The sequence below is a fragment of the Streptomyces sp. NPDC001415 genome (assembly GCF_053597395.1).
On sequence record NZ_JBSFIE010000030.1, the window covers coordinates 1 to 55,187 of the forward strand.

At 71.5% G+C, this 55,187-nt stretch carries 48 protein-coding genes and 3 pseudogenes; 30 read left to right on the forward strand and 21 right to left on the reverse strand.

What is annotated here, in order from left to right:
• A pseudogene (locus ACWC2B_RS29640) lies at positions 1-314 on the reverse strand (DUF4157 domain-containing protein); the annotation flags it as partial.
• 338 nt (positions 315-652) lie between these two features.
• On the opposite strand from ACWC2B_RS29640, the gene ACWC2B_RS29645 reads away from it, so the two are divergent.
• Positions 653-1,210, forward strand: coding sequence for a GNAT family N-acetyltransferase (locus ACWC2B_RS29645; RefSeq protein WP_450721913.1), 558 nt, complete (start codon positions 653-655; stop codon positions 1,208-1,210).
• Positions 1,211-1,278: 68 nt separating this feature from the next.
• Here ACWC2B_RS29645 and ACWC2B_RS29650 read toward each other — a convergent pair whose 3' ends face one another.
• Complete coding sequence (locus tag ACWC2B_RS29650) at positions 1,279-1,929, reverse strand: pyridoxine/pyridoxamine 5'-phosphate oxidase (protein WP_450721915.1); 651 nt, start codon at positions 1,927-1,929, stop codon at positions 1,279-1,281.
• 131 nt (positions 1,930-2,060) lie between these two features.
• On the reverse strand, positions 2,061-3,242 hold the full coding sequence (locus ACWC2B_RS29655; protein ID WP_450721917.1) for a thiolase C-terminal domain-containing protein: 1,182 nt from the start codon (positions 3,240-3,242) through the stop codon (positions 2,061-2,063).
• 569 nt (positions 3,243-3,811) lie between these two features.
• On the opposite strand from ACWC2B_RS29655, the gene ACWC2B_RS29660 reads away from it, so the two are divergent.
• Both ACWC2B_RS29660 and ACWC2B_RS29665 read left to right on the forward strand, forming a co-directional pair.
• Complete coding sequence (locus ACWC2B_RS29660; RefSeq protein WP_450721919.1) at positions 3,812-5,005, forward strand: acyl-CoA dehydrogenase family protein; 1,194 nt, start codon at positions 3,812-3,814, stop codon at positions 5,003-5,005.
• Between the two features lie 38 nt (positions 5,006-5,043).
• Positions 5,044-5,502, forward strand: coding sequence for a nitroreductase/quinone reductase family protein (locus ACWC2B_RS29665; RefSeq protein WP_450722052.1), 459 nt, complete (start codon positions 5,044-5,046; stop codon positions 5,500-5,502).
• 107 nt (positions 5,503-5,609) lie between these two features.
• Here the strand turns inward: ACWC2B_RS29665 and ACWC2B_RS29670 are convergent, their stop codons facing one another.
• Positions 5,610-6,257 (reverse strand): TetR family transcriptional regulator, encoded by a 648-nt coding sequence (locus ACWC2B_RS29670; RefSeq protein WP_450721921.1) that lies wholly within the window; start codon positions 6,255-6,257, stop codon positions 5,610-5,612.
• A 482-nt stretch (positions 6,258-6,739) separates the two neighbouring features.
• Between ACWC2B_RS29670 and ACWC2B_RS29675 the strand changes: the two genes are divergently transcribed.
• The 3 genes from ACWC2B_RS29675 to ACWC2B_RS29685 all read left to right on the forward strand — a co-directional run bounded on the left by ACWC2B_RS29675 (position 6,740) and on the right by ACWC2B_RS29685 (position 11,123).
• Positions 6,740-7,579 (forward strand): VOC family protein, encoded by an 840-nt coding sequence (locus tag ACWC2B_RS29675; RefSeq protein ID WP_450721923.1) that lies wholly within the window; start codon positions 6,740-6,742, stop codon positions 7,577-7,579.
• A 189-nt stretch (positions 7,580-7,768) separates the two neighbouring features.
• Positions 7,769-10,120, forward strand: a complete 2,352-nt coding sequence (locus tag ACWC2B_RS29680) for an outer membrane protein assembly factor BamB family protein (RefSeq protein ID WP_450721925.1) — start codon at positions 7,769-7,771, stop codon at positions 10,118-10,120.
• A 208-nt stretch (positions 10,121-10,328) separates the two neighbouring features.
• Positions 10,329-11,123, forward strand: a complete 795-nt coding sequence (locus ACWC2B_RS29685) for a putative protein N(5)-glutamine methyltransferase (protein WP_450721927.1) — start codon at positions 10,329-10,331, stop codon at positions 11,121-11,123.
• Between the two features lie 13 nt (positions 11,124-11,136).
• On the opposite strand, the gene ACWC2B_RS29690 is transcribed toward ACWC2B_RS29685, so the two are convergent.
• Positions 11,137-11,745 carry a hypothetical protein gene (locus ACWC2B_RS29690; protein WP_450721929.1) on the reverse strand — a complete coding sequence of 203 codons (609 nt, stop codon included), beginning with the start codon at positions 11,743-11,745 and terminating at the stop codon, positions 11,137-11,139.
• Between the two features lie 245 nt (positions 11,746-11,990).
• On the opposite strand from ACWC2B_RS29690, the gene ACWC2B_RS29695 reads away from it, so the two are divergent.
• Positions 11,991-12,530, forward strand: coding sequence for a hypothetical protein (locus ACWC2B_RS29695; RefSeq protein ID WP_450721931.1), 540 nt, complete (start codon positions 11,991-11,993; stop codon positions 12,528-12,530).
• 80 nt (positions 12,531-12,610) lie between these two features.
• Here the strand turns inward: ACWC2B_RS29695 and ACWC2B_RS29700 are convergent, their stop codons facing one another.
• Genes ACWC2B_RS29700 through ACWC2B_RS29710 form a run of 3 tightly spaced genes read right to left on the reverse strand, consistent with a single transcriptional unit; the run spans position 12,611 to position 14,964 of the window.
• Positions 12,611-13,384: an enoyl-CoA hydratase/isomerase family protein gene (locus tag ACWC2B_RS29700; protein WP_450721933.1), complete on the reverse strand. Its 774-nt coding sequence runs from the start codon at positions 13,382-13,384 to the stop codon at positions 12,611-12,613.
• Complete coding sequence (locus ACWC2B_RS29705) at positions 13,381-13,812, reverse strand: Zn-ribbon domain-containing OB-fold protein (RefSeq protein ID WP_450721935.1); 432 nt, start codon at positions 13,810-13,812, stop codon at positions 13,381-13,383. The genes ACWC2B_RS29700 and ACWC2B_RS29705 overlap by 4 nt, the downstream gene beginning before the upstream one ends.
• Positions 13,813-13,815: 3 nt before the next feature.
• A complete protein-coding gene (locus ACWC2B_RS29710; RefSeq protein ID WP_450721937.1) occupies positions 13,816-14,964 on the reverse strand; it encodes a lipid-transfer protein in 1,149 nt (382 codons plus the stop codon).
• Between the two features lie 119 nt (positions 14,965-15,083).
• On the opposite strand from ACWC2B_RS29710, the gene ACWC2B_RS29715 reads away from it, so the two are divergent.
• Positions 15,084-16,679 (forward strand): FadD3 family acyl-CoA ligase, encoded by a 1,596-nt coding sequence (locus ACWC2B_RS29715; RefSeq protein WP_450722054.1) that lies wholly within the window; start codon positions 15,084-15,086, stop codon positions 16,677-16,679.
• A gap of 76 nt (positions 16,680-16,755) precedes the next feature.
• Here ACWC2B_RS29715 and ACWC2B_RS29720 read toward each other — a convergent pair whose 3' ends face one another.
• From ACWC2B_RS29720 to ACWC2B_RS29730, 3 genes are all read right to left on the reverse strand, one after another.
• Entirely contained in the window at positions 16,756-17,223 is a 468-nt protein-coding gene (locus tag ACWC2B_RS29720) for an SRPBCC family protein (RefSeq protein ID WP_450721939.1), read from the reverse strand.
• Between the two features lie 1,151 nt (positions 17,224-18,374).
• Positions 18,375-18,608 (reverse strand): hypothetical protein, encoded by a 234-nt coding sequence (locus tag ACWC2B_RS29725; RefSeq protein ID WP_450721941.1) that lies wholly within the window; start codon positions 18,606-18,608, stop codon positions 18,375-18,377.
• 205 nt (positions 18,609-18,813) lie between these two features.
• On the reverse strand, positions 18,814-21,822 hold the full coding sequence (locus ACWC2B_RS29730; RefSeq protein ID WP_450721943.1) for a BTAD domain-containing putative transcriptional regulator: 3,009 nt from the start codon (positions 21,820-21,822) through the stop codon (positions 18,814-18,816).
• 215 nt (positions 21,823-22,037) lie between these two features.
• Here ACWC2B_RS29730 and ACWC2B_RS29735 point away from each other — a divergent pair, with 215 nt between their 5' ends.
• On the forward strand, positions 22,038-23,264 hold the full coding sequence (locus ACWC2B_RS29735) for an amidohydrolase family protein (protein ID WP_450722056.1): 1,227 nt from the start codon (positions 22,038-22,040) through the stop codon (positions 23,262-23,264).
• A 79-nt stretch (positions 23,265-23,343) separates the two neighbouring features.
• On the opposite strand, the gene ACWC2B_RS29740 is transcribed toward ACWC2B_RS29735, so the two are convergent.
• Together ACWC2B_RS29740 and ACWC2B_RS29745 are read right to left on the reverse strand one after the other, a co-directional pair.
• Positions 23,344-23,550 carry a DUF397 domain-containing protein gene (locus tag ACWC2B_RS29740; protein WP_450721945.1) on the reverse strand — a complete coding sequence of 69 codons (207 nt, stop codon included), beginning with the start codon at positions 23,548-23,550 and terminating at the stop codon, positions 23,344-23,346.
• A pseudogene (locus ACWC2B_RS29745) lies at positions 23,547-24,408 on the reverse strand (helix-turn-helix domain-containing protein). Before ACWC2B_RS29745 ends, ACWC2B_RS29740 begins: the two are co-directional and overlap by 4 nt.
• 96 nt (positions 24,409-24,504) lie before the next feature.
• Between ACWC2B_RS29745 and ACWC2B_RS29750 the strand changes: the two are divergent.
• The 5 genes from ACWC2B_RS29750 (at position 24,505) to ACWC2B_RS29770 (ending at position 28,834) form a co-directional block, all read left to right on the forward strand.
• Positions 24,505-24,996, forward strand: a complete 492-nt coding sequence (locus ACWC2B_RS29750; protein WP_450721947.1) for an ATP-binding protein — start codon at positions 24,505-24,507, stop codon at positions 24,994-24,996.
• 82 nt (positions 24,997-25,078) lie between these two features.
• Entirely contained in the window at positions 25,079-25,504 is a 426-nt protein-coding gene (locus ACWC2B_RS29755; protein ID WP_450721949.1) for a hypothetical protein, read from the forward strand.
• Positions 25,505-25,511: 7 nt separating this feature from the next.
• Positions 25,512-27,323 (forward strand): alpha/beta hydrolase, encoded by a 1,812-nt coding sequence (locus tag ACWC2B_RS29760; RefSeq protein WP_450722058.1) that lies wholly within the window; start codon positions 25,512-25,514, stop codon positions 27,321-27,323.
• A gap of 173 nt (positions 27,324-27,496) precedes the next feature.
• Positions 27,497-27,967 carry a hypothetical protein gene (locus ACWC2B_RS29765; protein WP_450721951.1) on the forward strand — a complete coding sequence of 157 codons (471 nt, stop codon included), beginning with the start codon at positions 27,497-27,499 and terminating at the stop codon, positions 27,965-27,967.
• Between the two features lie 513 nt (positions 27,968-28,480).
• Positions 28,481-28,834 (forward strand): hypothetical protein, encoded by a 354-nt coding sequence (locus tag ACWC2B_RS29770; protein ID WP_450721953.1) that lies wholly within the window; start codon positions 28,481-28,483, stop codon positions 28,832-28,834.
• A 109-nt stretch (positions 28,835-28,943) separates the two neighbouring features.
• Here the strand turns inward: ACWC2B_RS29770 and ACWC2B_RS29775 are convergent, their stop codons facing one another.
• Positions 28,944-29,609, reverse strand: coding sequence for a rhomboid family intramembrane serine protease (locus ACWC2B_RS29775; RefSeq protein ID WP_450721955.1), 666 nt, complete (start codon positions 29,607-29,609; stop codon positions 28,944-28,946).
• A gap of 95 nt (positions 29,610-29,704) precedes the next feature.
• Between ACWC2B_RS29775 and ACWC2B_RS29780 the strand changes: the two genes are divergently transcribed.
• From ACWC2B_RS29780 to ACWC2B_RS29805, 6 genes are all read left to right on the forward strand, one after another.
• Entirely contained in the window at positions 29,705-30,118 is a 414-nt protein-coding gene (locus tag ACWC2B_RS29780) for a PaaI family thioesterase (RefSeq protein WP_450721957.1), read from the forward strand.
• A 244-nt stretch (positions 30,119-30,362) separates the two neighbouring features.
• Entirely contained in the window at positions 30,363-31,271 is a 909-nt protein-coding gene (locus ACWC2B_RS29785; RefSeq protein ID WP_450722060.1) for an LLM class F420-dependent oxidoreductase, read from the forward strand.
• A gap of 9 nt (positions 31,272-31,280) precedes the next feature.
• The gene (locus tag ACWC2B_RS29790) at positions 31,281-32,078 is read left to right on the forward strand and encodes an SDR family NAD(P)-dependent oxidoreductase (protein WP_450721959.1); all 798 of its coding nucleotides are present in this window, start codon (positions 31,281-31,283) and stop codon (positions 32,076-32,078) included.
• 117 nt (positions 32,079-32,195) lie between these two features.
• Positions 32,196-33,323: an LLM class flavin-dependent oxidoreductase gene (locus ACWC2B_RS29795; protein ID WP_450721961.1), complete on the forward strand. Its 1,128-nt coding sequence runs from the start codon at positions 32,196-32,198 to the stop codon at positions 33,321-33,323.
• 839 nt (positions 33,324-34,162) lie between these two features.
• Positions 34,163-35,902: an N-acyl-D-amino-acid deacylase family protein gene (locus ACWC2B_RS29800; RefSeq protein WP_450721963.1), complete on the forward strand. Its 1,740-nt coding sequence runs from the start codon at positions 34,163-34,165 to the stop codon at positions 35,900-35,902.
• Positions 35,899-37,389 carry an aldehyde dehydrogenase family protein gene (locus tag ACWC2B_RS29805; protein ID WP_450721965.1) on the forward strand — a complete coding sequence of 497 codons (1,491 nt, stop codon included), beginning with the start codon at positions 35,899-35,901 and terminating at the stop codon, positions 37,387-37,389. Before ACWC2B_RS29800 ends, ACWC2B_RS29805 begins: the two co-directional genes overlap by 4 nt.
• Positions 37,390-37,401: 12 nt before the next feature.
• Here ACWC2B_RS29805 and ACWC2B_RS29810 read toward each other — a convergent pair whose 3' ends face one another.
• The 3 genes from ACWC2B_RS29810 to ACWC2B_RS29820 all read right to left on the reverse strand — a co-directional run bounded on the left by ACWC2B_RS29810 (position 37,402) and on the right by ACWC2B_RS29820 (position 40,231).
• Complete coding sequence (locus ACWC2B_RS29810) at positions 37,402-37,725, reverse strand: putative quinol monooxygenase (protein WP_450721967.1); 324 nt, start codon at positions 37,723-37,725, stop codon at positions 37,402-37,404.
• Between the two features lie 102 nt (positions 37,726-37,827).
• Positions 37,828-38,574, reverse strand: coding sequence for an IclR family transcriptional regulator (locus tag ACWC2B_RS29815; protein WP_450721969.1), 747 nt, complete (start codon positions 38,572-38,574; stop codon positions 37,828-37,830).
• 133 nt (positions 38,575-38,707) lie between these two features.
• Positions 38,708-40,231: a CehA/McbA family metallohydrolase gene (locus ACWC2B_RS29820; protein ID WP_450721971.1), complete on the reverse strand. Its 1,524-nt coding sequence runs from the start codon at positions 40,229-40,231 to the stop codon at positions 38,708-38,710.
• 248 nt (positions 40,232-40,479) lie between these two features.
• Between ACWC2B_RS29820 and ACWC2B_RS29825 the strand changes: the two genes are divergently transcribed.
• Entirely contained in the window at positions 40,480-41,310 is an 831-nt protein-coding gene (locus ACWC2B_RS29825; RefSeq protein WP_450721973.1) for an LLM class F420-dependent oxidoreductase, read from the forward strand.
• 91 nt (positions 41,311-41,401) lie between these two features.
• Here the strand turns inward: ACWC2B_RS29825 and ACWC2B_RS29830 are convergent, their stop codons facing one another.
• Positions 41,402-43,090: a CocE/NonD family hydrolase gene (locus tag ACWC2B_RS29830; RefSeq protein ID WP_450721975.1), complete on the reverse strand. Its 1,689-nt coding sequence runs from the start codon at positions 43,088-43,090 to the stop codon at positions 41,402-41,404.
• Positions 43,091-43,321: 231 nt separating this feature from the next.
• Here ACWC2B_RS29830 and ACWC2B_RS29835 point away from each other — a divergent pair, with 231 nt between their 5' ends.
• Both ACWC2B_RS29835 and ACWC2B_RS29840 read left to right on the forward strand, forming a co-directional pair.
• Positions 43,322-45,955 carry a bifunctional FO biosynthesis protein CofGH gene (locus ACWC2B_RS29835; RefSeq protein ID WP_450721977.1) on the forward strand — a complete coding sequence of 878 codons (2,634 nt, stop codon included), beginning with the start codon at positions 43,322-43,324 and terminating at the stop codon, positions 45,953-45,955.
• A gap of 89 nt (positions 45,956-46,044) precedes the next feature.
• Entirely contained in the window at positions 46,045-47,619 is a 1,575-nt protein-coding gene (locus ACWC2B_RS29840) for a serine/threonine-protein kinase (RefSeq protein WP_450721979.1), read from the forward strand.
• Here ACWC2B_RS29840 and ACWC2B_RS29845 read toward each other — a convergent pair.
• Together ACWC2B_RS29845 and ACWC2B_RS29850 are read right to left on the reverse strand one after the other, a co-directional pair.
• On the reverse strand, positions 47,616-47,957 hold the full coding sequence (locus tag ACWC2B_RS29845) for a DUF397 domain-containing protein (RefSeq protein WP_450721981.1): 342 nt from the start codon (positions 47,955-47,957) through the stop codon (positions 47,616-47,618). The two genes, ACWC2B_RS29840 and ACWC2B_RS29845, sit on opposite strands and share 4 nt — an antisense overlap.
• Positions 47,954-48,115, reverse strand: a pseudogene (locus ACWC2B_RS29850) (transcriptional regulator); the annotation flags it as partial. The pseudogene ACWC2B_RS29850 and the gene ACWC2B_RS29845, both read right to left, overlap by 4 nt.
• Before the next feature lie 288 nt (positions 48,116-48,403).
• Between ACWC2B_RS29850 and ACWC2B_RS29855 the strand changes: the two are divergent.
• From ACWC2B_RS29855 to ACWC2B_RS29870, 4 genes are all read left to right on the forward strand, one after another.
• Complete coding sequence (locus ACWC2B_RS29855) at positions 48,404-48,847, forward strand: ATP-binding protein (RefSeq protein WP_450721983.1); 444 nt, start codon at positions 48,404-48,406, stop codon at positions 48,845-48,847.
• A 339-nt stretch (positions 48,848-49,186) separates the two neighbouring features.
• On the forward strand, positions 49,187-49,543 hold the full coding sequence (locus ACWC2B_RS29860; RefSeq protein ID WP_450721985.1) for a hypothetical protein: 357 nt from the start codon (positions 49,187-49,189) through the stop codon (positions 49,541-49,543).
• Entirely contained in the window at positions 49,540-49,887 is a 348-nt protein-coding gene (locus tag ACWC2B_RS29865) for a DUF6247 family protein (protein WP_450721987.1), read from the forward strand. Before ACWC2B_RS29860 ends, ACWC2B_RS29865 begins: the two co-directional genes overlap by 4 nt.
• A 65-nt stretch (positions 49,888-49,952) precedes the next feature.
• Positions 49,953-50,144 (forward strand): hypothetical protein, encoded by a 192-nt coding sequence (locus ACWC2B_RS29870; RefSeq protein ID WP_450721989.1) that lies wholly within the window; start codon positions 49,953-49,955, stop codon positions 50,142-50,144.
• 24 nt (positions 50,145-50,168) lie between these two features.
• On the opposite strand, the gene ACWC2B_RS29875 is transcribed toward ACWC2B_RS29870, so the two are convergent.
• Positions 50,169-50,663: a cupin domain-containing protein gene (locus ACWC2B_RS29875; protein WP_450721991.1), complete on the reverse strand. Its 495-nt coding sequence runs from the start codon at positions 50,661-50,663 to the stop codon at positions 50,169-50,171.
• Positions 50,664-50,775: 112 nt separating this feature from the next.
• On the opposite strand from ACWC2B_RS29875, the gene ACWC2B_RS29880 reads away from it, so the two are divergent.
• From ACWC2B_RS29880 to ACWC2B_RS29890, 3 genes are all read left to right on the forward strand, one after another.
• On the forward strand, positions 50,776-51,387 hold the full coding sequence (locus ACWC2B_RS29880; protein WP_450721993.1) for a TetR/AcrR family transcriptional regulator: 612 nt from the start codon (positions 50,776-50,778) through the stop codon (positions 51,385-51,387).
• Between the two features lie 39 nt (positions 51,388-51,426).
• A complete protein-coding gene (locus ACWC2B_RS29885) occupies positions 51,427-53,919 on the forward strand; it encodes a tetratricopeptide repeat protein (protein ID WP_450721995.1) in 2,493 nt (830 codons plus the stop codon).
• Positions 53,920-53,989: 70 nt separating this feature from the next.
• A complete protein-coding gene (locus ACWC2B_RS29890; RefSeq protein WP_450721997.1) occupies positions 53,990-55,114 on the forward strand; it encodes an ADP-ribosylglycohydrolase family protein in 1,125 nt (374 codons plus the stop codon).
• Positions 55,115-55,187: the final 73 nt, after the last annotated feature.

Consider the following 55,187-nt stretch of genomic DNA (forward strand, 5'->3'; position numbering starts at 1 on the left):
GTCGCGCTGTCGAGCGGGCGGCCGCCGGACCGCAGCACGTCATGCACGGCGGACCGCTGCACCTGCGGCTCCTCGGCCTGCTGATGCCCGCAGCCGGCACCGTGCTGATGCCGTTCTTGTGCACCGGGGTGCCCGGCCGCGCGGAGCATCTGCACGACAGCCTCGTTGCCGACTCCGCTCTGAAGGGCCAGGAGCGTGGCCGATGGCGTCCCGGCGTCGCCGACGGGTCCGGTGGCCGAGGGGGTACGGCGCGGTGCGCGGCCGTTCAGCTCCCCGGACGCCGCCGGTTGTCGGGCGTTGCCTTCAGCGCGCATGGATCCTCTTCCGCAGGTTCGGCAGGTTCGGCAGGTTCGGCAAGCTCGGCAGGTTCAGCAAGGTCGGCAGGTTCGGCGAGTTCAGCTAGTTCGGCAGGCTCACGGGTTCCGCAGGGTCCACGGGTTCCGCAGGTTCAGCGGTTCCGCGGGTTCGGTAGGGCGGAGGAAAACACAACTCCCCTCCTTCCTACCGGGGTCGGGTCTGCCACGACAGGGGCGGGAGGGCTGGGTGGGAGGGCAGCGTCACGGGTCCGATCGAGACCGCGTGCGTGCCCGCGTGGACACGTGGTCGCCGTAATTCCCGGCCTCCCAGTGATGTGCGGAGGTTGAATGGCGCCATGGATCTCCAACTCATACCCGCCGACCTGCGCGGTCACGGCCTGCGCCTGCGCACCTGGCGCGACGACGATGTCCAGACCCTGCTGCGCGGTGTGACCGACCCCGAGTATCTGCGCTGGAACACGCACAACGCCCCCGTCGAGGACGAGGCGGCAGCGGCCGAACTGCTGCGGCTGCGGGCGTTGGGGTGGGCGCGGAGCGAGTTCGCCACGTACTGCGTCACGGACGAGGCCAGCGGGGCAGTGCTCGGGCACGTAGGGCTCAACTCGGTTGACTGGCCGTTGCGTTGCGGCCGGGTGGGCTACTGGACGCTCCCCGAAGCGAGGGGCCGCGGCGTGGCGGGCCATGCTCTGGACCTGCTCACGCGCTGGGCCTTCGAGCAGGTCGGCCTGCACCGCATCGAGCTGGGGCACGCGGTGGGGCACGAGGCGTCGTGCCGGGTGGCGGAGCGGGGCGGGTATGCGGCGGAGGGGACGCTGCGGGGGGCCATGTTCGAGGCCCAGCGCCGGGATGCGTTCCGTGACCTGCATCTTCATGCGCGGCTTGCGACGGACTAGTCGCTCCCGCGGTTCCCCGGCCAAAGCCCCCTCACCCCCGATTGACGGTCGTCCCTGGTCGTGTGTCCCTACGGCCAGAGGAGTTCGCTGGTCCAGGCGGAAGCCTCGCGGCGGTACCGCAGCCGTACGTGCCGGCGCTGGGCGTCGCCCTGGAAGAACTCGACCTCGGTCGGCTTCAGTACGTACCTGGTCCAGGTGGGGACGGGAGTGCGGGGATCCGCGTGCGCCCGCTCCCACGCCGAGGCGGAGACAGCCTCCAACTCCCGCCAATCATCGAGGACTTCGCTCATCCTGCCGACCAGGGCCGCCGCGAGCGCCCCGGTCGAGCGGGCGTGCAGATCGGCCTGCGAGGCGGCCTGACCGGCCGGGGTGACGGCGCCGCGCACCCGGACCTGGCGGCCCACCGCGGGCCAGTAGAAGCCGAGCGCGGCGACGGGGCGGGCGGCCAGCTGGCGCCCCTTGGCGCTGGTGGAGTGCGAGGCGAAGTGCCAGCCGTCGGCGTCGGCGTCGTGCAGCATGAGGGTGCGGATGTCGGGCCGCCCCTCCTCGTCGACCGTGGCGAGCGACATGGTGTGCGGCTCGGCCTGCCCCGCCCCGGCGGCGTGCATCAGCCACTCCTGGAAGAGGGGGAGAGGGGCGGCGGGCGCGGTGTCGGGGTCGAAGCGGGGAAGGTCTACGTCCCAGACGCGGAGGGTGTGCAGAAACTCGTGGAATTCCATGCGGGCCATTCTCCGGCCGCCGGGCCCGCCGGCCCCGGAACCTCCCGGCCCACCCGTGCCGCTCAACGGCTCGCCGACCCCGCGGCCGCCTTGCGTGCCCGCGCCCGCCCGCGCGGCGGAGCCGCAGTCGCTCAGCCCCGCCCCAGTACAACCGTCCCCGACGAGCAGAACCACCCCCCCGTCCCCGACACCACCCCCACCTCCGGCAACCTCCCCCCGCTCTTCCACACCTGCCCCGCACCCCCCTCCCCCCGCAACTGCCGCACCGCCTCCACCAGGAGAAACAACCCCCGCATTCCCGGATGGCACGCGGACAGCCCACCCCCGTCCGTGTTCACCGGCAGCTCGCCGTCCCGCAGCAGCCGCCCCTTCGACACGAACGCCCCGCCCTCCCCCTTCGCGCAGAACCCGAGGTCCTCCAGCGTCACCAACGTCATGTACGTGAACGCGTCGTAGATCTCGGCCACGTCCACGTCCGCCGGGCGCACCCCCGCCCGTTCGAAGGCGAGCCGGCCCGAGGTCGCCGCCGGGGACACCGTGAAGTCCTCCCACTCCGACATCGTCGTATGCGAGACCGACATGCCCGAACCAAGCACCCACACCGGCGACTTGGCCGCGTCCGGTACGTACTCCTCCGCCGCGAGCAGCACCGCGCAGCCGCCGTCGGAGCGGATGCAGCAGTGCAGCTTGGTGAACGGGTCCGCGATCATCGGGCCGGACAACACGTCGTCCACCGTGATCGGGTCGCGGAACATCGCGTCCGGGTTGGTGGCCGCGTTCGCCCGCGCCTGCACGGCGACCTCGGCCAACTGCTCGACGGTGGTGCCGAATTGATGCATGTGGCGGCGCGCGGCCATCGCGTACTTGGAGATCAGCGTGTGGCCGTACGGGACCTCGAACTGGAGCGGGCCCCGGGCGCCGAAGGAGAGGTTCGAGGTGCGGCGGCCCGCCTTGATGTCGGCGCGCGCGGTCGAGCCGTACACCAGGAGTACGGCGTTGGCGTGCCCGGCGGCGATCGCGTCCGCGGCGTGCGCGGCCATGACTTCCCAGGTGGCACCCCCGACGGCCGTCGAGTCGACCCAGGTGGGGCGGAGCCCCAGGTATTCGGCGACCTCCACCGGCGCGAGCGTGCCGATCCCGGCCGAGCCGAACCCGTCGACGACCGAGCGGTCGAGCCCCGAGTCGGCGAGGGCGCGCCGGGCGGCCTGGGCGTGCAGGGCGTAGGGGGTGACGTCGTCCACGCGGCCGGTGTCGGAGAGTGCGACGCCTACGACGGCGACCTTGCGGTGCTGGGTGGTTGAGGGCGAAGACATGAATCTGACGGTACATCAGATTCGGGCCTCCGGGCCGTAGTTCGGCTTGCGTCCGGCCGCCCCGCCGGGGAGGCCCCCACCCCGCCCCTTCCCTAGACCCGCCGGGGGTTGTCGTTCGGCCGCGGCCCGGTGGCCGATCCTGGGGCTCCGCCCCAGACCCCGTTCGCGCCTTAAGGGCGCTCGTCCTCAATCGCCGGACAGGCTGAGGATGTTGACCTGAGCCAGCACGATCCCGCTAGGGGCGCGGGGCTGTGACATTTGCGGCTCCGCCGCGCGGGCACGACCAGCCACCCACGGCCTGAGGGTGAGAGCGGGTTTGGGGATGCGGGGGAACCCCGACTTTAGGGATGCAGGGAACCGCGACCCGTTCGCCCCCCGGGGCCCGGGCCGCCCTTGGGCAGCCGGCACCCTCACGTCAAGCGGCCGACCCGCGGCAGGGTCGATCCACGGCCCCGCCCCGCGGCAAGGCCCCAATCCCCCCGCCCCCACCCCTGTGCATCTCCACCCCCCGCCCCTAACATGACGGCCCGTCAGATCAGAGGCCTCGCCTCTGGGGGAGGAGCTCGACGATGGACGCCGCCTTCACCGCGGAGCAGGACGAGATCCGCCGTACCCTGCACGAACTGCTCGCCAAGCACTGCGGCCCACAGGACGTGAAGAGCGCCGCGCGCACCCCGGTCGGTCACGACGCCGCGCTCTGGGGGCGGCTCGCCGGCGAGCTCGGGCTTCCGGGGCTCGCGCTGCCCGAGGAGTACGGGGGTGCCGGCTGCACCACCACCGAACTCGCCCTCGCCTGCGAGGAGACCGGCCGCGCCCTGCTGCCGTCCCCGCTCCTCGCCACCGCCGTACTCGCCGCCCCACTCATCGCGGCCCTCGGCACCGACGCGCAGAAATCCGCCCTGCTCCCGCTCATCGCCCGGGGCGAGCGGACTGCCACCCTCGCCGTGCCCGGCATCAGCCTCGCCCTCGCGCTCGGGCTCACCGGCGCGAACGCGGACGGCGAGTGGGCCGGGGGCGGCCGGGCCGGCGGCGTCCAGGCCAAGGGCATGCCGGACGGCACCTGGCGTCTCTACGGCGAGGCCGCCCAGGTGCTCGACGGGCACAGCGCGCACCTGCTGCTCGTCCCCGCGCACACCGGCGGCTTCGCCCGCAGCCGCACCCTCCTCTTCCTGGTACGCGGCGAAGCGGACGGGCTGCGGCGCACCCGGCAGACCACCCTGGACGAGACGCGCACGCAAGCCCGCGTGCAACTCCGGGATGTGGAAGGGGAGTTGCTGGGGCTCGACGACTCCCTCGATCCCGATGTTCATCAGGCCCTCGCCGCCACCGGGCGTACCGCCGCCGCCTGTCTCGCCGCCGAGGCCGTCGGGGCCGCCGCCGAGGCGCTGGAGCGGACCGTCGCGTACGTCAAGGAGCGCGAGCAGTTCGGGCGGGCCATCGGGTCGTTCCAGGCGGTCAAGCACCGGCTCGCCGACCTGTACGTCCAGGTGCAGGCGGCCAGATCGGCGGCGTACTACGCGGCCTGGGATCCCGGCGCGGGCGCCCTCGCGCTCGCCCAGGGCCTGGACGCGCTGCGCTCCGCCGCCTCGGAGGCGGTTCAGCTGCACGGCGGCATCGGCTTCACCTGGGAGCACGAGGCGCATCTGTACTTCAAGCGGGCCGCCGCCGACGAGCTGCTCTTCGGGCCCGTGCACCGCCTGCGTGGCCACGCCGCCGACCAGGCCGGACTGTTCGGCCCCGCCCCGGCGGAGGCGACGGCGTGAGCCCCGCCCCCACCAGAACCGCACCCGGGGTGCGGCTCATGCAGAAGGTCTCCTCGACCCGTACGTTCGCGAGGATCGCCCCGCACTTCATCCCCGCGATGGACCGCGCCGTACACCGCCTGACCCGCGGCAGGGTCATCCTCAGCGCGCAGATGCTGCCCGGCGTCGTACTGACCGCACGCGGTGCCAAGTCCGGGCTTGCGCGCACCACTCCGCTGGCCTGCATGCCGGAGGAGGACACCGGCACCTGGGTGCTGATCGGGTCCAATTTCGGGCGTCCCGGCCATCCCGCTTGGACCGGGAACCTGCTCGCCCACCCGGACGCGGAGATCAGCTGGAAGGGCCGGGGCATCGCGGTGCGGGCCCGGCTGCTGGAGGGTGAGGAGCGGGCCGCGGTCTGGGCGGCGGCCCTCAAGTTCTGGCCGCCGTACGCCACTTACCAGGCCAGGATCGAGCGCGAGATCCGGCTCTTCCGCCTGGAGCGACGCGACGCCTGAGACGGGATTCCGATACGGGAACGCCGACGGCGGTCGCCCCGGGAAGGGGGTGAACCGCCGTCGGCGCGACAGGACTTGGGCTCGGATATCGGCCGACGTGCTTCCTGCTACTTCGTCGGCTTCTTGCCCGTGATGCCCAGGTGGACCAACAGGGCCAGATTGGGCTTGAGTTCGGCCTGCTTGACGCCCCAGGTCTGGAAGCCCTTCTGGTGCGAGGCCACCGACGCCAGCATCGCGACGAGCGAGCCCGCCATCGCCGCGGGACTCACGTCCTTGTCGACCTTGCCCTTGGACTGGAGCTCGGTGACCGCGTCCGTAAGGGAGTTGGTGACCGAGTTCAGGATCTTCATGCGGATCTTGTAGAAGCGTTTGTCGCCCTCGGCGGCGCCCAGGTCGACGACCCGCAGGATCGCGTCGTTCTTGCGCCAGAAGTCGAGGAAGCCCTCCACGAGCTCCTCCGCCGTCTGCCAGCCTGCCCGCCCCACCCAGGAGCGGCCCTCGACCAGAGCGGTCAACCCGGCGCCCTCCTTGGCCATTTCCTCCGCGACTTCCAGGACGGCGCCCTCGACGTCGGGGAAGTACTGGTAGAAGGTCGCGGGTGAAGTGCCCGCCTTCCGGGCCACGTCGATGACTTTTACGTCCCGGTACGGCGAGGAGCTGAGCATCTCACTGAGGCAGTCGAGCAGCTTCTGCCGTGTCGCCTGGCCGCGTCGGCCGGCCACGCGGCCGTCGACGGTGCGTACTTGTCCTGTCATGCCGTCAGCTTACCGAGGGGTGATCGGAGCGCGATTCGGCCGAGTGCAAATGGGGGCCCGGGGACGGTATGTACTGATGAGCACGGGGAATCGGTCGCCCCGGGTGACCGTGCGTCGACTGTCCATCGGGCATCCGGTGACCGCCCCTGGCCGTCCCCTGACCGTCCATGGGGCCGGTCGTCGAGTCTCGTCGTGTGCCGGGTCGTCCGCCCGCCGGTGTCCGGTGCCGCCTGCCGTCCGCCGTCGGCTTTCGGACACCGGCCTTCTCGACGCCTCCAGCCCGTCCGGCCACTCGAATGGTGTTATCAACACCCTGTGGACAACTTTGGTGGACAAGCCGTGCGGGACTTGGCCCACCGCCCCGCCGTGCACTGAAATCTGGCCATATGTTCGAATTGCGCGACCACATCGGACGTGATGGGTCGTTAATTTGACCCCGATACGGCCCCACGACAGGGGCACCTCAGGAAGGAATCAGGCGCATGGGCGGATATCCGGAAGGCGCGCCGTGCTGGGCCGACGCCTCGCTGTCCGATCTCGCGGCCGGCAAGCGGTTCTACGGGGAGCTCTTCGGATGGACCTTCGACGAGGACACCGAGGGGAGGTCCGAGGGAAGGGCCGAGGGGAGGATCGACCGGAAGGCTGACGGGAAGTACGGCGGCTACACCAACGCCTTCAAGGACGGAAAGCGCGTCGCGGCCCTGCGCCCCAAGCGGGACGGCCGCATGCCGACCTCTTGGACCGTCTACCTCGCCACCCCCGACGCCCATGCGCTCGCCGCCCGCATCCGCGAGGCCGGCGGCCAGGTGATCACCGACCCGCTGCCGGTTCCGCCGTACGGCACGATGGCCCTCGCCGCCGATCCGGGCGGCGCCGTCTTCGGCCTGTGGCAGGGTGAGCGGCACGCCGGCTTCGAGCTGACCCGCAAGCCGGGATCGTTCTGCTGGACCGAGGTGTACACCCGGGACAAGGACCAGGCCGACGCGTTCTACGAGTCCGTCTTCGGCTACGAGGGCGGCGACCCGGGCAGCCCCGACGAGATCGGCGCCGACTTCCGCACCTGGTCGCTGCCCGGCGCCGAACCCGGGCCCGACAACGCGATCGGCGGCCGCAGCCTGATGTCCGACGCCTTCCCCGAGGCCCTGCCCGACCACTTCCTCGTCTATTTCAGCGTCGAGGACTGCGACGCCGTCGCCGCCGCCTGCACCCGTCTGGGCGGCCGCGTCACCGCCGAACCGTTCGACATTCCGTACGGGCGGATGGCGGTCCTCAACGACAACCAGGGCGCCGCCTTCGCCGTTCTGCAGGGTTCGGGCACGTAGGAGCCCGTGGAGGAGCCTGCGTCCGAACCGCGCGCGGCCATGTCCGGGGTGTCCCGGATCGGGGGGAGACATCCCGGTCTCGACCCGGGTTGGCCACCGGCCACCTCCGACAGGGAGAATCGGGGTGCCGCGTGAGACGCTGCACGGGGCCGAATTCATGCACGGCCCGTACGGGGAGGTGGCAGGCAAGTGGAGCAGCTGACGCAGCACGACCCGAGGCGGATCGGCCCCTTCGAGGTGCTGGGACGGCTCGGTGCCGGCGGCATGGGGCTGGTCTATCTGGCGCGCTCGGCCTCCGGCCGCCGCGTGGCCATCAAAACGGTGCGCACCGAGCTCGCCGAGGACCAGCTCTTCCGGGTCCGCTTCACCCGCGAGGTGGAGGCGGCCCGCGCGGTCAGCGGCTTCTACACCGCCGCCGTCGTCGACGCCGACCCGCGCGCCCCCGTGCCGTGGCTGGCCACCGCCTACGTACCGGCGCCCTCCCTCGAAGAAATAGTGAATGAGTGCGGGCCGCTCCCGGCCCAGGCGGTGCGCTGGCTCGCGGCCGGCATCGCGGAGGCCCTGCAGTCCATCCACGGCGCGGGCCTGGTCCACCGCGACCTGAAGCCGTCGAACGTCCTGGTCGTCGAGGACGGGCCCCGAGTGATCGACTTCGGTATCGCGTCCGGGGTCTCCAACACCCGCCTGACCATGACGAACGTGGCGGTGGGCACCCCCGCCTACATGTCGCCCGAGCAGGCCAAGGACTCCCGCAGCGTCACCGGCGCCTCGGACGTCTTCTCGCTCGGCTCGACCCTCGTCTTCGCGGCGACCGGGCACGCGCCCTTCCACGGCGCGAACCCCGTCGAGACCGTGTTCATGCTGCTGCGCGAGGGCCCGGACATCACCGGCCTGCCGGATGAGCTGCGCCCGCTCATCGAGTCCTGCATGCAGATGGAGCACCCGAACCGGCCGTCCCCCGAGGACCTCCAGGCCCAGCTCGCGCCCCACCTCTTCGCCTCGGGCTCGGACGACAGCGGTACGGCGTCGGCCTGGCTGCCGCCGCGCTCCGTCGCCATGATCGAGCAGCGCAGGGGCGGCGGCCGCATGAAGGTCGCCAAGCCCGCCGACCCCTCGCCGAGCTCCGCCCCGCGCTCCAGCCGGTCCGGGCCGCAGGCGCCGCCCCGCCCGGCCGAGCCCCCGTACGCGCCTCGGCACGGCGGCTCCTCCGTGACCTACCCGCCCGTCCACGCCGACGATCCGGTGCGGCTGCCCGGCGCCAAGGTGCCGATCGGCCCCGGCCCGCGGGCCGCCGACGCCTCCCGCGTCGCCGTCGACGCCGGGCCCGCCACCGGCTGGGTGCGCAGGCCCGGCGCGAACGGCGCACAGGCCTCCCCCGTGCCGCCCCCGGCGCACCCGCCCGAGGCCCCCGGACGCTGGCGCCCCTGGCGTTTTCGCATGTCGAACGACGTGTGGGGCACGCCGGCCGTCGCGGGCGACCTGCTGTACGTGACGTCCTTCGAAGTGCACGCCCTTGACGTGGGCACCGGCCGCCGCCAGTTCAAGACGCGCGACGTCGCCTGGGCGATGGCCGTCGAGGCGGGCCGCATCCACGCCTCCGACGGGCCCACCCTGTACGCCCTGGACGCGGCCGACGGCGGCGAGCTGTGGCGCCTGCCGACGGACGCCTGGGTGTACTCCCTGAAGGCCGACCGCGGCACCGTCGTCACCGGCACCCGCGGCGGCGGCGTACAGGCCTGGGAGGCCGCGAACGGCGAGAAGCTGTGGGAGACGGCCGGCGCCCAGACCGACTTCGAGACCCCCGAGGCCGGGCCCGCCATCCACGACGGCACGGTCTACGTCTGGCAGGACGCCCGGCTGCGCGCCCTGGACGCGCGCACCGGCGTCGAGCGCTGGTCCTATCCCGTGGGCGACGCGGCCTCCTGCGGTGGCGTCCCGGTCCGGGTCGCGCCCGCGCAGGACGGCTACGTCTACGTCTCGGCGGGCACCCGCGTCCTGGCGATCGACATCGCCTCCGGGCACGTGCGCTGGCACTTCGAGGCCCCCGCGGTCTTCCTGTGCCCGCCGACGTTCGCGCCGGGCCCGGCCGTGGCGGGCGGCGGCGTGTACCTCGCCGACTACCTCGGCACCGTGTACGCCCTGGACGCCTCCACCGGCAAGGACCGCTGGCGCATCGCCACCGAGGCCCGCAACTCCGTCGAGCCGGTCCTGGTCGCCGACGGAAACATCCACGTGGGCAGCGGCAACGCTCTCTACACCCTGGACGCGGTCACCTCGACCCCCAAGTGGCGCTTCGCGGCGGGCGGCGAGGTCGTGGGCACGCCCGTCGTCGCCGACGGCCGCATCCACTTCGGCTCGGCCGACCACTGCCTGTACACCCTGGACGCGGCGGGCGGCCAACTCCGGTGGAAGCTGGCCACGGGCGGGGAGATCACCGGATCCCCTGTCGTGCGCAGCGGGGTCGTCTACGCGTGCAGCAAGGACAGGTGTGTGTACGCGCTTGACGCGGTGAAGGGGACTGCTACTTCTGGAGCCCGCTAGGCGCGGGGTGCCTGATCTTTTGCTGCGGACCGTGCGTGGCTGGTCGGTCCCCCAAGTTCTCGGCTTCTCCCCTCAAGGCCTCAAGGGCCAGGGGGACCCCCATGAACCATGAACAAGGGGGACCCCCATCGCGGCGGAGCCGCACAATGTCACAGTCCCGGGCCCCCGAGGGGGTTCCCTGTACCGCACCCGAAAGGGCTTGTGCCGTATGCCAGTTGAGGCGCTTTCCCCGTCCGTCGTCATCGATCGGCTTCGCGCCGCCGGGTGTGTGTTCGCCGAGGACGAGGCCGAGTTGATACTCGCCTCGGCCAAGGACTCCGCCGAGGTCGCCGCCATGGTGGAGCGCAGGGCGTCGGGGCTGCCGCTCGAACACGTCGTGGGGTGGGCCGAGTTCCACGGGCTCAGGGTGGCCGTGGACGCCGGGGTCTTCGTGCCGCGCCGCCGTACCGAATTCCTGGTCGAGCAGGCCCTTGCCGCGGCGGACACCTCGCGTCCGCTCGTCGTCGTGGACCTGTGCTGCGGGTCGGGTGCGCTCGGGGCCGCGCTCGCCTCGGCGCTGCCGGGGGCCGAGCTGCACGCCGCCGACATCGAGCCCGCCGCCGTGGCCTGCGCCCGCCGCAACGTGGCCGCGCTCGGCGGACGGGTCTACGAGGGCGACCTCTTCGCGCCGCTGCCACCCGGGTTGCGCGGCCGCATCGACATCCTGACCGCGAACGTTCCGTACGTCCCCTCCGGCGAGGTCGGCCTGCTGCCCCCGGAGGCCCGCGACCACGAGCCGCTGGTCGCCCTGGACGGCGGTTCGGACGGCCTCGACGTCATGCGCCGCGTCGCCCTGGCGGCCCCCGACTGGCTCGCCCCGGGCGGCACCCTGCTCGCGGAGACCAGCGAGCGGCAGGTGCCGGGCGCGCTGGCCGCGATGTCCGCCGGGGGCCTGAGGGCCCGGCTCGTCACCTCGGATGAGCTGTACGCGAACGTGGTGACCGGGGTGCGACCCGTCGACTGACCCCTCAAGGGCATCACGGGCGGGGCGGGCCTTCAGGGGGCCAGTGGGGAGGCTCAGGCCGGGGCTGCTCGTGCGAGGGCGGGGGCGGCTCAGCCGGGGGCTGCTCCTGCTGGGGCTCATACGGAGCCTCGTATGGCCGCTCATAAGGCGTGTCCGACGTGGGCGCCACCGAGGGCGCCACCGTGTGCGGCTCGGGCTCCGGCTCGGCGCCGCGGCGCCCCGACATCAGGCCCGCCGCGAGCAGCAGCACCAAGCCGCCGCCGAGCGCCATGGCTACGCCCTGCCCGAGCCCCTTGCCGGAGGAGTCGACGGTGAGGCTGCCCGCCGCCTGCCCCTGCCGCACCATCCACAGGACGGTGAAGCCGATGGTGATCAGCCCGGCGACCGCGACCAGGATGCGGGAGCGCAGCGCGAGGCCCACCAGCGTCACGAGCGCCGCGAAGGCGAAGGGGAGCAGGATCGAGCCGGCCACCTCCGCCTTGGTGGCGGAGATGCCCGAGAACAGGTCGTCGATGCGGTAGGTGCTGCCGTGACGGCCGTCGTACCAGGCACGGAAGGGGCTCCATACGGCGGCCGTCGCTCCGGCGAGAGCGAGGATCGAGCCGAGGACGTTGCGGACCATCGGCGGCCCTCCTTCTGGGCGGCTCTCGCTGCCGACGCTACGCCGGGCGCGCCCACCCCGCTACCCGGCGCGACCTCGCTCCGCTGGGACCGCCGGCCAGCGCGCCGCGCGATGATGGATCGCCGAACCCCGCGCCGGATGGCGACGCTCGATCACCCTCAGGGGTTGGTCAACCGCTGTTAAAGTGCCGTCCGGTCTTCTGAGGGGGTACGACGGTGTTCCGTCGAGGAGTGAAATGTGCGGCCATGGCGGTGGGGCTTGGGCTCGCGCTGACCGGGTTCTCCGGTCACGGCAGCCACGGCAAGAGCCACAGCTCCGGCGGCGGCTGCTCCAACTCCCACAAGAGCAACGGGAGTTCGGGCGGCAGCAGTAGCGCGAGCGACACAAGCAGCAGCGGCACGAGCAGTAGCAGCACCAGCAGCGGAGGCGGTAGCTACAACGGCAACCGCTACGGCTCCGGCTACGACAACACCACGGGCAGCACGACCGGTTCGTCGAGCAGGAGCTCGTCCGGCACCACGCCCAGCGCCACCGCGTCCGTCACGACCTGCGCCTCGGCCGCGACGCAGGGCGCGTCCACGGTGCGGGTGAGCACCGGCTCGGGCCGCGGCAGCCACGGCTACCAGGTCGTGGTCACCTTCTACGACTCCGCCGGCACCACCGTCGACCGGGCCACCACCTCGGTGACCCTGGGCCCCAACGCGAGCCGGACCCTCAAGATGGCGATGGGCAAGCCCGCCCTGGTCGCCCAGGTGAACCACTGCACCGTCCAGGCGACGGTTTAGCCCCGGGGCGCCGCCGGGTCACGGCCCGCGCGGTGAGGCTGCCACAGTGGCCCCCGCCCCACCACCCCCGGAAGCCCGGCTCACCGTATCCGGAACTCCTTGGACCGCCGCCCCGTGAACAGCTCCGCCTGTCGTTCCGGGGGCAGGTTGCCGAGGGCCACGAAGCCCGGGGCGCGGGCGTGGGCCTGGGTGAGGGTGGTTTCCTTCGCGGCCCACAGCGAGCGGACCGTGCCCTGGACGGCCTCGGTCGGAAACCCCGCGAGGGTTTCCGCGCACCGCAGCGCGGCGGTCAACTCCCCTCCTGGCGCGGTCAGTTCACTCACGAAGCCGATCTCGTACGCCCGGTGCGCGGACATCCGCTCGGCCGTCCCCATCAGTGCGAGCCGGGCCGCCTCGCCGTGCGGCATGCGCAGCGCCAGGTACATCGACTCGTACGCGCTGACCATCCCGTACGTCGTGTGCGGGTCGAAGAACGTCGCGTCCTCGGCGGCGATCACGAACTCCGACTCCCCGAGCAGGTAGAACGCCCCGCCGCAGGCCATCCCGCGTACGGCGGCGATCACCGGCTTCCACAGGTCGTTCGCCTTCGGGCCGATCGAGATCAGGGGATCGTCGGTGGAGTACGGCGACGAGGGCTGCGGTACCTCGGCCGAGCGGTCGATGCCGGTGCAGAAGGCCCGCTCCCCGGAGCCGGTCAGCACGACCGCCCGTACGGTGTCGTCGAATCTCAACTCCCGCCAAGCAAAGGAGAGTTGACTTGCCGTTTCCAGGTCCACGGCATTCAGGCGCTCGGGCCGGTTCAGGGTGACGACCGCGGCGCCGGTCTGCTTGTCGCGTTCCACCAGGATGCTCATGCGCGCTCCAGGAGCCAGCGCGGCACCGTCATCCCGTCGACCTCGGTGAACGCGACCTGCACGCGTGCGCCGATCCGCAGGCGGGCCGGATCGACCGAGTCGAGCGTGGCGTCCGGCTCGGCGACCACGTTGCCGACGAGCCGGATCAGCGGATCCTCGACGAGCTCGACGATCACCGCGTTGTACGGGGCCTGCGCCGCGTAGTCGGGGAGCAGCGGGGGGTGCGGGAAGACGTACGACCAGATGCGGCCCCGGCCCGACACCCGGCACCACGCGCTGTCGAAGGACTGGCAGTGCGGGCAGCACGGCCGGGGCGGGAAGCGGAGCCGGCCGCAGTCGGGGGCGGCGCAGGCCTGGACGCGGAGTTCGCCCCGGGCCGCGTACTCCCAGAAGGGGGCGCCGTCGTCGTCCACAACAGGGGAAAGCATCTCTCAACTCCTCAGCAGGATGGCGGAGGTGGGGACTCCCTCGCCCGCGGTGACCAGGCAGGTGGCGGCGTCCGGGACCTGGGCGGTGCTGACGCCGCGCAGTTGTTTCACGCCCTCGTTGATGAGGTTGAACCCGTGGACGTACGCCTCGCTGAGGCCGCCGCCCCCGGTGTTGATGGGCAGCCGCCCGCCGATCTCCAGGGCGCCGCCCTCGGTGAAGGCGGCTCCTTCGCCGCGCCCGCAGAAGCCGTAGCCCTCCAGGGAGAGCGGGATGAGCGGGGTGAACGCGTCGTAGATCTGCGCCACGTCGACGTCGTCGGGGCCGAAGTCGGCCTGTTTCCACAGGTGCCGGGCGGCGGTCCAGGCGGGGCCGGTCAGCGGGTCGTCGTTCCAGTAGTTGACCATGCCGTGGTGCTGGGCGGGCAGGCCCTGGGCGGCGGAGTGCACGTACACGGGCTTGTGCCGGCAGTCGCGGGCCCGCTCGGCGGAGACGATGACGCACGCCAACGCACCGTCTGTTTCAAGGCAGTTGTCGAAGAGGCAGAGGGGTTCGCTGATCCAGCGGGAGGTCATGTACATCTCCCGGGTGAGCGGGCGCTCGTACATGATCGCGGCCGGGTTCTGGTTGGCGCGGTTGCGGCAGGCGAGGGCGACGTTGAAGAGGTGGTCGCGGGTGGCCCCGTGCTCGTGGAGGTAGCGGCGAGCCAGCATGCCGATCTCGTCGGCGGGCCGAAGCAGCCCGAACGGGCGCGTCCACTGCGCCGGGGTCGGAAGCTGAACTGCCGTGTTCTTCCACGGCCTTGGCCCGCTGCCCCGCTTCCGGGACCGCCAGGCAACCCCGACACTCGCCTGTCCGGTGGCGATCGCGGCGGCGAGGTGGCCGACGGTCGCGCAGGAACCGCCGCCGCCGTATCCGATCTTGCTGAAGAAGGTCACGTCGCCCGCGCCGATGGACTTGGCGACCTCGACCTCGTCCGTCTCCTCCATCGTGTACGAGGCGAACGCGTCCACCTCGGCGGGGCTGATGCCCGCGTCGTCGAGCGCGGCGACGATCGCTCGGCACGCCAACTCCTTCTCGGACTCGGGCAGTTGCTTGGCAAAGCGCGTCTGCCCGATCCCGACTATGGCTGTCGCGTCCTTCAGGGTGGCCATGGCCCCACCTCCACGAGCGTCACCAGTACTGACAGCGGAGGAGGCTACAGCTAATCTGACGGTTAGTCAGCTACCGGGGATGGGAGGGGCTTTCGATGGGGCTTTCGGTGCAGGGGGCGATGCGCGGGGACCTGGAGTGGGGCACGATCGCGAAGCTGGTACGCGGCGCCGCCTCGCGGTACGGCGAGCGCGAGGCCGTCGTCGAGGGCCGGAGCCGCATCTCGTACGCGGAACTCGGCGACCGGGTCGAGCGGGCGGCGGCCGCCTGCATGGCGGCCGGCGTCGAGCCCGGCGACCGGGTCGCGGTCTGGGCGCCCAACACCTCGGACTGGGTCGTCTCGGCCCTCGGCGCGGTGACGGCGGGCGCGGTGCTCGTGCCGCTGAACACGCGGTTCAAGGGCGCGGAGGCGGCGTACGTCCTGGAAAGCAGCCGCGCGAAGATCCTGTTCGTGACGGGCACGTTCCTGGGCACGTCGTACGTGGCCTCGCTGCGCCGCGCGACGGCCGAGGGACCCGGCCCCGGCCCGCTGCCCTCGCTCCCGCACCTGGAACAGGTGGTGGTCCTCTCGGACGACGCCCCCGACAACTTCCGTACGTGGAAGGACTTCCTGGCGGGCGGGGAGGGGATCTCGGGGAGGGAGGTGGTGGCGCGAGCGGACGCCATCGAGCCGGAAGCGGCCTCGGACATCATCTACACCTCAGGCACCACCGGGCGCCCCAAGGGAGCGGTGATCACCCACGCCCAGACCCTGCGCGGCTATGCGATCTGGTCGGAGCTGGCGGGGCTGCGCGAGGGCGACCGGTACCTGATCGTGAACCCGTTCTTCCACACCTTCGGCTACAAGGCGGGCATCATCGCTTGCCTGATGCGGGGCGCGACGATGGTGCCGCAGCCGGTGTTCAACATCGACACCGCGCTCGCGAACATCGCTGCCGAACGCATCTCGGTCCTGCCCGGCCCGCCCACCCTGCACCAGTCCCTCCTGGACCACCCGGCCCGCGACCAGCACGACCTGAGCGCGCTCAGGCTGGTGGTGACCGGCGCGGCGGTGGTCCCGCTCCGCCTGGTCGAACGGCTGCGGAGCGAGCTGGGCGTGGGCACCGTCCTCACCGCGTACGGCCTGTCCGAGGCGAGCGGCATCGTCACGATGTGCCGCCGCGGCGACCCGGCGGAGGTCATCGCCTCGACGTCGGGCCGCGCGATACCCGGCACGGAGATACGGGTTCTGGCCGATCCGGGCGAGCCGGGCGAGGTCCTGGTACGCGGCTTCAACGTGATGCGGGGCTACTACGAGGACGAGCCGGAGACAGCGAAGGCGATCGACGAGGACGGCTGGCTGCACACGGGAGATGTCGGCGTCCTTGACGACGCGGGCAACCTCCGCATCACCGACCGGATCAAGGACATGTTCATCGTCGGCGGCTTCAACGCCTACCCGGCGGAGATCGAGCAACTGCTCGGCCTGCACCCGGAGGTCGCCGATGTGGCGGTGATCGGCATCCCGGACACGCGCCTGGGCGAAGTGGGCAAGGCGTACGTGGTCCGCCGCCCCGACTCACCTCTGACGGCGGACGACCTGATCGCGTGGTCGCGCCGCGAGATGGCGAATTACAAGGTGCCGAGGGAGGTGGAGTTCGTGGGGGAGCTCCCGCGGAATGCGAGCGGGAAGGTGGTCAAGGGGGAGCTGCGCTCCCGCACCCTGCTCAGGCCTTGACCCCGCGGACGAAGGCTGCCCAGGCGGGGGGCGGGAGAGCGGGCGGGACCCTCTGCGCGCTCGGCGACCGCAACTGCTACCGGCCACGCCCAGGACCGCCGGCCGGGTGGCCCGTGAGGGCCCTGGCGGCCGTGGTCAGGATGTTGGCGAAGACGTGGGTGACGAGGGGCTTGGCGAGGCGGGTGAGGGTGGCGCCGAAGGGGACGCGGACTTCGAACCTCGTGGTCCAGACGACCTCCGTGCCGCCGTCGACCTCCGTGAAGGTCATGCGCCCGAACTCGTGCCGGGACGCCGGGATGCTGCGCTCGACGGTGTAGTCGAAGCTGTGCGGCGCATCGTAGGCGGTGATCCGCTCGCGGAAGTAGCCGATGGTCCACGTGTGCAGCCGGACCGCGCCCACTCCGTACGGCGCCCCCGCGCCCGGCCGGGCCAGGCGGGCCTTGAGGACGTAAGGGGAGCGGGTGTAGTTGGTGCTCGTGGCGCACCAGGCGAACACGTCGGCGATCGGTGCTGCGATGACGCGTCGCACGGTCAAGGTCTCCATGGTTCGTCCCTTCTCCTGGTCGCGGTGGTGCTGGTGGCGGCGGTGCGGTGACCGCGCTCGACAGGTGGACGGGGGAGAGGGCCGAGCTGTGACGCCCCTGGCGAGTGGCGCGCGCCACACGTGGCTGGTTCACTGCTCAGTCCACTCTGGATCGCATCGTGAGGCGGCCATGGAAGCAGCCCGTCAGTACAGAACGGCGACAACACCTGCTTCGCGGCGCTCGCGCACTCTGACGGCTCGTCTCGGCTCCTCGGGCAGCGCCATCTGGCAGTTGATCAGGGCTTGTTAGCCTGTCCTGACGGCTATGTGGTGTCGAACCAGCACGCGCGTTTCTGGGGAACCTCCAGGACTTCCTGCGCATCGTCCGGTCGGAATCCGCGGGAGGGGCACAGTAATGGGACGTCTCAGGGACGGCTGGGGTCGATACCGGGACCGCGTTATGGGCACCAAGTACCCCGACAGCGGTGTCACTTCGCTTTCCGCGCAGGAGGTCCGGGCCGCGTTGCTCGCGCTCAACGGGACCGGTGTGCCGTTCCGGGTGCGTCACGCCGTCGTCGGGGAGAAAGCCCATCTGGTGGCGGAGTGGAAGATCGTGGCGTCCGGGACGGGGGAATACACCAGCGGAGGGCCGGTGGAGCGGACCATGAAGGCCCGGATGCATCTGTCCGCCGCCAAACGCGAGGTGCATGTCCTCGACGAGGTGCGGGAGGTGAGCCTGGTGGGGGACCCGCCCCGGCCGTCTCGTCTGACACGCCAGTCGAGCCGCGGACCGTATGTCGCGCGGCAGTGGTCGTACGAGAAGGGCCCGGACGGCAGTCGGCACAAGGTGGTGCTGTTCGACTCGCGGGACATGCGCGATCCCCTGCGGAACACAGTCCTGAAAGCGGGCTGGACATGGCGGGGAGTGCTGCGCCTCTTACCAGCCGCCTCTGACCAGCCGTGGGGCAACCGGCAGGGTGGCGCGGCATCGGGACGAACGGGCCGCAGTACGGCAGGCACGAATGCGGCGCGGGGCCATCCCCGCGCTCTCGGTGGTGGCGCGGGGCCACGCCCGAAGCCGACCCCCAAGTGCCCCCCAAGCCCCCCGAACACACCTCGGCCGCGGCGGCTCCCCTCCCCGCGCCGCCGCGGCCGTCCCCCGCTCAGGTGGGCTACTGGGCCTTCGGCTTGAAGGGCTCAGAGGTGGCGTGCTGGTCGAGCGTGGTGATCGCCGGCTCGTCCGTGGCGTGCTGGTCGAGGGCGACCGGGGTGCCGGTGGCGTGCTGGTCAAGGGTGGTGACCGGGGTGCCGGTGGCGTGCTGGTCGAGCGTGGTGATGGCGGGCTCGTCCGTGGCGTGCTGGTCCTGCGGCGTGACGAGCGGCTCGTTCTTCTTCACGTCGCTCATGGTTCTCATCTCCCGTTGGTAAAGCTGCCTGATGGACGGCGAAACCGTCCGGCCACTCCCCCGAGGGTGGCCGGACGGACTTGCCAGGGCCGACAGATTAATGTCCGGCCTTCCTGTCGGCTCTCGCGCCCCCCGACGCCCGGGCCGACAGGTAAGAGAGTGCCGGGTGCCGATAAACGTTCAATGAACGCGCTGACCAGGGCCGTTATGCGGCCGCCAACGGGCTGAGCAGGGCGCGTACCTGGGCGGCCTCCGGGGCGTCCAGCTCCTCGAAGATGACCAGTGCGTCGCGCCAGCAGACCTGCGCCCGGCCCTCGTGACCGATGCCGGCCAGGGCCTGCCCGAGCACGGTCAGTACGTTGCCGCGTCGCCACTCGCCGCCGATGCCGCGCAGCACCGTCAGCGCCATCTCGGCGTTGGCCGCCGCCTGGGCGGGCCGCCTGCCCGCGAGGTCGACCTCCGCGAGCCGGAACAGCGTCATGCCCTCCCACAGGCGCTGCCTGCTGTCCCGGAACACCCCGAGCGCCTCGTTGAGCCGGTCCGCCGCGGCACCCAGCCTTCCGATCTTGGTGAGCGCGAGGCCCAGGGCGTAACGGGCGTTGGCGCCGCGCAGCTCGTGGCCCATCGCGTCGTAGATGTCGAGGCCCTCCTGCGCCAGGGTGACCGCGCTCGCGGTGCGGCCCATCGCCAGGTGGATGCGGGACAGGTTGCACAGCGCGCTGGCCTCGCCGGGCCGGTTGTCGTCGGCGCGGAACGCCTCGATGGCGCGGGTCAGATGGGTCTCGCCGTCGGTGTGCCGGTTCTGGTAGAGCGCGATGATGCCGCGCGCGTTGGAGGCCCAGCACAGCGGCAGCGGGTCCTCGGTGGGGCCGGCGAGCCGCATGGCCTCCTGGGCCTCGCGGTCGGCCGGCTCGAACCGGCCCGCCAGTTGGTGCACGTTGGCCAGCGTCATCACCGCACGGCCCTCGGCCTGGGTGTCGCCCCAGGTGCGGGCGGCCTCGCGGACGGCCTCGGCGGTCGCCTCGTACTGCTTGGAGTTGGCGCCGGACTCGCCGAGGTCGAGGGCCGCGTACAGGAGGTCGACGGCGCGGCGCAGGGTGCGCGGCCCGGACAGCTGGCGTACGCAGGCGAGCAGCGGGTCGGCCTCGGCGTACAGCCAGTCCTGGGCGGTGTGGCGGTCGTCGAAGACGAGGCCCCGGTGCGTGGTGGGCTCCAGGTGGTCCACGAGCCGGTCGCCCGGACGCTCCAGGGCGTACACCCCGGAAGCCGTCGCGAGGTAGAAGTCGAGCAGGCGCGACATCGCCGCATCGCGCTCGGCGGGGGCCAGGTCGTCCCGCTCGGCGCAGGAACGCGCGTAGAGCCGCACGAGGTCGTGATAGCGGTAGCGGCCGGGCGCGGCCGACTCCACCAGGGACGTGTCGACGAGCGATTCCAGCAGGTCCTCGGTCTCCTGCTGGGGGAGGTCGAGGACGGCGGCCGCCGCGGCAAGCGAGATGTCGGGCCCGTCCGGCAGGCCGAGCAGGCGGAAGGCGCGGGACTGGGCGGGCTCCAGCTGGCCGTAGCCGAGCTCGAAGGTGGCCTTCACCGCGAGGTCGCCGGCCTGGAGCTCGTCCAGGCGGCGGCGCTCGTCGGCGAGCTTCGCCGCGAGCACGGAGACCGTCCAGGTGCGGCGCGAGGCGAGGCGGGAAGCCGCGATGCGGATGGCGAGCGGCAGGAAGCCGCAGGCGGCGACCACGTCCAGGGCCGCCTCGCGCTCCGCGGACACCCGCTCCACGCCGACGATCCGGGTGAACAGCTGGAGTGCCTCGTCGGGGGACATCACGTCCAGGTCGACGAGGTGCGCGCCGACCAGGTCGACCATGCGGATGCGGCTGGTGACGAGTGCCGCGCAGCCCGCCGTGCCCGGGAGCAGCGGCCGGATCTGGGCCGCGTCACGGGCGTTGTCGAGCAGGACCAGGACCCGGCGGCCGTCCAGCGTGGAGCGGAACAGGGCCGCGCGCTCCTCCAGCGAGTCGGGGATCGCCGAGTCCGGGGTGCCGAGCGCGCGCAGGAACGCGCCGAGCACGGTGTCCGCCTCGGCGGCGTGCTGTCCCGCGCCCTGGAGGTCGACGTACAGCTGGCCGTCGGGGAAGTACGGGCGCGCGGTGTGGGCGACGTGCACGGCGAGGGTGGTCTTGCCGACGCCGCCGATGCCGGCGAGGGCGGAGACCGCCATGACCGTGGTCTCGGCGCTGGCGAGCCGCGTGGTGAGCTCGCGCACGAACGCGGCCCGGCCGGTGAAGTCCGGTACGGACGCGGGGAGTTGGGCCGGGCGCACCGGGGCCGGTACGGAGACGGGCGCGTTGGCGGGCGGCCGGGCCAGGTCCTCGTCGGCCTGGAGGATGCGGTGCTGGAGGCGGGCGAGTTCGGGCCGCGGGTCGACGCCCAGCTCGTCGGCGAGCAGCCGCCGGGTGTCCGCGTACACGGCGAGCGCCTCGGCCTGCCGGCCGCTGCGGTACAGGGCCAGCATCAGCAATTCGCGCAGGCGCTCGCGCAGCGGGTGGGCGGCGGTCAGCGCGGTCAGCTCGGAGACGGCCTCGGCGTGGGCGCCCGCCTCCAGGTCCATGTCGAGCCGCGCCTCGGTGAGTTGGAGGCGCCATTCGGCGAGCCGGGTGCGCTGGTTCTCGGCGTACGGGCCCGGCACGCCAGCCAGGGGCTCGCCGTCCCAGTGGGCGAGAGCGGCGTTCAGCAGGTGGCGGGCGCGGCCCTGTTCGCCGCCGGCCCGCGCCTTCTCGGCGGCGGTGGCAAGCTCCTGCGCCTCGGAGAGGTCGAGTGTGGCGGCGCCGGCCCGGATCGCGTAGCCGCCGGACTCGCTGACCAGGACCGAGGGGTCGAGCACCTTGCGCAGCCGGGAGGCGTACGTGCGGAGCGCGGCCAGGGCCTGCGAGGGCGGGTCCTCGCCCCAGATGGCGTCGATGAGTTCGGCGGCGGTGGCGGTGCGGCCGTCGCGCAGGAGCAGGGCGGCGAGCAGGGCGCGCTGCTGCGGGGAACCGGAGGGCAGGGCCTGTTCGCCGCGCCAGGCCCGTACGGGTCCGAGTACGCCGAAGCGGAGCCCGGCGCCGGATGCCTCCGGGCCGTGCTCGGCCGCCTCGTGGTCGAGGTGCCCCGTCGCGCGCTGCGGCGGCGCTTCCGGAGCGCGCTGCTCCGGTACGCGCGGTCCGCCGTCACGGTCCATAGCTGCCCCCTGTACCCCCGTACTCCTGGATTGCTCCCCGCCAGTCTGCCCTGTCCGGAGGGGTCGCGTCAGCAGCAGGTGACGCTCTGCACAAGGCTTCGACACATGCCCTCCACACTCATCGCAAGCGCTGTCCGGCCCGAGTGACGCAGGATGCGGCGGCCAAGGAGCTGACGGATCGTCAGATCTGGTCTACCGTAAACGACATGGAGACCATGGAGACCTTCCCGAAGATCATCTCGGTGGACGACCACACGGTGGAGCCCCCCAACGTCTGGCGGGACCGCCTCCCGTCCAAGTACCGGGACACCGGCCCGCGCATCGTCAGAGCCCCCCTGAAGGAAATGACCTTCCTCGGCGGCAAGTTCGCGCCGGTCATGGGCGCGAAGGGGGACGACGGGCCGATCGGCGACTGGTGGGTGTACGAGGACCTGCACCGCCCGCTGACCCGCCTGGACACGGCGGTGGGCTACGACAGGGACGAGATCAAACTGGAAGTCATCACGTACGAGCAGATGCGCCCCGGCTCGTACGACGTGGCCTCCCGCCTCGCCGACATGGATGTGAACCACGTCCAGTCGGCTCTCTGCTTCCCGACCTTCCCCCGCTTCTGCGGCCAGACCTTCACCGAGGCGAAGGACCGCGAACTCGGCCTGCTCTCGGTGCGGGCGTACAACGACTGGATGGTGGACGAGTGGTGCGGCCCCGCTGCGCACGGCCGCCTCATCCCCCTCACCCTGATCCCGCTGTGGGACGCGGAACTGGCCGCCGCCGAGGTACGCCGCAACGCCGCACGCGGGGTGCGCGCGGTCGCCTTCTCCGAGATACCCCCGCACCTGGGCCTGCCCTCGATCCACACGGACGACTGGGACCCGTTCCTCGCCGCGTGCGACGAGACCGGCACCGTGATCGCCATGCACATCGGCTCCTCCAGCCGCATGCCCTCCACCTCCCCGGACGCCCCGCCCGCGGTCGGCTCGACCATCACCTTCGCCAACTGCTGCTTCTCGATGGTCGACTGGCTGATGAGCGGCAAGTTCGAACGCTTCCCCAACCTCAAGATCATGTACGCCGAGGGTCAGATCGGCTGGATCCCGTACATCCTGGAACGCGCGGACGTGGTCTGGGAGGAGAACCGAGGCTGGGGCGGAGTGGCGGACAAGGTCCACCGCCCCCCGTCCGAACTCTTCACGGAGCACGTGTACGGCTGCTTCTTCGACGACGCGTTCGGCCTGCGCAACCTGGACGCGATCGGCGTGGGCAACGTCCTGTACGAGACGGACTACCCCCACTCGGACTCGACTTGGCCCAAGTCGAAGGAGGTGGGGGAGTCGCAGATGGGGCACCTGGCGGGGGACGTGGTGGAGCGGATCGTGCGGGGCAATGCGATCGGGTTGCTGGGGTTGACCCCGGAGGGACTCTGGGCGGGGGCGCGCACATAGGCGGGGCCGCGCGGGAAACACCGGGCCGCCTCGCTCGGGCCCGGTGCGACCGCCGCGCCGCTGGGCTTAGCCCTAAGCCCTAGTGCCCGGACGCGTACGAGACGAAGGCGGCCCAGGTGTTCGGGGCGACCCCGAGGCAGGGGCCTTCGATGTTCTTGGAGTCGCGTATGTGGATGGCGCGGGGGGTGGCCGCGACCTCGACGCAGTCGTTGCCGTTGCTGCTGCTGCTGTAGCTGCTCTTGAACCACGCCAGCTCGATACCGTCGGCGGCAGACTCGCGGATCATGTTTCTCCCAGCACTCGCTCGATGAAGTCCCGCGACTCCCCTGGCGCGAGAGCCTGGGCCCGGATGATGCCATAGCGCAGTTCCAGGATACGGACCTGACCTGGATCCGCGACCGGTCGGCCTCCGAAATCTGCAGCCGCACGGCCGACAGCGGAGCCGTTGCCGAACTTCAACACCTCGATCTCGCCACCGGCTCCGGGGTGGTCCCACCGGGACGTGGGCATCACCTGGAGTTCGACGCTGGGCAACTCTGCGATCTCCAGCAGGCGTTGGAGCTGGCGACGCAGTACCACCGTCCCGCCAACCGGCCGTCGTAGCGTCACTTCTTCCTGCACAAAGCTGAGTTCGGGCGCAGGAGTACGGTCGAAGACCGACCCCCGCGCCACCCTTGCGGCGATCATCCGCTCAAGCTCGTCCGGCGAGTACGAGGGTCGCCACGTCCGCAGCAGAGCCCGCGCGTACTCCTCCGTCTGCAACAGCCCGTGGATGTTGTGGTTGGCGTACATGCACAGCTCCACCGCCTGCGCCTCCAGCTTGGCCAGCTCCCGTACCTTCTTCGGGTACCGCGCCTCGGCCACGTCTTTCTTCATCGCCGAGAGCCTGCCGCCCGCGCCGAGTACCTCATCCGCCTGGTCCAGGTATTCGGGGCGGGGGATCCGGCGGCCGCCCTCCACCTTGAAGACCAGGTCCTCGCCGTACCCGATCGCCGCACCGAACTCCAGCGCCGTCAATCCGGCTGTCTCACGCCAGAGTTTGAGCTGCCGGCCGATCGCCGCCACCACCGCACCGGCCTCGTCGTCCGGCTCCACGCCCCAGTCGTCGCTCATCCGCACCCACCTCCGAGGCAGCCGTACCCAGGACGTCCGGGACGGCACCGGACAACGCCGGGACAGAAACTCTCTGTACCCACTCGATCACTCGCCAGAGTAGGCGTCGGTGGCCACGCTGAGTGACGTGAAACAAGAAACTGCCCAAGGGGTACGTGAGTTCAGCGTCCAGCTCTCCTGCACCCGACGAGGCGCCCGGATCGCCCGGGTGCTCGCGGCCGAGCAACTCCGCAGCTGGGAAGGGGGGTTCGAGGCCGCCGAGTACGTCGTCGGGGAGCTGGCGGCCAATGCCGCGCTGCACGGGCGCGTGCCGGGGCGGGACTTGCGGCTCCTGCTCAGGGACGACGGGGCCACCCTGCGCATCGAGGTGACGGATGCGCAGGGTGACCGGCTGCCCGTTGTGCGGGAGGAGCCGAGCGGGGAGTCGGGCCGAGGGCTGCTGCTCGTCGGCGCCCTGGCCGACCGTTGGGGCGTCCTGCCGGGGCCGGGCCCGTGCAAGACGGTCTGGGCGGAGCTGACGCTGCCCGGACGGTCGCGTCACGATGTGGATCAGGCCGGGCCTGGCCAGTCGCTGATGGCCGCTGCTGATACCGCCGCCGGGCAGGCCGGGAGTGATTGAGTACGCCTACTCATGAACCTGCCTATCCTCTCGTCGTAACGTTCTGGCGGTAAGGGTGGGGCGGCTGAGGTGGAGGGGACGCGTGGCTTCGTTCGAGGGGGAGTGGGCGCAGCTCAAGCGTGACGCTACGGCGATGCGGTTGGCGAGCGCCGCGCAGGACGATGTCGGTACGGCGGACGTGAAGGTCTCCCAAGCCGCGTGGACGTCGGCGGGCCGCGCCGTCGGGGAGCTCGCGGGCGGTGTGAAGCAGGCGCTGGGCTCGCTCGATCAGGGGCAGCAGGGGCTGGCCACCGGTGGCGGGGTGGACAGCGCGGCGGCCCAGTCCGACGTCTACCAGAGTTGGAAGACGTACTTGGACAAGGTGTCCGGGCGGTGCAGCAAGCTGCAGGGCGGGCTGGAGCGAGCGGGCAACGACTTGTTCCTGACGGACAAGGGCATCAAGAGCATCTTCGACGACATGAACAAGCAGTACGAGGACACCCCTGGTGTCGGCGGCCAGGGGCGGTGACCTGAACGTGGACGTCGAAGCGCTGAAGGCGCTCAAGCCGCACGAGTTCGAGGAAGCCGCCCTCGGGTACCGCTCCAGCAGCGACATGGCGAGTCAGGCGAAGGATGCGCTGGAGCAGCGGATCGTCCCGCAGATGCGGAAGGCCCTCAAGGGGGAGACGGTCGACGCGGCAGCGGCCCAACTGCGGGAGCTGACCAAGGATTTCCACTACATACAGGTGGAGTGCGGGCTGATCAGCACGGCCCTGAACGCCTTCGCTTCCGACGTGCGCCCGGCGAAGTCCAAGCTGGAGCGGGCCCTTTCGGATGCGGACGAGCATCGGTTCACGGTGGGCTCCGACGGTTCGGTGGCCTATCCGGCGGCGGGCCGGAACCCGGGCGGTCTGCCACCCGGGCCCGGTTCGGTGAACGGGACCCTGTCCGACCAGGCGCGGGCGATCCAGCGGCAGGCGGGCGCCTTCGACCCCAACCCGAACTACGCGATCGCCCAGGACATCGCGAACCGGATCGCGGAGGCCCTGAAGGAGGCCACGGAGGCCGACCAGAAGTGGGCGCCGGAGCTGCGCAGGCTCAAGGCGGACGACGACCTGACCGTGTCCGACGCGGACTGGGCGGATGTCCAGAAGGACACGGAAGGGGTCCGCGGGGCGGGCCAGCACTACCTGGACTCCCTGCCGCAACCCCCCAAGGACGGCAGTCCGAAGGACAACGCGAACTGGTGGAAGGGGCTCGACCCGGACCAGCAACAGGCCTGGACGTCGCTCCACCCGGACGTCGTGGGCGCACTCGACGGAGTGCCCGCGACGGCCCGCGACGAGGCGAACCGGATCGTTCTCGATGAGAGCCGGGGCCAGTACCAGACAGAGCTCGACGCGATGCCGAAGCCGCCTGCCAACGAGTGGACATGGATCAACGCGGGCGGGTACGCGTCGAAGGTGCACACCGATGAATGGATGGACTGGTACAGGGTGCACGGCAAGAGGTACGACCATCTCACGGCGTCGCTCCATGGCATGGAAAGCATTCAGACCCGCTTTGACACATCAGGGAAGGGGGGCTTGCCTGAGGCGTACCTGATGGGGTTCAGCGCCGAGGGCAATGGGCGTGCGATCGTCGCCAACGGAAACCCGGACACGGCTGTTCACCAAGCCGTCTACGTGCCCGGCACCACAGCGAACCTGGAAGGCATCGGCGGGGATATCGATCGGGCGGGAGCCATATGGCGCGTCGCCGACGGCAAGTCCGGAGGCCAGTCGGTTTCCACGATCACCTGGCTTGGCTACGACGCCCCGAAGGACGTCGTCAAGGACGCACCCTTCAGCCACTACGCCGACGACGGCGCCCCGGCCTTCAACCGGTTCATGGACGGCCTCGACGCCTCACACACGGGCGACTCGGAACCGCACCGGACCGCGATCGGCCACTCGTACGGCACGACCCTTATCGGCTCAGCAGCCAGGCAGGGAACCTTGAACGCTGACGACGTGATCCTTGCGGGCAGCCCCGGCGTCCAGGTACCCAAGGCAGAGCAGATGGACGTACCCAAGGGACACGTCTGGAACCTGGAGGCGGATGGGGATCCGGTCCCGGACATCGGCCGCTTCGGCCACGGCGGAACGGACTGGGACGGTCCGTGGATCATCCCCAGTGATGAGGAGTTCGGCGCCAACCAGATGGCCACCGGCAGCAATGTCCATGGACACAGTGAATATTGGAAGGAGGACACGACCAGCCTGCTGAACCAGGGCTATGTAGTGGCGGGACGCGGTGCTGACGCAGAGTTGAAGGCGCCGCCGAAACACTGGGAACACATGCGGTGACGCCGCCTCCAGGTGCGATGCAGACCGACGCAGCGATGGTCCGCATGACGGCATCACAGAATCACTCGGTTCCCTTCCCGGCCCGACCGATTAAGGCTCCCCCTTTGAAGCTGAAGCCGGGCGTTCCCGCCCTCTTCGTGTCCCTTGTCCTCACGACCCTTACTGGATGCAGCATGAGCGACTCCAAGGACTCCCACGAGACCCCGTTCGCAGGCGTCAGCACCTCAAGTGACGCCGCCGGCGCCATGGAGAAGGTGTCCAGCGAGCTCTACGACTTGATCGGAATCAAGGGGAAGGCTTCCGACACCCAGCCCGGGGTCACGGAGTGCAGCGGTAAGGACCGCGACAAGTACTTCTCCATCTTCCACCCTTGGGATCTCACCCCGGCGTCGACCTCCACCGCCGAACTCGAAGGCGTGGTGGAACGTCTGAGGCAGGAGCTTCCCAAGCATGGCTGGAAGGTCGTGGAGTACGGCCGGGACACGAGTATGAACAAGAACCTCAGCCTGACGGCCGACAACGACGAAAAGAAGGTCAGCGTCAAGCTCGGCGCCCATACGAAGAACACCCCGCCCACCCTGGGCCTGATGGTCGTGTCCGGTTGCTACCAGATCCCGGAGGGCAAGAAGATCGAGCGGTTCTGAGGTGCCGTGGCGCGGAACTGGGAGGCCTTTGACGCAAAGGGAGTTGGAGCTACCCGACTTGCTCGGCGGTGGCCTGGCCCGGGGCCCGGGTGCGGCTCAAGGCAGCCAGTGCCGCGCCCAGCACGCACCCGCCAGCACCCCCGCCGTGTACTCGCGTGATCACTGGCCAGGGTGGACGCGTGCGACCACGCTCTCCCGAGATCCGGCCCCTGCAAGACGGTGTGGGGGCGCTGACGCTGCCGGGACAGTCCCGTCACGCTGTCCACAGGACTGGGTGTGACCCGCGGCTTCAAGCTGGCGGCTCACGGCGGGGCATCTGACGCCGTCGGTGAAGCTGCGGCGGGAGGTGACGGTGCGCGGTTTTGCAGCTGAGGTGGAGAGGTTGTACGAACGGTGAGGGGCTGGGGTGGGTGTGTCGGCCGGAGCCCGCTCCGCAGATCTTGGCGACTGGCTTCAAGTTAGGCTCCGACCGGCCAAGTTCATGATCAAACAGAGGGATGAACGCACTTGAAGATGAGGCAGTTGGCAGTGACGATCGGGCTCGTTGCCGCAACCGGCCTGGCCTTCACCGGAGGCACGGCGACCGCTGCACCCGCGACGCAGAGCGCTTCGGCCACGACGAGGGCGGCGGACAGCTGCCCGAGGTCGGACAAGGCGCGCGAGAGCGTCAGGATCCACAAGGACAAGAAGCTGTCATCCACGGCCCTTGGGCTGCTGCCCAAGGGCGCGAAGCCCGAGCTGCTCACGTGCATGACCCAGATCGGCGGGACGTACTCGCTCTGCAAGTGGCAGAACGACAACCGCTGGGACTACATCAGCTACCGGGGCATCAAGGGCTGGGTGCCCCTCGCCTGCGTCGTGAACTGACGGCCCGTCAGATCCGGGTCCCCAGGGCCCTCCCGCTGTATGCGTCGCGGGAGGGCTCGGGGACAGACCCCGTGAGCGGGTCGGCCCCCTGCCAGAACGGGAGTCAGGCCTAGGCGGCCTCGCGCGCAGCGGCGCTGCCCAGTCCCCTGACGGCGAGCAGCGTGCCCAGTGCGCACCCCGCCAGAATTCCCGCCCCGTGGTTGTTGTTCAGGGCGCAGAGGGTCAGGCCCGCGGCCGGGATCAAGAGGGGGAGGAGGCGGGCCGGCAAGGGGGACGGGCGCAGGGTTTGGGTTACCGCCAGTGCGCCCAGCAGGCCGCACAGGGCCACCGAGTCGCCGCCTCCGATCGGGCTCCAGCCCGCCATGCTCACCGCCTGGGCCGTCACTCCGCTCGCCAGGAATACCAGCGGCATCCACACCGGACCGAGTCGCCGCTGGGCGACCGGGGTGATGGCCACGAGCGCCGCCAGGTTGAAGGTCAGCTGGACCCAGCCGGAGGTCTGCACCAGGAGCGCCGTCACCGACCGCCACCACGGTGCGCCCGGCTCGCGCTGGAGGTGGTCCATGACGGAGGGGGCCGCCGTCTGTGCGACGGCCATCGCGGCCATCAGGGTCACCAACGCCACCGCGACCCACGGCACCGGACGCCGCCACAGGGCGCGCAGCAGCTCGATCGGGCTCACGCGGCGGCCGCCCGCCTCGGCCTGGACGATCTGTACGCCGGGCAGCACCACGGCCGCCGCGCAGCCGTAGAGGATCACCGTGTGGAGGTTCATGGGCTCATGGTGACGCAGGCGGTCGGGGGTGCGGCAGGGTGGTCCGTCGTCGGGTGGCGGTGACATTTGTACGGCCCGCCGCCACCATGAGCACCATGGCGCTGACCCTCGCAGAAGCAGAGAAGATCCTGGCCGACAACTTCGCCCCCTGGGTGCTCGATCTCGGGCTGACCGTGGAGGACACCGGCGAGCTCCATGCCGTGCTGCGGCTGCCCTGGAGTGACGCGCTCGCTCGGGACGGGGGCGGGATCAGCGGGCAGGCGCTGATGGCCGCCGCCGATACCGCCACCGTCATCGCGGTGGCCTCCGCGCGCGGGGCGTACGGGCCGATGACGACCGTCCAGCAGTCCACCACCTTCCAGCGCCCGGTGACCGGCGCCGACGTACTCGTCGACGCGCGCGTCACCAAGCTCGGGCGGCGGATGGCCTTCGCCGAGATCACCCTGACCGCCGAGGGCGCCGAGGAGCCGGCCGCCCGGGCGTCCACGGTGTACGCGCTGCTCGGCTGAGGCAGGCCGCCGATACGTGCTGTTGACCGCGCATCGGCGTCGCTTCCCGAGTCCGGTCGGCGCGGCCCGCGCGTCGGAGCCGCGCCCCTGAGCCCGGTCGGCGCGTGCCGCCGCCCGCACACCCCTTGCCTGACGATGCGTCAGCTATGACGATGGGGCCACCAAGTCATTTGACGGATCGTCAGATCAGGGTGGAGGCGGGCGTACGGTGCCGATACTTCCGAACGGGCGACTGGTGTACGGGATGCAGCTCCCCGTCCAGTCGCAGAGCACCCTCTACGCGGAGGGGTGGGAGGCCGAAGCCGGCCCGGAGGATCTGGTCGAGATCGCGCGGGCGGCCGATCGGTCCGGGTTCGCCTACATGGCGAGCTGCGATCACGTCGCCATTCCGCGTCGGCTCGCGGAACCGATGAGCACCATCTGGTACGACCCCGTCGCCACCCTCTCCTTCCTCGCCGGGGTCACCGAGCGGGTCTTGCTGATGAGCCATGTCGCCGTCGTCGGGCTCCGGCATCCCCTCGTCACCGCCAAGCAGTACGCGACCCTGGACCACCTCAGCGGCGGGCGGCTGGTCCTCGGGGTCGGGGCCGGTCACGTACGGGAGGAATTCGAGGCGGTCGGGGCCGACTTCGAGCGCCGGGGGCCCGTGCTCGACGAGACGATCGACGCGTTGCGGGCCGCCCTCGGGCCGGAGGAGTACCCGTCCTTCCAGGGTGAGCGGTTCGCGTTCAGCGGGCTCGGGCAGCGGCCCCGGCCGGCCCAGCGGCACGTACCGATCTGGGTGGGCGGATCGTCCCCGGCGGCGGTCCGCCGAGCCGCCCTGCGCGGGGACGGCTGGCTGCCCCAGGGGGACCCGCGAGATCAACTGACGTCCCAGATAGCCAAGTTGAAGGGCATCCGGGAGGACGCGGGGATCGTCGATCCCATCACCATCGGCGCGATCACCGAGGCGTTGTACGTGGGTGAGCCCGGCTGGGAGACCGGGCGGCGCACGCTCGTCGGGAAGCCGGAAGTCCTCGCGGAGTCGCTGCGCGCGTATCGGGCGATGGGTGTCGATCAGATCCAGGTGCGGTTCCGGTCCCGGGGGCGCGATGAGCTCACCGACCAGATGGCCGCGTTCGGGGCCGACGTCGGCCCGTACCTCAACGACTAGGAGTCCGGCATGGGCAAGCTCGATGGGCGGGTCGTCTTCATCACCGGCGGGGCGCGCGGGCAGGGCGAGCAGGAGGCCCGGCTGTTCGTGGCCGAGGGGGCAAAGGTCGTCATCGCCGATGTGCTCGATGAGCAAGGGGAGACGCTGGCAGAGGAGTTGAGGAAGGAGGCGGGGGGCGATGCCGCTCGCTTCGTACGCCTCGATGTGAGCCGGGAGGAGGAGTGGGTGGCTGCCGTCGGCGCCGCCAAGGAGGCCTTCGGGAAGATCGACGGTCTGGTCAACAACGCGGGGATTCTTCGGTTCAACGCGCTCGTGGACACCCCGCTGGACGAGTTCATGCAGGTCGTGCAGGTCAACCAGGTCGGCTGCTTCCTCGGGATCAAGACCGTCGCACCCGAGATCGGGGCCGCGGGCGGCGGCACCATCGTCAACACCGCCTCGTACACGGCCATGACGGGCATGAGCGCGGTGGGGACGTACGCCGCCACCAAACACGCCATCCTCGGGCTCACCCGGGTCGCCTCGATGGAGCTGGCGCACCTGAGGATCCGGGTCAACGCGGTCTGTCCGGGTGCCATCGACACCGCGATGTCCAACCCCGCGCAGCTGGACCCGACGGCGGACGCCACCGAGACCTCGGCGGCCCTCGACGAGCTCTACCGCAAGCTCGTGCCGCTCGGCCGGGTCGGCAGGCCCGAGGAGGTGGCCGCCCTCGCCCTGTTCCTGTCCTCGGAGGACTCCTCGTACATCACGGGGCAGCCGTTCGTCATCGACGGGGGGTGGCTGGCCGGGGTGTCGCTGTTCTGACCTCACTTCTGACCCGACGTCAGGTATTGACGGTCCATGCGGCCGGTGGAACAGTCGAGCTCGTCACAATCTGACGATGCGTCAGAAACTCGTGATACCTCATGAAGGAGAAGTCCCTTGGAATTCGGACTCTTTGTGCAGGGATACGTGCCGGCGGCACGATCCGCGGTCGACCCCATGGCGGAGCACAAGGCGCTGATGGAGGAGACGAAGTACGTCATCCAGGCCGACAAGTCCGGCTTCAAGTACGCCTGGGCCTCCGAGCACCACTTCCTGGAGGAGTACTCGCACCTCTCGGCCAACGAGGTCTTCCTCGGCTACCTCGCCCACGCCACCGAACGCATCCACCTCGGCTCGGGCATCTTCAACCCGCTGGCCCAGGTCAACCACCCCGTGAAGGTCGCCGAGAAGGTGGCCATGCTCGACCACCTGTCGGAAGGGCGCTTCGAGTTCGGGTCCGGGCGCGGCGCCGGCTCGCACGAGATCCTGGGGTTCATACCGGGCGTCACCGACATGAACTACACCAAGGAAATCTGGGAAGAGACCATCGCGGAGTTCCCCAAGATGTGGCTCCAGGACGAGTACCAGGGCTTCCAGGGCAAGCACTGGTCGCTCCCGCCCCGCAAGATCCTCCCCAAGCCGTACGGCAAGTCGCACCCGGCCATGTGGTACGCCGCCGGATCCCCCTCCTCGTACGCCATGGCGGCGAAGAAGGGGCTCGGGGTGCTCGGCTTCTCCGTACAGAAGGTCTCCGACATGGAGTGGGTCCTGGAGCAGTACAAGACGGCCATCCAGGAGGCCGAGCCGGTCGGTGACTTCGTCAACGACAACGTGATGGTGACGTCGACCGCGATTTGTGCGCCTACGCATGACGAGGCCGTACGGATCGCGGTCGAGGGCGGGCTCAATCGGCTCCAGTCGCTCGTGTTCCGGTACCACGACACCTTCCCCCGGCCCGAGGGGATTCCGGAGTGGCCGGAGACCCTGCCGGAGTACAACGCGGAGATCATCGAGCTGCTCATCTCCGAGGAGCTGATGATCTGCGGCGACCCGGACGAGGTCACGGCGCAGTGCAAGCGGTGGGAGCAGGCGGGGGCGGACCAGCTGTCGTTCGGGCTGCCGATCGGGGTGCCGTACGAGGACACGCTGCAGACGATTCGGCTGATCGGGGAGCATGTGATTCCGAAGATCGATACGGATCCTGTGCATCGGTCCTCACGGTTCCGGGAGGCGTCGGGGGGCTGAGCGCGGGGTGGCCCCGCGGGGCCCCTTGGGGCTGCGCCCCAGGCCCCGGGGGTTTGCCCACCCGCCGCCCGTTGCACAGGGTGGGATGGTGCGGGCCTCCTGGGGCTCTGCCCCAGACCCCGGATGGCCCCACCCCGCCCCTTCCCGAAACCCGCCGGGGGTGGATGGGCCTGCTGAGACCGTTTCCTGGGGCTCCGCCCCAGACCCCGTTCGCGCCTGAAGGGCGCTCGTCCTCAATCGCCGGACAGGCTGAGGACGTCGACCCGGGCCAGCACCATCCCGCTAGGGGCGCGGGGAACTGCGCGACCAGCCACGCACGGCCCGCAGGCGAAGGCGGGTCCGGGGGTACGGGGGCGAAGCCCCCGCAGGGGTCTGGGGCGGAGCCCCAGAAGCCGAACCATCCAACCCCTCGGGCGGGATGGGGGTCCCCCCCTGCTCCTTAAGAGCTTGGGGGCGAGTGGGCAAACCCCCAGGGGTCTGGGGCGGAGCCCCAGGAGGGCCGGGCCAGCCCAGGGGGTGCCGGGGGCAGAGGCCCCCGGGCAGAAAGGCGCGGGGCGGTGTCTTCCCGGACCGCCGCCTCGTAACCGGCCCCGGCCGGAGGCCATCGCGGCGGCCCCCGGCCGGGACGGACCCGCGTACCGGAAACCGCCCCCGGCCGGGACGGACCCGCATGGGGGAATCAGGGGTGCACCCGAGCACTCAGTACCGCCTCCGGCTGGGGCGGACCCGGATGCCGAAACCAGGGGTGCGCCCGCGCACCCAGTACCCCCCCGGCCAGGCCGGACCCGCCTGCCCGGAGCGGGTCCGGCCCGTACCAGGACGACTAGGAAGGGAACCCCATGCTCGACCACCTGATCAAGGGCGCCACCCTCGTGGACGGCACCGGCGGCCCCGCCCGGCTCGCCGACGTCGGCATAAGGGGCGGCCGGATCGCCGTCGTCGCTGCCCCCGGCACCGTCGAAGAGGCCGCCGCGAGCACCGAGGACGCCACCGGGCTCGTACTCGCCCCCGGGTTCGTCGACCCGCACACCCACTACGACGCCCAGCTCTTCTGGGACCCGTACGCCACGCCGTCGATGAACCACGGCGTCACCACCGTCGCCGGCGGCAACTGCGGGTTCACGCTCGCCCCGCTCAACCCCGACCGCCCCGAGGACGCCGACTACACCCGCCGCATGATGTCCAAGGTCGAGGGAATGTCCCTCAAAGCCCTTGAGGAGGGCGTGAGTTGGGGCTGGTCCAGCTTCGGTGACTACCTCTCCGCCCTCGACGGGCGCATCGCCGTCAACGCCGGGTTCATGGTCGGCCACTGCGCCCTGCGCCGGCACGCCATGGGCCCGGACGCCGTCGGCGGGCAGCCCACCGCCGAGCAGCTCGACGCCATGCTCGGCCTGCTCCACGACGCCATGGACGCCGGGGCCTGGGGGCTCTCCACCACCCAGTCCTCCACCCACTCCGACGGCGACGGCAAACCGGTCGCCTCCCGCCACGCGCTCCCCGCCGAACTCCTCGCGCTCAGCAGGGCAGTCGGGGAACACGAGGGTACGCAGCTCGAAGCGATCGTCGCCGGGTGCCTCGATCAGTTCGCGGACGAGGAGATCGACCTCCTCGTGGAGATGAGTGCGGCCGCCGGGCGTCCGCTCAACTGGAACGTCCTCACCATCGACGCCGCCGTACCCGAACGCGTACCGCGTCAGCTCGTCCCAAGTGAGCGCGCCCGCAAGGCCGGTGGCCGGATCGTCGCGCTGACCATGCCGATCCTCACGCCCATGAACATGTCGCTCGGCACCTTCTGTGCCCTCAACCTCATCCCCGGCTGGGGCGAGATCCTCGGCCTGCCCGTCCCCGAGCGCATCTCCAGGCTCCGCGACGCCGGTGTACGGGCCGAGATGCTGCGCCGCGCCGACAGCAAGGAGGCCGGGATCTTCCGGCGCCTCGCCGACTTCGGGCGGTACGTCATCGGCGACACCTACAGCCCCGAGAACGAGGGCCTTTCGGGCCGGGTCGTCGGCGACATCGCGGCCGAGCGGGGGCTCGACCCGTTCCACTGCCTGGTCGAGATCTGCGCCAACGACCGTCTGCGTACGGTCCTTTGGCCCATGCCGACCGACAACGACCCCGCCACCTGGGCGCTGCGGCGCGAGACCTGGGAGCACGAGGACGTGCTGCTCGGCGGGTCCGACGCGGGCGCGCACCTCGACCGGATGTGCGGGGCCCCGTACACCACGCGCTTCCTCGGTGACTGCCTGCGCGGCCGCAAACTCGTCCCCCTTGAGCGGGCCGTGAAGATGCTGACGGACGACCCCGCCCAGCTGTTCGGGCTGCGCGAGCGCGGCCGGGTCGCGGAGGGCTTCCACGCCGACCTCGTCCTCTTCGACCCCGAACGCATCGAGGCCGGGCCCGCCACCCTCGTACACGACCTGCCCGGCGACAGTCCCCGGCTCGACTCCAAGGCGATCGGCATCGTCTCGGTCCGGGTCAACGGCATCGAGACGCTCCGCGACGACCGGGTGACGGGGGCCGTGCCCGGCACGGTGCTCCGCTCGGGCCGCGACACGAGGACGGTGGCCACCAAATGAGCGAATCTCAAGGGAGCCGACCTCAACTGGCCGACGATGAACGGCAGTTGTTCATCGGCGGCGAGTGGGTCGAGCCCGACGGCGGGCACTATCCCGTGCTCGACCCCGCCACCGAGGAAGTCGTCGGGCTCGCGCCCGAGGCGAGCCGCGAGCAGGTGTACCGGGCGGCCGCCGTCGCGCGCGAGGCCTTCGCCTCCTGGTCCCGTACGCGTCCCGAGGAGCGGGCCGCGATCCTCGACCGGGCCGCCGACCTCATGCAGCGCGACTTCGCCCCGAACGCCGAACTCGCCCGCGCCGAGACCGGCGCCACCACCGCGACGGCACGCGGCATGCAGGTCGGGGTGGGGGTTTCGAGGTTCCGCCGGTACGCGAAGGGCGCCCTGGAGCCGGTGGAGCAGGCGCTCGTGCCGCAGGTCAACGAGGCGGGGCCGATGGGCAGGGCCGGGGTCTTCGGGGCGCTCGCCGTGCGGCAGCCGGTCGGGGTGGTCACCTGCATCACCTCGTACAACAACCCGTGGGCCAACCCGGCCGGCAAGGTGGCGCCCGCGCTCGCCATGGGCAACACGGTCGTGGTGAAGCCCGCCCCGCAGGATCCGCTGTCGGTGTTCAAGATGGCCGAGGCGCTTCAGGAGGCGGGGGTGCCGCGCGGGGTCGTGAACGTCGTCACCGGGTCCGCGCAGGCGGTCGGCGAGGCGGCCGTCGACTCACCGGACGTCGACATGGTGTCCTTCACCGGCTCCACAGCGGTCGGGCAGCGCATCGCCGAGGTGTGCGGGCGGGACATGAAACGGCAGCTGATGGAGTTGGGCGGCAAGGGGGCCGCGGTCGTCTTCGACGACGCCGACCTCGACTCGGCGGTCATGGGCATCGGCACGACGTTCTCCTTCTACAGCGGCCAGATCTGCACCGCGCCGACCCGCGTCCTGGTCCAGCGCGGAGTCCACGACCAGCTGATCGAGAAGCTCAAGGGGTACGTCGGCTTCCTGAAGATCGGCGACCCCACGGCGCGGGACACGGTGGTGGGCCCAGTGATCTCGGCGGCCCACCGGGACCGGGTGGAGTCGTACATAGAACTGGGCCGGAAGGAGGGGGCGACGGTGGTCGCAGGAGACGAACGCCCCCCACTGGACCGGGGTTTCTATGTGTCCCCCACCCTCCTCGCGGACTGCACCAACGACATGCGGGTGGCCCGCGAGGAGATCTTCGGCCCGGTCGTCGTGGTCATCCCCTTCGACGACGAGGAGGAGGGCATCGCGCTGGCCAACGACAGCGAGTACGGCCTGCTCGACTACGTGTGGTCCGGGGACGTGGCCCGCGCCTTCCGGGTCGCGCGGCGGCTGCGCGCGGGCGGGGTCGGCGTGAACACGATCGGCCGCAACATGGAGGCGCCGTTCGGCGGCTTCAAGAAGAGCGGGGTGGGCCGGGACGTCGGCTCGTACGCGCTGCACGCGTACAGCGAACTCCAATCGATCGTCTGGCCGGGCTAGCCGACTGTTCTTCTACTTCGGGGACAGCTCGGCCATCTTGTTCCACCCCTGGCCGGGCACCTCGACGTTGATGATGTCCGGGGTGGCGGCGATGGCACCGGCCATCGACTCCATGCCCGCCCGGAAGTGGTCGGAGTCGACGTGCGCCGCACCCGCGGCCGCGTCGGCGAAGCCTTCGAGGAGGGTGTACTGGGTGGGGTCGTCCACGCTGCGGGACCAGTCGTAGAACAGGTTGCCCGGCTCGGCGCGGGTGGCGCGCGTGAAGTCGTCGACGATGGCGAGCCAGTTGTCGGCGTGCTCGGGACGGACGGTGAACCTGACGGCGATGAAGATCATGCTTCTACGGTGCGGGGCGGGCGGGGCCGGTGCAAGCGGGAGCCCGCCGGATTCCGACTCCCTCGGAATCAGGGGTCCCGGCCCGCCCGGAACCCGGTCCGCTCACGCCCCCGGCATCAGCTCGGCGGCCGCCCGGGCCAGTGCGCCCCGGATCGCCCGATGCCGCTCACGGAACTCTGCGGTGGCGAGCGACACCGACAGGGCGTGCACACTGCCGTCCGCGCGCGGCCCCGGCAGGGCGACCGCGAGACAGGTGTACGCCGGATCCGCCTCCCCCATGGACACGGCGAACCCCTGCCCGCGCACCCGGGCTACCTCCGCCTCGAACCGGTCGGCGGCGGTGATCGTACGGTCGGTGAACCGGGCCATGCCGTGCTCGTCGAGGTAGCGCCGGCGCACCGGCCGGGGGAGCCCGGCGAGCAGCGCCTTGCCGTGCGCGGTGGCGTGGGCGCGGATCTCGGGGCCCGGGGTGAAGGGGTTGGCGGTGTCGGTGACGGGGGCGGTGCTGTCGACCACGGTGATCAGCCCGCCGCGGTACGCCGTGTAGTACGCCTCGGCACCGGTCGCCCGCCGCAGCCGGGGCAGCAGCTCACCGACGCCGGGGGAGAGCCGAAGATGCCGCTGGAAGGCCCGGTGCAAGGCGGGAACGCGCGACCCGGGAACGTACCCCTGGGAGGTCCGCGTGAGATGCCCGCGGGCGGTGAGCGCGCCGAGCAGGTGGTAGACGGTGGAGAGGGAACACCCGACCCGCCGCGCCAGCTCCTTGGCCCCGAGGGGCCCCGCCGCATCGGCCACGGCGTCCAGGACGGCCAGGGCGCGGTCTACGGACTGGGGAGTGCTGCTGGTCATGGGGCGAGGGTACGGCGGGTGGTCACTCGCGGGGGAATCCCTCGGTGGGGAGGACGAGGTCGACCACGGTCCCGGTGAGGTCGATCTCGGCCCCGAAGGCGACGATAAGCACGGCCGCGGGGTGGACGTCCGGTTACCGGGCGTCCAAGAACACCGGATTCGTGAACGCCGCCAGCGGACCCGGAAGCCCCTGGACGATCGGCGCGTGGCGGACCTCCGCTCGGATGTACGTCGCGTACTGCGGGGTCGTCTGCCAGGTCGCCGTGCCCGTGCCGGAGGCGGGGAGCTGGGTCGTGTGCAGGGTGCCCTGGTCCGTTACGAAGGTCGCCGAGCAGCCTGGGGCGCCCGTCACCTCCAGGTGGGCCGTCACCTGCTCGTCGGCGGCGGCCCGCAGGCGTTCGCCGATGCCCGCGTGCTGGCCGTGGCCGCCGGACACGGTGAAGGACACGGACACCGCCGCCGACTCCGCGACGTACGAGTGGCCCGCCTTCAGGCCCGCCTGGATCGCCTCGCGGGTCAGGTCGTCGGCCAGGACCACCGTCTGGGGTCCGCCGATGCGGTCCGGGTCGCGGTGGGCGTCGCTGTTGCCCATCGCCGGGGTCCAGGGCTTTCCCGAACGGGCCGACGCCGTAAGGGAGTTGTCCCATTCCTGGAGGGTCACCTCGTCGTCCGGCGTGTAGGGGCCGTTCCACACCTCCACCGCGTCCGCCTCGCCGAAGCCGAACTTCCAGCCGCAGCCGACGCACGTGGCATGCGGGTGGGCCGGGACCACGAGGCCGCCCGCCGCGCGGACCGCGCGCGCGAAGTGGCCGAAACGGTTGTCCCGGGCCCGGTAGCGCCAGTCGATGAACGTGCCGGGGTTCGTGCCCAGCGCCACCACGTGGCCGTTGCGGGTCGTGATCTCCTCGCCCGTCATGATCAGCAGGTCGTCGCCCCACAGGCCCTGCCACGCCCGGTGCGCCGAATTCGTGTTGTGCTCCGAGGTGTTGATGAAGTCCAGGCCCGCCGCCCGCGCAAGGGCCGCGATCTGGGCCGGGGTGCGGCCGCCGTCCGAGTACACCGAGTGCAGGTGGCAGTCGCCCCGGTACCAGGCCCGGCCCCGCCCCTTGGCCCGCGTCGGCGGGTAGACCGGCGCCGGCGTCGTGCCGGGCTCGCCGTACTTCAGGGTGATCGTCACCGTGTACGGCAGGCCCTGCGGCGCCACCGTGTACGGGCCGAGCGCGACATGCCAGGTCCCCGCGCGCACCGGGCCGCGCAGATAGCCAGGGGTCGCGTCGTCCGCCCGGATGAAGAACTCCGTACGCGCCCCGCCCGACCAGCCCCTGAACCCCGCCCCGCCGAGCCCCGTACCCCGCTCGTCGAAGACGCCGATGTCCAGGGCGTTGCCCGTCGTACCGGCCGGCTGCGGCGGCTTCTCGTACGCGTACGAGACCGCCAACTCCCTTACCCCGTGCGGTACTTCGACCGGCAGGTACACGAAGTCGGGCGAGCCGGGCGGCAGCGTGCCGCGTACCACCCTGGTCTCGTCGGGGCGGCCGCCTGCGCCGCCGCCCGGTGCCGCGTTCGCGAAGCTCACGGTTCCCAAGGTAAGGGCGGTCGCCGTGCCCGTCACGATGAGTTCCCGTCTGCCGATGGATCCGGATCCGTTCTCGGTCATGACCTGAGCTCCCAAGGGGTTGGGGATGAGTCGAGATGGTTCGGGGCGGGAAGGGGGCGATGCTCCTCCCCGGGCGTCTGCCCACCCTCGTACCCGCGCGTGAACGCAGGGAGTCGGCGAGTTGAGGGCCCGTGGCCGATTCGGGTGGCCCGGGCGAGCCCGGACACTGGCTCCTGGTGTCCCTTGCGGCTGCGCCCGCGGGGGGATAGGAAGTGATCCCCACTCCAGACCGACCGGAAGGTATGCCGATGCGCATCGCCGTCACCGTCTTCCTGACCGACCAGACGATCACCCCCGTGCGCCTCGCCCGCGAGCTGGAGGAGCGCGGGTTCTCCGGGCTCTACCTGCCCGAACACACTCACATCCCCGTCGAGCGGGTCACTCCCTATCCGGCGGGCGGGGAGCTGCCGCCGGAGTACGGGCGCACCCTCGATCCGTTCGTCGCGCTCGGCCAGGCATCGGCGGTCACCGACAGCCTCGACCTCGGCACCGGGATCACGCTCGTCGCCCAGCACGACCCGATCGACCTCGCCAAGCAGATCGCCACCCTCGACCACCTCTCCGGCGGCCGCTTCACGCTCGGGCTCGGCTACGGCTGGAACAAGGAGGAGGCCGCCGATCACGGCGTCGAGTGGGCGACCCGGCGCGAGCTCGTCCGCGACCGGATGGCGCTGATGCGTGCCCTGTGGGCCGGTCAACCGACCGCGTACAAGGGCGAGTTCGGGTCGGTGAAAGCTTCGTACGCCTTTCCCAAGCCCGTCCGTGACGGCGCGCCCCGCGTCCTCGTCGGCGGGGCCGCCGGGCCCAAGCTGTTCGCGCACATCGCCGAGTACGCGGACGGCTGGCTGCCCATCGGCGGGCGCGGCCTCACCGAGTCGCTGCCGGTGCTCCGCCGGGCGTGGGAGGACGCGGGGCGCGACGTGCGGGACCTCCAGGTCGTCCCGTACGCCGTGCTCCCGGCCCCCGGCAAGCTCGCGCACTACGCGGAGCTCGGCATCGAGGAGGTCGTCCTCCAGCTGCCGTCCGCCGACGAGAGCGGGGTGCTCAAGGTTCTGGACGAGTACGCCTCCTACGTGTGAGTACGTGTGAGTACGGGTGAAGCGACGGAAAACGGGGGCGGGCCAGTGCGCCGCCCCCGGTCCGTTCGGCTCCTCGGCTCCTCCGCTCGGTTCAGCTCAGCGGGATCTCCAGGTACGACGGGTCCTCGTCGGGCGAGGTGATGGTGATCGTGCCCGGTGTTCCGCCCGCCTCGCTGTAGAACGGGTCCACCGAGTCCAGGACGAGCATCAGGCGGTGCCCGGCCTTCACGTCGTACCCGGTGACCTGGAGCGCGATGTCGATCGTGGTCGGCGTCTTCGGGGTGCTGCCGGGCAGCGTGTACGGCGCGTGCGTGACGATGCGGGCCACGCCGAGGGCGTTCACGTCGAAGAGGTACGCCACGAACGTGGTGTCCGGCTCGCTCGGTGCGACCGTCAGGCGCAGCCGCGGCACGCCGCGCAGCTGGTGGCGCGACGGCAGGGGCGCGGTCGCCCACACCCCGGCCGCGTTCCGGTCGATCTTCCCCGTCAGGTACGGCTTGGGGAGCCCGGCCAGTTCGGCGTAGCCGGTGTAGATGATCTTGTCCGCGACGGTGGCCGGGGTGTCGGTGCCGGTGGCGAACGTGGTGTGCCAGCCGTTGGTGGGCTTGTCCAGGAGTCCACCGTCCTTGGCGCCCTCGGCGGGGCCGGTCAGATAGAAGCGCTCGGGGTTGCCGGTCGCCGCGTGCCAGGTCGCGCGCGACTCAAGGGCGCGGCCCCACATGATCTCGCTGACGACCTGGTCCTCGGCGCCGGACTCGGAGTCGAACGCGGCCGCCGCGGCCTCGTCGCCGTTGGTTTCGAGCAGGTGGCGGTCGAACCAGCGGTGCGCCTCCTCCCAGATCCGGTTGGGCAGCCCCAGCATGCCGGTCATCTCGGGGCCCGAGTGGTCGCCGATCGACCAGAGCAGCCGCTTGGGGCCGCTCAGCGCGTTGAACATCTTCAGCGTCTGGTTGCCCGGGAACAGCGTCTCGTGCCAGGCCTGCGCGAACAGCACCGGCACCTGACGCTCATTCAGCTTGTCGGCGCGGTGGTAGGGCGAGCGCTCGGCCGCCCACTCCAGCGTCTCCTCGATGTTCTCGTTGGCCAGGACGTCGTCGAAGGCCTTCTGGGTGCGCGCGCTGAGCCGGGCCGTGGCGGCGGCGCCGAGGAGCGTCGTGACGGAGGCCACGTGCCTGGTGCCGTTCTCGTAGAACGCCTCGCCCAGGTCGCCCCAGGTGCTGAGCGCGACCACGGCGTGCACACGGCGGTCCTCGGCGGCGACCAGCTGGCTGATGCCGGAGCCGTAGGAGTCGCCGAGGAACCCGATCTTGCCGACCGAATCCGGGCCGCCCGCCTGGGAGATGAGGTGGTCCAGGGCCTTGATGCCGTCCGCGATGTCCTTGTCGCCGGCCACCTCGACCTCGCCGCCGGACTCGCCGAAGCCCCGCGTCGTGTAGGCCAGTACGTGGTAGCCGCGGCGGGCGAAGCGCATCGCCTGCGCGGTGTAGAGGGTCCAGCCCTGCTTGGCCCACGGCGAGGGCATCACGATCAGCGGGTGCGGCCCCTCCCCGTTGTGCAGCCAGAGCGCGGCGTCGAGCTCGACGCCCTCCTCGACCGGCACTTTCACGCCGTCCAGGAAGGTCGCGGCCTCCCGCGTCTCGGCCACCTCGGCCGCCCGCGCGGGGGCGAGCTTCGAGGTGTCGCCGGTGCGCAGTGCCTGCACGAGCTGTACGAGTGCGCCTTCGTCCAGCTCCGGGTAGAGGCTCACCACGGCGGCCGGTTGCATTCCCTTTGGAGTCACGTCGGTCCCATTTCAGTTCGTCGAACTTGCACGGAACTTGCACAGGTGTCACCGCTCGGGCCCGGAGCGACCCCCAGTATCGGCGCGGCCGCGCTGCGTAGCGATGCCCTTTCGCGCAGAACGGCCGGAAATGTGCGGCGCCTTGGGGGCGGGGGGCTGATCCTTGGTTGAAGGGGGACTGGTGACGATGCCCACGGTCCGGGGGTGAGCGCGCGCTCGTATGCTCGATGGATGACTTCCAGCGCGCAGCCCCCGCAGGCAGAACAGGCAGAAGGACCGGACCCTGCCCCGCGGCAGTCCGCCGCACCGACCGCCAACTCCATGCGGCGCGCGCTGAAACGTGCCAGGGACGGCGTCGCGCTCGACGTCGCCGAGGCCGCCGTGCTGCTCCAGGCCCGCGGCGACGACCTCGACGACCTCACCCGCTCGGCCGCCCGGGTCCGCGACGCGGGCCTGGACGCGGCGGGCCGGCCGGGGATCATCACGTACTCGAAGAGCGTGTTCATCCCTCTCACCCGCCTCTGCCGGGACAAGTGCCACTACTGCACCTTCGTCACCGTGCCCGGCAAGCTGCGCCGCGCCGGGCACGGCATGTTCATGTCCCCCGACGAGGTCCTCGACATCGCCCGCCGGGGCGCCGAACTCGGCTGCAAGGAAGCCCTGATCACCCTCGGAGACAAGCCCGAGGACCGCTGGCCCGAGGCCCGCGAGTGGCTCGACGCGCACGGCTACGACGACACGATCGCCTACGTACGAGCCATGTCGATCCGCATCCTGGAGGAGACGGGACTGCTCCCGCACCTCAACCCGGGCGTCCTGTCGTGGACGGACTTCCAGCGCCTGAAGCCGGTCGCCCCGTCGATGGGCATGATGCTGGAGACGACCGCGACCCGGCTGTGGTCCGAGCCCGGCGGCCCGCACTACGGCTCCCCGGACAAGGAACCGGCCGTGCGGCTGCGGGTGTTGGAGGACGCGGGGCGCTCGTCGGTGCCGTTCACCAGCGGGCTGCTCATCGGCATCGGCGAGACGTACGAGGAGCGCGCGGAGTCGCTGTTCGCGCTGCGCCGCGTGTCGCGCTCGTACCACGGCATCCAGGAACTGATCATCCAGAACTTTCGCGCCAAGCCGGACACGGCGATGCGCGGCATGCCGGACGCCGAGCTCGACGACCTGGTGGCGACGGTCGCCGTCGCCCGGCACATCATGGGCCCGGCCGCGTGCCTCCAGGCGCCGCCGAACCTGGTCGCGGGGGAGTACGAGCGGCTGATCGGCGCGGGGATCGACGACTGGGGCGGCGTCTCGCCGGTCACGATCGACCACGTGAACCCGGAGCGTCCGTGGCCGCAGATCGACGAACTGGCGGATCGCTCGAAGGAGGCCGGCTTCTCCCTCCGTGAACGCCTGTGCATCTACCCGGAGTTCGTGCAGCGAGGCGAGCCGTGGCTCGACCCGCGACTCCTTCCGCACGTCCGCGCGCTCGCGGACGCGGAGACGGGCCTGGCCAACGAATCGGCCGAGGTACGCGGCCTGCCGTGGCAGGAGCCCGACGAGGGCTTCACCGCCAGCGGCCGCACCGACCTCCACCACACCATCGACACCGAGGGCCGCACCGGCGACCGCCGCGAGGACTTCGACTCCGTGTACGGCGACTGGGCCGCGCTGCGCGAGGCGGCGGCCCCGGGCATGGTGCCGTCCCGCATCGACGCGGACGTACGCCAGGCCCTCTCGGCGGCCGCCGACGACCCCACGAAGCTGACCGATGCCGAGGCGCTGGCGCTGCTGCACGCGGACGGCGAGGCCCTCGACGCGCTGTGCCGGGTCGCGGACGACGTCCGCAAGTCGATGGTGGGCGACGACGTGACGTACATCGTCACGCGGAACATCAACTTCACCAACGTCTGCTACACGGGCTGCCGCTTCTGCGCCTTCGCGCAGCGCCGCACGGACGCGGACGCGTACACGCTGTCCCTGTCCCAGGTCGCGGACCGGGCCGCACAGGCCTGGGACGTAGGGGCGGTCGAGGTCTGCATGCAGGGCGGCATCCACCCCGATCTGCCCGGTACGGCCTACTTCGACATCGCGAAGGCGGTCAAGGAGCGGGTCCCCGGGATGCACGTCCACGCGTTCTCCCCGATGGAGGTCGTGAACGGCGCCACCCGCACCGGCATGTCGATCCGCGAGTGGCTGACCGAGGCGAAGGCGGCGGGTCTGGACTCGATCCCGGGCACGGCGGCGGAGATCCTGGACGACGAGGTCCGCTGGATCCTCACCAAGGGCAAGCTGCCCACGGCGACGTGGATCGAGGTCGTCACGACCGCCCACGAGCTGGGCATCAGGTCCTCGTCGACGATGATGTACGGCCATGTGGACCAGCCCCGCCACTGGCTGGGCCACTTCCGCACGCTGGCCCGCATCCAGCAACAGACCGGCGGGTTCACGGAGTTCGTGACGCTGCCCTTCATCCACACCAACGCCCCGGTGTACCTGGCGGGCATCGCGCGCCCCGGCCCGACGACCCGTGACAACCGGGCGGTGACGGCGATGGCGAGGCTGTTGCTGCACCCCCACATCCCCAACATCCAGACCAGCTGGGTGAAGCTGGGTACGGAGGGTGCCGCCGAGATGCTCCGCTCGGGCGCGAACGACCTGGGTGGCACGCTGATGGAGGAGACCATCTCCCGTATGGCGGGCTCCAGTTACGGCTCGTACAAGTCCGTCAAGGACCTGATCGCGGTGGCCGACGCGGCGGGCCGCCCGTCCCGTCCGCGCACGACGCTGTACGGAGAGGTGCCGGAGGAGCGGGTGGCGGCGTCCCGCGCCTCGGACGGACACCTGCCGGAGCTGCTGCCGGTGGTGGGGGACTAGATCCGCCGGACAGGCCTAGGGCCTGCCTTTCAGGCGAGACGGATGGGCCATACTGGCGCCCGGTATTTCAACGGGGGAGTGTGCGGCACATGGAGACTGGTGTGGATCTGCCCGGACACATCGGTACGTACGTCGTGGAGCGTGAGCTCGGCGCGGGCGGCATGGGCACGGTCTATCTGGCGCGGTCCCGGGGCGGGCGCCCCGTGGCGGTCAAGGTGGCCCGCCCCGAGCTGGCCGCCGACCCGAGCTTCCGCGCGCGGTTCCGGGCCGAGGTCGAGGCCGCCCGTCAGGTCGGCGGATTCCACACGGCGCCGGTCGTCGACGCCGACCCGGACGCGGCGGCCCCCTGGCTGGCGACGGCCTATATCCCGGGGCCGACGCTGTCAGAGCTGCTCGACGAGCAGGGCCCCATGGGCGAGCCTCAACTACGCTTGCTCGGAGCCGCGTTGGCGGAGGCCCTCCAAGCCATCCACGGGTGCGGCCTGATCCACCGCGACCTCAAACCGGGCAACATCATCATGGCCGAGGACGGCCCACGGGTCCTCGACTTCGGCATCGCGCGCGCCGTGGAGTCGACCCGGCTGACCTCCACCGGAACGGCCTTCGGCACCCCCGGCTTCCTCTCGCCCGAGCAGGCCCGGGGCCTCGAAGTCGGCCCGGCCGCCGATGTGTTCGCGCTGGGCGCGGTTCTGGTCGCGGCGGCCGGCGGCAGGGCGTTCGGCGAGGGGGAGGCGATGGGGCTGATGTACCGCGCGGTGCACGAGCCGCCGGACCTGTCCGCCCTCCCGCCGAGCATGCGACCCGTGGTCGCCGACTGCCTGGCCAAGAACCCGGCCCAACGGCCCGTGCCGGCACGCCTCTTGGACCTGCTCGCAGCGAAGGCACCGCCGCATTCGGCGACTGCGGGTGGTGTGGGTGGCGGCATGGGTGCGGGTGCGGGTGCGGGTTCCGATCCCCGTGCGGGTGTGGCTATGGGGCCGGGGCCGACGCCCACCCCGACGCCGCTGCCCACACCCACCCCGACGGTGATCGTGGGGCACGGCAGGAGCGCCGAGACCGTGGAAGACGCGCCGACGACCGCCCCGCCGCGAAGGGCGCGCACCGCGCTGCTCGTCGCCGGGGTGGCCGGCGCCCTGCTCCTGACCGGCGGCGGTCTCTACGCTGCGGGCGCGTTCACCGGAAAGGACGACGACACCCCCCTCCCTCCGGCCACGCACGAACTCACCACGCCCCTCAAGGTGGCGGGTGGCGGGTACGTCCGGGACCGCGAGACGTGGAAGCAGGAGCCCAACGGGAAGTCGGTCATCGCCCACTACTCCGGGACCTCGAAGAAGCCCGAGTTCCGAGAGCTTTCCCTCACGGGCTCGTCAGGCCGGTTCAAGCACCTGGGAGAGGAGCGGGACCGCCTGATGAGGTCCCTGACCCACACGGGCAAGGAGCAGGTGACGGATCCGCGCAGGGATCTCCACGTCCCCGGTTCGGAGATCACGTACAGCTGCGAGACGGTGACCGACGCCACCGTCTACACCGTGTGCGTCTGGGCCGACACCAACACCATCGCCGGCATCAAGTTCACCCCGTCCGCCGCCCGGCTCGAAGTGGCGGCGGCGGAGACGCAGAAGATCCGCAAGGACCTGCGCACGCCGATCGCCACGCATTCCTAGCGTTCGGCTCCGGCGGCGTACGAGACGAACCCGGCCCAGGCCTTCGGGGCGAAGGCGAGCTGGGGGCCGGAGCGGGCTTTGGAGTCGCGTATGTGGATGATGCCGGGGGTGGTGGCTACCTCGACGCAGTCAGTGCCGTCGCCGCTGTCGCTGTAGCTGCTCTTACGCCAGTCCAGCGCTACCTCGACGCAGGAGTCGCCTTCGCTGCTGCTGCTGTAGCTGCTCTTGAACCACTCCAGCGCTACCTCGACGCAGTCAGTGCCGTCGCCGCTGCTGCTGTAGCTGCTCTTGAACCACTCCAGTTCGGAGCCGTCCCCGGCTGAGGTCTTGCGGATCATGTTTCTCCCAGCACTTGCTCGATGAAGGCCAGTGACTCCCGTGGGGTGAGAGCGTGGGCCCGGATCATCCCATAGCGCAGTTCAAGGATCCTGAGCTGCTTCGGGTCGGAGACGGGACGGCCCGCGAACGCCCCCTCGGAGCGCCCGACAGCTGGGCCGCCTCGCGCCACACCTTGAGCTGGCGGCCCACGGCGGCGACGACCGCCGCCCCCGACTCGTCGTCCGGATCGACCTCCCAGCCTGGTTCGTCCGCCTCGCCGCCCCTGGGGCTCTCACTGTCCGCGTCCACCCGCACCCACCTCCGACGTGCCGTTCACTGTCAACGCCCCTATCCCCGCCGGGTGGCTCCGGACAGTCGGGACAGCACTGGACAAGCCCGGGACAGACTCCGTACGACGGGGCGTTACCGCTGTTCCCGGTACGTACCCACCGCCACGCTCAGTGATGTGACCCGTGAACTCACCCAATCCCCTGTTCCCACACGGCAGTTCGCCGTGCAGCTCTCCTCGACCGCCCGGGGCGCCCGTCTCGCCCGCATCCTTGCCACCGAACGGCTCCGCGACTGGGGAATTCCGTCGGAAGGCATCCCCCTCGTCGTCGGCGAGCTCGCCGCCAATGCCGTGCAGCACGGGCGCGTGCCGGGTCGCGACTTCCGGCTGAGACTGACGGTTCGGGGCGGCACGCTCCGTATCGAGGTCACCGACGCGCGCGCGGACCGCGTCCCGGTTCCCCAACACGGGCCTGCCGACGACGAGTCGGGCCGTGGGCTGCTGCTGGTCGAGGTGCTGACGGACCGCTGGGGAGTGGACGAGAAGCGGCCCGCCCCCTGCAAAACGGTATGGGCGGAAATCTCCCTTCCGACCGCATCGCAGCTGCCGCGACGCGGTTGACCGCGACCCGGTGGCCCGCGACACCAAATGCTTTAAGTCTGGGGGGAATTACCTCCCCTAACCCCACCTGCCCCGCTTCGTCGGAAGCATCACTCGCTCGGGTGAAAGTGACCAACTGGGCTGGATTTGCCGCCTGTTGGCTGGCATATGCTCGCCGCGACTACTCCAGACATGCGACGGCCCCCGCCGGGAGTGCGAATCCCGATCGGGGGCCTGACCAACGAGGAAGATAAGAGCTTCCCCATGGCTTTCCCGCACTCTAGCGCGCCCTCGCGCACCGCGTCCGGCGCATCCGGTCGCACCACCCGATCCAGTGGCCAATCCGGTGGCCATTCCGGCGTGACCCACGACAACACCCGCCATGCCACCCGCTACACGGTGATCGGCAACCACCTTGCCCAGCATGCCGAGTTGTCCCTCCTGGCGATCGGGCTGGGCGTGCACATCCAGTCGCTGCCCGCCGGAGCGAGGATCGGCATCAAGTGCCTAGCTGCCCGTTTCCCGGAGAGCGAGCACCGCATCGCAGGTGCCCTGCGCGAGCTGGAGCGGCACGGCTACCTCAGCCGCACCCGGGAACGCCTCCCCAGCGGTCGGGTCGTCACCCGCACGGACCAGGTCCCCGAGACTGATCCGCCCCCAGGGCCCCGCCTGTACCGTACGAGGAGACCGAGCCACCCGCACCGGAGGTCACCGTGAGTGCCCAGTCCGACAGCCCGTACGGACCGCTGATCCCCATGCCGGACCTCACCCCTGACGCCCTGCGGGCGGCCGTTGCGCGCATCGCGCCCAGCCGGGTCCCGGCGCTCACTCAGCACCTCTTCGAGGCGACGACGAACGCGCAGCAGGCGCAGAGCCTCGCCCCGCTCCGGGCCTTCGTCCATTCCTGGGGCGTGTTCGTGGCAATCGAGCGGCACCCGGGGCGCGCCGCCCGACTGCGCGAGCTGGAACGGATCGTGGATGCGGGTGAACAGGATCCGGCGGACGCGATCGCGGAGATCCGCCGGATCCGGGACGCCGCGGAGGCGGAGGCCGGTCTGTGACGGATTAGGCGTGGGACTACAACCCGAGCGCGGAGTACGTCACCGACGGTCTCCCGATCGGGGTGGTGGCAGAGGTGGAACGGCTGGCCACCGAGCTTGCCGCGCTTGGCCGTGACGCAGTGAAGGTCGGCCGCCCTGTGGACCGGGAGGGCGGGCTGCGAGAGTTCGATCTCCTGGGCGGGCGGGGGTTCATCAGCTTCCTCGCCGTGCCGCGCCACGAGTGCGTATATGTCTGCAACGTCACTTGGTACGGCTGACCGGCGCTGCCTGAGCCCGCTGGCTCAGTCCAGCGTCATCGTCCCCTCCACGTACCGCATCCCGTACTTCTCCCCCAGCACGTTGACCTTGCCCAGGTCCATCGCGCCCTCGGCCGTCCGCACTGTCGGGCCCGCCTCGAAGACGTCCTCCATGAAGCGGTCCCAGCCGCCCGGGGTCGAGATCTGCAAGGCGCGGACCGGAGGCTGGGAGGCGTTGCGCATCGCGTGGGGGATGCCGTGGGGGAGGAGGGCGGACATGCCTGCGGTCAGGCGGTACGTCGTGCCCCGGTAGTCGATCTCCATCTCGCCCTCCAGGACGTACACGAACTCGTCCATCAGTTCGTGCACATGGGGCGGGATGTCGACGTCCAGGCGGTTCTCCAGGACGGCCAGGCGGCCCTCGCTGTCGGTGGTGGTGACCTTCACGCCGAAGCCGGGCGGGAGCGGGATCCGGGTGGGGCGGGTCTCGCCGGGGTCGAGTACGAAGAAGCGGTCTTCGGGTGCGGTTTTTTCGGGCATGGCTGGGCCTCCTGTGCTGCGGATGGTGTGCCGGTTGCCCGCCGGCAGTACCACCGTAACCCTTATGTGGAGGAAAAGCTCCAGTTAGTTTTCGGCGCCTAGCATGTTCCGCATGACAGGACTGCGTGCCGACGCCCGGCGGAACCGGGAGAAGATCCTGGCCGCGGCCCGGGAGCTGTTCCGTGAGCAGGGCACGGCGGTCGCCCTCGACGACATCGCCCGGCGGGCCGGCGTCGGCATCGGGACGCTCTACCGGCGCTTCCCCGACCGGGACGCGCTCATCACGGACGTCGCCCTGGAGGGCTTCGAGACGGGCCTCGCCGCCGTCGAGGCGGCCCGCGCGGCCGGTGGCGGTGCGGTGGCGGTGCTCGACGAGATGTTCCGGCGCGTTGTCGAGCAGCGGGACCGGCTGGTCATGCCGCTCATCGGGGGGCCCGTCGTGCGCGACCCCCGCGTACGGAAGCTTCAGCGGGCGATTCTGGGCGCGTTGGAAGAAGTGCTCGCCGAGGGGCGGGCCGAAGGGGTGCTGCGGGGCGACATCACGCCGTTCGACCTGGTCGGGGCGGCTGCGATGACGTGCCGGCCCATGCCGCATCTGCCGCGCGAGACGGCGGGCGCGCTCGCCGCGCGGCATGTCGCCGTCTATCTCCACGGGCTGCGGCCGCACGGCGCTCTGGCGCTGCCCGATATGGTCGACCCGGGGGAGTATCTCGGTCTGGACTGACGGGGGTTGGGGGGAGTGGTGGGGGCCGTGCAGCCTTCGATGCAGGAGCTCATCCGGCGCCGCAAGCGGGCCGGATTCGTGGGGCGGCGGAATGAACTCGCCCTTTTCCAAAGCAACTTCGACGTTCCCGTCGACGACGAGCGGCACCGGTTCGTGTTCCGCGTGCACGGCAACGCCGGGGTCGGGAAGACCTTTCTCGTACGGGAGTTGGAGCAGGCCGCCCTGGAGCGCGGGGCGCTGACCGCTTACACCGACGAGGGCGTCGACAGCGTGCCCGAGGCCCTCGGCGCGATCAGCGCGCGGTTCGCCCGGCAGGGGTGGCCGCTCAAGGCGCTCGACAAGATCCTGGCCACCTATCGCCAGCGCCGGTACGAGGCCGAGGCGGCCGGGGCCGGCTCGGGGCCCTCGGCCGGGGCGGTCGTCGCGGCGCAGGCGGGCCTCGCCGGGATCGGCCTCGTGCCCGGGGTCGGGGTGCTCGCCACCTCCGTCGACCCGGTCCAACTCGCCGAGGGAGCCGAGCGGTTGAGGGCCGCGCTCAGTGCCCGGCTCGGGCGGCAGGAGGACGTGCAGCTCGTCCTCGACCCGCTGCGCGTGCTCACCCCCGTGTTCGTCGAGGAGCTGGGGCGGGTGGCCGCCCATGTGCCGTGGGTGATTCTTTTCTTCGACACGTATGAACGCACCGGGGCGTTTCTGGACGGCTGGCTGCGCGATCTGGTCACCACCGACCGGTACGGCGGGCTGCCCGCGAATGTGGTGCTCACCCTGTCCGGCCAGGGCCGCCCCGACCCCCTGCACTGGCCCGCCGCCGCGGACTACGTCGCCGACCTTCCGCTCGACCCCTTCACCGAGGAGGAAGCGCGCCAACTCCTCGCCAGCAAAGGCGTGTTGGAGGAGGACGTCGTACGCGATGTGCTGCGGCTCTCCGGGCGGCTGCCCGTGCTCGTCAGCACCCTCGCCGGCAGCCGGCCCGCGACCCCGGGCGACATCGGCGACCCCAGTGCCACCGCGGTGGAACGGTTCCTGAAGTGGGAGCCCGACCCGGTGCGCAGGTCCGCCGCGCTCGAAGGCGCGCTGCCGCGCCGGCTCGACGAGGACGTGTTCCGCGCGGCCGTCAGCGGGGACGCGGCCGGGCTCTTCGACTGGCTGCGCTCGCTCCCGTTCGTACGGGACCAGGGCGGCCGCATCAAGTACCACGACGTCGTCCGCGCCCCCATGCAGCGCCTCCAGCGCACCGCCTCGCCGCAGCGCTGGCGGGCCGGGCACGAGCGGCTCGCCGCCTGGTACGCCCAGGAGCGGGCCGCGGCCGGGGACGGGCGCTGGCGCGACGAGACCTGGCGCGAGGCACGCCTCGAAGAGCTCTACCACCGGCTGTGCGCCGACCCCGCCGGCGCGTTCGGGGACGTACTGCGCGACGGCATCGAGGCCTGCCGCCAGGGCGCGGTCACCGCGCGGCGCTGGGCCCGGGTGATCGCCGAGGCCGGCGAGGACGGCAACCGCGAGCCGCTGCGCAAGTGGGGCGCGGCCTGCCTCGCCGCGCTGGAGGCCGAGCGCCGGCACGCCATCGACGTCCTCGGCATGATGCTCGCCCGCCCCGAACTCACCGACGAGGACCGGGTCGCCGTGCACATCGCCCGCGCCTGGGGCTACTTCAGGACCGAGGCGTACGAGGACTCCCTCGCGGACTACCGGCGCGCGCTCACCCTGGACGCGTCCAGCGCGGACGCCCACCACGGGCAGGCCGTCGCGCACCGGGCCGTCGGCGACTACGCGGCCGCCCTCGCCGACCTCGACCGGCTCGAAGAGCTGGAGCCGGGCCGCCCGCGCGCACCCCGCGAGCGCGGCGAGACGCATCGGCGCGCGGGCCGCTACGAGGAGGCCGTCGCCGAACTCGGCAGGGCCCTCGCGCTCGACCCCGGCGACGCGCTCATCCTGGGCAGCCGGGGCCAGGCGAAGGCCCAACTCGGCCGTCCCGCCGAGGCGTTGGAGGACTTCGACCGGGCGCTGCTCATCGACCCCGACTACGGCTGGGCGCTGGTGAGGCGGGCCCATGTGCGGGGCCTGCTCGGCGACACCGAGGACGCGCTCGCCGACCTCGACCGGGCCGAGCGGCTCTCGCCGTCGTGGGCGTGGGTGCTCGGCGAACGCGGCGACGTGTACCGGTTCGCGGGGCGCTACGAGGAGGCCGTCGCGGCATACGGGCGGGCGCTCGCGCTCGACCCCGGGTACGCGTGGGCGCTGGGCAGCCGGGCGGTGGCGCTCGCCGAACTGGGGCGCGGCGCCGAGGCGCTGGCCGACCTGGACCGAGCGGTCGCCCTGGTGCCGGGCTATGTGTGGGCGTACCAGCAGCGGGCCCGGCTGCACCGGGCGGAGGGCCGCGAGGAGGCGGCGCTCGCGGACTTGGCGCGGGCCGAGCGGGCGGGCGCGGCCCAGGGCATCCCGCGCGGTCCCCTGCCCGCCGACGAGGGCGACCCGGCGTACCTGGGCGTCCCGCCCGAACCCGGGCCCACCCCCGCCCCCCGACCCAGACCCTGACCGCCCGCGCGCAGGGTCGGTCAATTTGCCCTCTTAAACGGGCGCATCCGTTCAGGTAGCGTGCTGCGGCATGAGCGCAGCAGCCGGAGCCACCGCACCCGTCTGGGGTCGGGCCGAACAGCAGGACTTCCGTAGCCGGGTGCGGGGTTGTCTGCTGGGCGGGGCCATCGGGGACACGCTCGGCGCGGGCGTCGCGGGGCTCGCCCTTGCCGAGATCCGCGAGCGGCACGGCACGGACGCGCTGGGCGACCTCGTCCCCGCGTACGGCCGCGCGGGCGCGATAACCGCCAGCACCCAGCTCACCCTGTTCACCGTCGACGGGCTCATACGCGCCCAGGTGCGCCGCGACACCGGCGCTTGGCACCCGCCCACCGATGTGCACCGGGCACATCTGCGGTGGGCCGCGACCCAGCGCGACTGGGGACCCGACGAGCGCCGCGAGGACAACGGCTGGCTCGCCCGCCAGGAGTGGCTCTACGCCCGGCGCGACCCCGCCAAGGCCTGCCTCGTAGGGCTCGGCGACGACATCATGGGCACCCTGGAGCAGCCGAAGAACCCGGGCGCCGACGACCCGTCCGCGCTCACCCGGTCCGCGCCCTTCGGTCTTCTGGTCGGCTGGGAGCCGCAGTTGGTGCTCCAGCTCGCCGTGGAGTGCGCGGCGCAGACCCACGGCGACCCGGCGGCCTACCTCTCGGCGGGCGCGCTCGCCGTCATCGTGCACGGGCTCGCCCGGGGCGAGTCCATGGACGGCGCGGTCCAGCGGGCCCTCGCGCAGCTCGCCGTGCGACCCGGGCACCAGCCGGTCACCGAGGCGCTCAAGCACGCGCTCGGCGCGGTACGGCAGGGCATGCCGAGCCCGAGCCTGGTCGCCACGCTCGGCACCGGGCACACCTCCCCCGAGGCCCTCGCGATCGGCGTGTACTGCGCGCTGGTCGGCGAGGACATCCGGCACGGCCTGCTGCTCTCGGTCAACCACGACGGGCCCTCCGACGCCACCGGCACCGTCTGCGGCAGCCTGCTGGGCGCGATGCACGGCGAGACCGCGCTGCCGCCCGCCTGGCTCGCCCAGCTCGAAGGCAGAGCGACGCTGCTCGAACTCGCGGACGACTTCGCGATGGAGATGACCCAGGGGCCCGCGCTGCACGGTCCGGCCGTCAACACAGCGGGCTGGCTGCTGCGCTATCCGAGGGGCTGAAACCACTCGTGCGGGCGGATGGCCGGGCCCAGAGCCGCGTGTCCCTCGCGCGCGCACGCGGGAGTTCGCCAGG

What these genes read in the sequence shown, in the direction of transcription:
- ACWC2B_RS29645 (WP_450721913.1), top strand. Translation starts at nt 653, where the DNA reads ATGGATCTCCAACTCATACCCGCCGACCTGCGCGGTCACGGCCTGCGC.
- ACWC2B_RS29650 (WP_450721915.1), bottom strand. Translation starts at nt 1,929, where the DNA reads ATGGAATTCCACGAGTTTCTGCACACCCTCCGCGTCTGGGACGTAGAC.
- ACWC2B_RS29655 (WP_450721917.1), bottom strand. Translation starts at nt 3,242, where the DNA reads ATGTCTTCGCCCTCAACCACCCAGCACCGCAAGGTCGCCGTCGTAGGC.
- ACWC2B_RS29660 (WP_450721919.1), top strand. Translation starts at nt 3,812, where the DNA reads ATGGACGCCGCCTTCACCGCGGAGCAGGACGAGATCCGCCGTACCCTG.
- ACWC2B_RS29665 (WP_450722052.1), top strand. Translation starts at nt 5,044, where the DNA reads ATGCAGAAGGTCTCCTCGACCCGTACGTTCGCGAGGATCGCCCCGCAC.
- ACWC2B_RS29670 (WP_450721921.1), bottom strand. Translation starts at nt 6,257, where the DNA reads ATGACAGGACAAGTACGCACCGTCGACGGCCGCGTGGCCGGCCGACGC.
- ACWC2B_RS29675 (WP_450721923.1), top strand. Translation starts at nt 6,740, where the DNA reads ATGGGCGGATATCCGGAAGGCGCGCCGTGCTGGGCCGACGCCTCGCTG.
- ACWC2B_RS29685 (WP_450721927.1), top strand. Translation starts at nt 10,329, where the DNA reads ATGCCAGTTGAGGCGCTTTCCCCGTCCGTCGTCATCGATCGGCTTCGC.
- ACWC2B_RS29690 (WP_450721929.1), bottom strand. Translation starts at nt 11,745, where the DNA reads ATGGTCCGCAACGTCCTCGGCTCGATCCTCGCTCTCGCCGGAGCGACG.
- ACWC2B_RS29695 (WP_450721931.1), top strand. Translation starts at nt 11,991, where the DNA reads ATGGCGGTGGGGCTTGGGCTCGCGCTGACCGGGTTCTCCGGTCACGGC.
- ACWC2B_RS29700 (WP_450721933.1), bottom strand. Translation starts at nt 13,384, where the DNA reads ATGAGCATCCTGGTGGAACGCGACAAGCAGACCGGCGCCGCGGTCGTC.
- ACWC2B_RS29705 (WP_450721935.1), bottom strand. Translation starts at nt 13,812, where the DNA reads ATGCTTTCCCCTGTTGTGGACGACGACGGCGCCCCCTTCTGGGAGTAC.
- ACWC2B_RS29710 (WP_450721937.1), bottom strand. Translation starts at nt 14,964, where the DNA reads ATGGCCACCCTGAAGGACGCGACAGCCATAGTCGGGATCGGGCAGACG.
- ACWC2B_RS29715 (WP_450722054.1), top strand. Translation starts at nt 15,084, where the DNA reads ATGCGCGGGGACCTGGAGTGGGGCACGATCGCGAAGCTGGTACGCGGC.
- ACWC2B_RS29720 (WP_450721939.1), bottom strand. Translation starts at nt 17,223, where the DNA reads ATGGAGACCTTGACCGTGCGACGCGTCATCGCAGCACCGATCGCCGAC.
- ACWC2B_RS29725 (WP_450721941.1), bottom strand. Translation starts at nt 18,608, where the DNA reads ATGAGCGACGTGAAGAAGAACGAGCCGCTCGTCACGCCGCAGGACCAG.
- ACWC2B_RS29730 (WP_450721943.1), bottom strand. Translation starts at nt 21,822, where the DNA reads ATGGACCGTGACGGCGGACCGCGCGTACCGGAGCAGCGCGCTCCGGAA.
- ACWC2B_RS29735 (WP_450722056.1), top strand. Translation starts at nt 22,038, where the DNA reads ATGGAGACCTTCCCGAAGATCATCTCGGTGGACGACCACACGGTGGAG.
- ACWC2B_RS29740 (WP_450721945.1), bottom strand. Translation starts at nt 23,550, where the DNA reads ATGATCCGCGAGTCTGCCGCCGACGGTATCGAGCTGGCGTGGTTCAAG.
- ACWC2B_RS29765 (WP_450721951.1), top strand. Translation starts at nt 27,497, where the DNA reads ATGAGCGACTCCAAGGACTCCCACGAGACCCCGTTCGCAGGCGTCAGC.
- ACWC2B_RS29770 (WP_450721953.1), top strand. Translation starts at nt 28,481, where the DNA reads ATGAGGCAGTTGGCAGTGACGATCGGGCTCGTTGCCGCAACCGGCCTG.
- ACWC2B_RS29775 (WP_450721955.1), bottom strand. Translation starts at nt 29,609, where the DNA reads ATGAACCTCCACACGGTGATCCTCTACGGCTGCGCGGCGGCCGTGGTG.
- ACWC2B_RS29780 (WP_450721957.1), top strand. Translation starts at nt 29,705, where the DNA reads ATGGCGCTGACCCTCGCAGAAGCAGAGAAGATCCTGGCCGACAACTTC.
- ACWC2B_RS29785 (WP_450722060.1), top strand. Translation starts at nt 30,363, where the DNA reads ATGCAGCTCCCCGTCCAGTCGCAGAGCACCCTCTACGCGGAGGGGTGG.
- ACWC2B_RS29790 (WP_450721959.1), top strand. Translation starts at nt 31,281, where the DNA reads ATGGGCAAGCTCGATGGGCGGGTCGTCTTCATCACCGGCGGGGCGCGC.
- ACWC2B_RS29800 (WP_450721963.1), top strand. Translation starts at nt 34,163, where the DNA reads ATGCTCGACCACCTGATCAAGGGCGCCACCCTCGTGGACGGCACCGGC.
- ACWC2B_RS29805 (WP_450721965.1), top strand. Translation starts at nt 35,899, where the DNA reads ATGAGCGAATCTCAAGGGAGCCGACCTCAACTGGCCGACGATGAACGG.
- ACWC2B_RS29810 (WP_450721967.1), bottom strand. Translation starts at nt 37,725, where the DNA reads ATGATCTTCATCGCCGTCAGGTTCACCGTCCGTCCCGAGCACGCCGAC.
- ACWC2B_RS29815 (WP_450721969.1), bottom strand. Translation starts at nt 38,574, where the DNA reads ATGACCAGCAGCACTCCCCAGTCCGTAGACCGCGCCCTGGCCGTCCTG.
- ACWC2B_RS29820 (WP_450721971.1), bottom strand. Translation starts at nt 40,231, where the DNA reads ATGACCGAGAACGGATCCGGATCCATCGGCAGACGGGAACTCATCGTG.
- ACWC2B_RS29825 (WP_450721973.1), top strand. Translation starts at nt 40,480, where the DNA reads ATGCGCATCGCCGTCACCGTCTTCCTGACCGACCAGACGATCACCCCC.
- ACWC2B_RS29835 (WP_450721977.1), top strand. Translation starts at nt 43,322, where the DNA reads ATGACTTCCAGCGCGCAGCCCCCGCAGGCAGAACAGGCAGAAGGACCG.
- ACWC2B_RS29840 (WP_450721979.1), top strand. Translation starts at nt 46,045, where the DNA reads ATGGAGACTGGTGTGGATCTGCCCGGACACATCGGTACGTACGTCGTG.
- ACWC2B_RS29845 (WP_450721981.1), bottom strand. Translation starts at nt 47,957, where the DNA reads ATGATCCGCAAGACCTCAGCCGGGGACGGCTCCGAACTGGAGTGGTTC.
- ACWC2B_RS29875 (WP_450721991.1), bottom strand. Translation starts at nt 50,663, where the DNA reads ATGCCCGAAAAAACCGCACCCGAAGACCGCTTCTTCGTACTCGACCCC.
- ACWC2B_RS29880 (WP_450721993.1), top strand. Translation starts at nt 50,776, where the DNA reads ATGACAGGACTGCGTGCCGACGCCCGGCGGAACCGGGAGAAGATCCTG.
- ACWC2B_RS29885 (WP_450721995.1), top strand. Translation starts at nt 51,427, where the DNA reads ATGCAGGAGCTCATCCGGCGCCGCAAGCGGGCCGGATTCGTGGGGCGG.
- ACWC2B_RS29890 (WP_450721997.1), top strand. Translation starts at nt 53,990, where the DNA reads ATGAGCGCAGCAGCCGGAGCCACCGCACCCGTCTGGGGTCGGGCCGAA.